Origin of the sequence: Chitinophaga skermanii, from assembly GCF_003259335.1 — a bacterium.
Lineage (GTDB): Bacteria > Bacteroidota > Bacteroidia > Chitinophagales > Chitinophagaceae > Chitinophaga > Chitinophaga skermanii.
In genome coordinates this window covers 115,344-173,014 of sequence record NZ_QLLL01000008.1, presented here as the reverse complement: position 1 = coordinate 173,014, position 57,671 = coordinate 115,344, and the positions used below count along the sequence as shown (strand labels likewise).

Genomic DNA, 57,671 nt, shown 5'->3' with positions numbered 1-57,671 from the left:
AAATGCGATAAAATATATTGTAATTGAGAATCAAGTAGTTCTAATTTTTCAAGGTAGTCTACGGCATATTTGGAAAGCAATCACCTACCTGTGTTTTTGTATAGGTATAGCAGCCATCATCCTAATTTGCAATTAGTTGTATCTTTATACCACAATTTGCAGCAGAGAAATGAAGGATTTATTTATCACTTTCAAACCCCAAGCCCCCCTTATTGCACAATACGTGGATTATTACTACTTAGATGTAAAACCCGCTAACAACTACTTGGAATACCAATGCTTCCCCCATTTCAATAGCACTATTTCTATCTACAAATCGCATCTTCCCAAGAATAATAACGTAATGACCTACGACGAGGCAGCCAGCCCCTACCAGATTTATTCCCCTATCCGCACGAAAGTATTGCAAGTAAAGCAAAGCGGGCCTTTGAATAGGATTGTTATTGTATTCCATCCTTTCGGGGTACAGCAATTCTTCCAAAACATTTGCTACTCGGCGTATTTGTATGATCAATCTTTCTTTCAATTAGAAGAAGTAAATGCCTTATTTGCCACTACCAATAAAGAGGTACTAGTTGGCCTATTGGATAACTATCTCCTCAAACGATACCAACGCGTACAGCAACCCATTATTACAGCAGCATTAGCCTATATTTTCGACCATTACGAAACATTTACAGTGGAGGGTTTGGCTAAACATCTTAGTATTAGTCGCCAGCACTTAAATCGACTTTTTCAATCCCATATGGGCATTGCCGTCAAAAAGTTGCATGAAATTGTGGTGTTTAGGAAAACAATCAACAACAAATTATTCGACAACCCCGGGGCATCTTTCACATCGCTAGCGCATGCATTCAATTATAACGACCAATCACATTTCAATAAAACGTACAAAAACTTGGCAGCCAATACCCCCTCTTCTTTCTTTACAAAGGGGACTTTACTGGGAGAAGAAGATACCTTTTGGCACATAAAACGGTAAAATCATGTTCCGTTTTTACAAGGTAAATAATAAAGAGTCTTGTATTTTTGCCAAGTTCATATCCCTATCATACAACAAAATCATGAAGAAGTTTTTCAAAATCCTTAAAATCGCGCTGATTGTATTATTAAGTATCATCTTAATCCCCACCATTTATTTGTACATCAGCAACAAGCTTTTCGTAGGAGGCACTAAAAAGGACACCGTCCAGTATTTAGCATCCCACTCGGCAGTAGTAAAAGACAGTGTAGATGGGAAGGTTTTTGACGAGGCGTTCTACCAATCGCAGGTAATCCTACTAGGCGAAATCCATGGATTTGCCGGTAACCAAACGTTGGATAAAAACTTGTTAACTTATTTGCATAAAAAGCTAGGCATCAAGTATTACATTGCTGAAATGGATAGCACTACCGCGAAGGAATTGAACACCTTTTTGCGCAGTTCGCCAAAAAATTTGGCCATATTGAAAGATGTAGTCGTTAATATCAGCAAAAGAATTCCCCAGCAATCGAGCCAGGAATTGTTGGAGAAATGGGATGCTATTTATGATTACAACAACGGTTTAGCCGATTCAATGAAAATTACCGTACTCGGTATTGATAAAGGTTTTGATGATAAGGATCGTACTATTCCCCGCGATTCGGCTATGTTCCTTAACTTCCAGCAGTACATCCAGCAATTAGGTTTGGCGAACGAGAAGTTCTACGGCCTCTTCGGCTACTTCCATACTTTGCAACAGCCTGTTCCTGCTTTAGCCACACCGCTAGCAACGCATCTTAAAAAGGCCGGCTTCAAAACTATTAGTATTGTTAGTCATACGATAGACAGCTATATGTACCTACCTAAAAACCCGCAAATCCCTACGCCGCCCGATGAAAAAATCAAATGGGCGAATGCCGATGGGCCGCTAATGGTGGTAAAAGGTATTAATAACTTGAAAGAAGCCAGTCAGCCTAATTCGATTACCCTTTTCAATATCAACGCGAAGAACACTCCTTACCATGCTTCACAGGAAATAATAAGCATGAAATCCAGGTTGTTTGGCGATAACATTCTACCGGCAGCAGGTACTAACACTACCCAGTATTTCCAGTATGTAGCATTATTGAGAAACTCGGAAGCATTATCTAAGTTGAAATAATTATATTGATTATATAAAAGTGCGGGGTGTAGCATATTTTCTTCTACACCCCGCACTTTTTATTTACGGCTTCTTTTCTAAAGCTAATACCTTCTTAAATAATGGATCGTGTTGTAGTAAATATTGTTTCCCATTTACATCCTCCTTCGTTGTTACCCGTAAGTACAATTGTTCAATGGTGTACGGTACATAATGCTCTACATTATTCTGGAATAGGTCGTCTATCTTCTCAATTCCCGTGAAATCTACTTGTGGCTCTACCCTAAAAATGATTTTACTATGTGGTAACATCATCACAATAGGATCGGCTTGCAACCCGCCTAGCAAATCGGGCGTTTGGCCAATACTAACCAGTTGATCGCTATACTTGGCGAGGCTCGATAAATTACTAGCAGAAGAGTAAATAAAGCGGTCTTGTAAAATGTAAATCTTCGCATCTAAAGCATACGTATTACTATCCGGCACTACGAAATCGTATGATTGCTGGATAAAATACATACTCGGTTCCTTCAAGGTAGGCGTATTGGGTTTGAAGGTATAAGCCGGCCTGCGGGCAATCGTATCGCTATTAATTTGCCAACGCTTTTGTATAAAAGGACTAAAGTTCCTACCTACAACGATATTCATCCTGAGTGGCGCTTTAACAATCATCGACAAGAATTTACTATATGTTAGGTCGCTGCCACCGCCATTGCCCCTAATGTCTACCACTACCGCTCTTATTTTATGGTCTTTCATGGTAGTTGTAAGCGCTTGCTTTATGGTATCGCCCATCTCTTGGATCATCATAGGGAGCTTTACATAAAAGATACCTTGTTGCTCGAAATAGTGTATAACCAAGGAATCGGAAGAACTATTATAACCATACTTCCCATTACTTTTTTGTGAAAAAATGAGGGTATCCTTCGTCGTTATATTGAGCTGCTCAACTTTATTGTTGTGATGTACAAATTCTAGCTGTAGGGTATTATTGCGGAAATTGCTGGGATGCATATAGAAGGTTTCTTCATATACCCTGTTCTGTTTTCTATCCCATCGTAACGGCGATACTGTTTCCACTAACGAGGCAACATACGCATGAATGGCTACACCATTGCAACGTGCGAGGCGCATGGCCGCAGGATACTGTTTGCCTTTGTAGATAAATGGCAGCAAATTGTAGTATTCTCCATTTGTATACACGAGGTTCAGGTCGAGTTTTGTTTGTTCTAGTTGCTTAAAATAGGCGGCGTACTTATAGGCATTTTCTGTATCTGCACTATCGATACCGGGTACATGACCATCGGGAATCCAGTATTTTTTCATGATATCGAGTTGCCAAGTACCTAGCCTACCGGTATGCCCATCTTGTGCTGCACGAAGCGTTTTGGCCACTATTTGAAGGAAATTGCCCGTGGTGGTTTGCGGGGTGATAAGCGAGCGTAGCGTACGCGCGTGTTGTTCGAAATCGATGCCCCGTACTTCTTTGTTATAGTAGATGATGGGGCTTACTTGTTTAATATTGGATACCAGCGTATCGTAGTCTTCCAACATTTGTTGGTAGGTAAAGGTTGGTAGGGAATCCTTTATATCCGTTTGTTGGCAGCTTGCATTGGTTGCCCAAGCCAATAGTGGTAAGATAAAAATGAAAATAACACGCTTCACGATAAACTGTTTTTATACGCAAAGAAAGTTGATCCCCTGAAGGGAGAATTGTAAAAATCGACCAACTTTTAAGGCTTATTGTAAATCCATGCAAGGTCGTCCTGTTGGATCGAAACTTTATTGACGAGTTGTTTGGGCGTATACCCAGCGAACGCTTTGAAATCGTTGATAAAATGAGCTTGGTCGTAATACTGGTGATCGTAAGCAATATGGGTAAGGCGTTGCTGTTTGTGCAATAACTCGTGTAGCGTTTGGCGGAAACGTACAGTTTTGAGGTATGCTTTAGGACTTTGCCCGATGTAATTGGTAAACAACCTGAATAGGGAAGAAACGCTTACATGGAGTTTTTTCGCCAGTAAATCCACCGATAGCTCATCCAGTTGACCGGTTTCAATTACGTGCAAAGCTGCTTTTAATGTAGCCGGGATATTATCGTTTAGGTTCTGTAAAAGTAGATCTTCTAAAATAGCTGCCCGTTTTGGGAAAGCATCTTCCTCAAATATTCTTTCTATCAGTGCATGATCCTTCAACGAGAAGATATCTTCTACCTTACTTAAGGCCATCAAATTATTATACTGTTCTGCTGTAAATGCTTTTAAAGCGGCAGGGTAAAAAACAATACAAACTTGGTCGAGCATACTACTAATTTCCACTGTAAACGGCTTCTTGTGAAAACCATATAGTTTACTAGTAAAACTTTTGCGGCCTTGGGTGATTGTACAATCGTTATGAACAGACTGATGTTCGTATTGTACATGGTTTTCCTTATAAATGGCGAGGCATAGGTTGTTATTAGGAAAGGTAACGTATTGTAAAAACGTAGCATCCTGCTTTTTGAAAAACAAGAAGTATTGTACGTACTGCTGTAGTACCGGGTGCTTAGGTTTTATAATAATAGACTGCATTTACATTCGCTCATTTATATCTACCCTGTAATTTACAGGATATGCAACAATTAAATCTCTTGCAATTTCGTTAATTTTAACGACCATGGAAAGCGAAGTGCTCGCTAGGAAACTTTAGCTCGCCTTTCCATCAAACCCAATTTAAACAACCGTTCAATATGAGAATCATCACAGCCCTATGCATCTGTTTGCTTTGCATGAACTTATTTCAAGCAAACGCACAACGAAAAGCATCATTCAAACCCAAAGTAGTATTCAAGTCGGATGAGTTAATCATCACTCAAATTACCCCTCATACTTACCAACATACCTCTTACTTACAAACCGATGATTTCGGGAATGTACCATGTAATGGGCTTATTGTAAGCAATAACAAAGAAGCCATCATCTTCGACACACCTACAAACGACAAAGGCACTGAACTTTTACTAAAATGGTTGCAAGACACGCAGCATTTTAAAGTGAATGCGATCATACCTACACACTTCCACAGCGACTGTTTAGGTGGCTTACAAGCCTTCCACAGTCACAATATACCTTCCTACGCCAATTACAAAACAATTGCCCTAGCACAAGAAAGGAACTTTACAGTACCACAAAACAGCTTTACAGATTCCTTGGCACTGCCTGTGGGCAAAGAGCATATTGTGGCCAAATTCTTTGGAGAGGGGCATACAAGGGATAACGTTGTGGGGTATTTCCCTAGTGAAAAAGTATTATTTGGCGGTTGCCTCATTAAAGAAATAGACGCCGGAAAAGGCTTTTTAGGAGATGCCAATGTAGCAGCATGGCCTGGTACAGTAGAGAAAGTAAAAGCTGCTTATCCACAAGTAAAAGTGGTTGTTCCCGGCCACGGTGAATATGGGAATAGTAAATTGCTAGATTTTACGATACAGTTATTCAGTACGAAATAATAAAAAAGACGATCATCTATATATGATCGTCTTTTTTTTAGTTACTGTTTTATAAGTTTAAAATGCCCGGTGGCTTCATCTTTAGTTACCTGGTAGCCCCCGGTTAATTCAAGGGTCCATCCATCACCTGTTACTTTATTCCCATCCATTTTTGTAGGCTGGGTAACGGTAATTTTATCCCAATTGGGGCTCATCAAGGCGCCGTTCTCAACCGTTAATATACCCCACACATCGGTGATGCGAGCGTTGGGGTAAACCGTGCCTTTATCTTCTAAAGGCATAATGTTTCTTGGATCGAAGGAGACATTCATTTGCACAAACTTTATGTCAACATGTGGCTCTTGTATGAATTTGCGTTTGTATTCGGCAATTAATTGTTGGATGTTTATTTCCCTTTCTGCTTCTTGTTGTACAATTGCGCTACCATTATAATTGTTGGCCACCCGTGTGGCGGCAGCTTGAACATTCGCCGGGATGTTGATGCCAAATGCTTTGATAAAGAAACTGGTTAAGTCTGTATTTGCCGTGATTTGCTTTTGCCAGTTATTGTTCTTTTGATAGAGGATATACCCGTAAATAGGGGTTGTATTATAAGCAAATGAGCGAACGAATGTTGGGTTTTGTAAGAACTTATTGATCCCGTTAAGAAAGTACGCCGTTGCTTCGGCTTTCGTTCTACCCGTTACAATAGCGCCTGTAAACTCCGCTATGCCTTCATTTAGCTCTAGGGAGTTTTCAGTGCCGGCCGCTTTATCATATATAGCATAGCGGTATTTTCTAAAAATAAGAGCATGGGTGAGGTGTGTTTTTACCTCTTTACCGTTGGAAGCCTGTAAGGCTTTGCCTAGAGCAGCTAGTTCTAGGCGTAAGTATATTCTTCCTTCCTTTTGATCGAGGTGATTATTTTCTGGGCTATTGAGCGCGAAACCTAAGGCTGGCTGTAACCGGTGGAACGACTCGTGTGCAAGTAAATTTACACGTTGCTGTTTATCCTTTGGAAGAGGTAGCATAATGGTGGCCCATCTTTTTCCACTCCAATTCATAGCTGTATTGGAAATATTAACATCCTTGGGCAATATCCCCGTATAAATGGCTCCTTGTTGCTTTAATAAGCCTGCTGAATCGGGTTCATTGGCATACACTGTACGCGTGCTAGGATCAACAAGTAGCATGGGGCCATATACTTCTTTTCCCCAAAGTTGCATGCTTTTTTGAGAGGCGGCTTTTATCTCGTCGAAATAAACAACAATACTGTCTTGGGAAATAGGTGGCATTTGTGCTTTGGCGGATAAAGTGCAGCAGCTAATAATTGTTAGCAAAATGGATCGTCGCATGGTATATAAATTGGTTGACATGAATAGTTCACACTGTATGGGAATTGCACCTGGGCAATTTGTAAAGAGTAAACAAGATAAAAAATATTCAGCAGCCTGTACAAGAACGGTTGTAAATAAAAAAGGAACCAAGCCATATTGCTTGGTTCCTGCTATCACTATTTGAATAGTTTGTAAAACTTAACGCCAGCCTAATCCCGGTGCAATGTGTTTTAAAATGGCCTCTAAAATATGCACATTGTATGCCACGCCTAGCGTATTGGGAATGGTTAGCAAGATGGTATCTGCTTCTTGGATGGCTTCATCTTGGGCTAATTGCGCTACAAGTTTACCCGGTTCCGCGGCATAGCTTCTTCCGAAAATGGCGCGCTTCCCGGGTTCAATCATACCAATTTGATCGCCCTTGTTACCGTCTTTTCCAAAATAATAGAAATCTTGTTCAGATACTAAGGCGAATATAGATCGGCTAACAGACACCCTTGGTTCGCGTTGGTGTCCTGCTTTTTTCCACGCCTCTTTGTACTGCCTAATTTGTTCCGCTTGTTGTACGTGGAATGGCTTACCGCTTTCATCCATTTTTAGGGTGGAGCTCTGTAAATACATGCCATTTTCGGCGGCCCATACAGCAGTAGCATTGGTGCCTGCTCCCCACCAAATACGCTCACGTAAACCTTGCGCATAGGGTTCTACGCGCAATAATCCCGGGGGATTTGGAAACATGGGGTTTGGATTGGGTTGTGCAAAGCCAACACCATTTAACTTGTCTAAGAACTCCAATGCTTTACGACGGCCCATGTCGGCATCGGTTTCACCTTCGGCAGGTTCGTATCCAAAGTAGCGCCAACCGTCAATTACTTGTTCTGGTGAACCTCTACTAATACCTAATTGTAATCTGCCTCCCGATATTAAATCAGCGGCTCCTGCATCTTCCACCATGTACAGTGGATTTTCATACCGCATATCAATCACGCCTGTACCAATCTCTATTTTACTTGTTTTAGCACCAATAGCAGACAATAAAGGAAAAGGCGATGCTAATTGGGCTGCAAAGTGATGCACCCTAAAATAAGCACCATCTAAACCTAGTTCTTCCGCCGCAACGGCCAAATCAATAGATTGTAGCAAAGTATCACTTGCAGTGCGCGTACTGTAAGCAGGATGATTGGCCCAATGTCCAAACGATAAAAAACCTATTTTCTTCATATGCATCCTCCTAATACTTAAAATTAACTAGATTATTTCACTTAGAAATAAGCCCAGTGTTGAGTAGGATGACTTATTACTTTTACCAGGCATTTGTAGTACTTGGCCTAGTGGTCGAGCAAAGCTTCTTTGTTATACCTATTCCGGTATTCAAGTGGCGACATGCCTGTGATTTTCCTAAACACTTCCCTAAAAGCTTTTAAATCTATATAGCCCACCTCGTACATCACTTCATGAATATTTTTGCGCGTAGTTTCAAAGGCACGTTTGGCTGCTTCAATCTTTAACCGTTGAAAGTACTCGAGCGGTGTATTACCAGTAGCTTTAATAAACCTTCGATCGAAATTTCGGCGACCAATGGCAAATTTAGCCGATAGCTGTTCAAAAGAAATCTTCTCTGCCATCCTTTCTTCAATGTACAATTGCGCTGCCTTCACCATTTCATCGCCGTGCTCTTTCTGCCCTTTGAAAATCATAAAGGGCGATTGGCTATGTCGATCTATTTCGATTTGAAACACTTTCGAACAAAAAATAGCCACTTCCCGGTCGAAATACTTTTCAACTAAGTACACGACTAGGTTAAGGAACGAATAGGCTCCACCATTCGTATAAATACCGTTTTCCTCTGTGATTAATTTATCAGATTGTACGTTTACTTGGGGGAACCGTTGCTTAAATGCTTCGGTAGCTGCCCAGTGCGTTGAGCATGATTTCCCATCTAAAATACCCGCGGCAGCTAATAAGAAGGCCCCGGTACAAATACTGGCTATTTCGGCCCCATTTTTATATTGCTTTGCTAGCCAATCTACGATCTCTTCATTATGTGTTAGGGCAGTATCAAATGCGTGGTTGAGGGAGGGAACAATCACCAAGTCGGTATGCTTCACTTGGGCAATTGTAGTATGAGGTCGTACGCTGAAAAGGCCACCATAGTAGTCGTTTGTGGGCCTGGTGCCGGCTAGTTCAATCTTAAAAAGCGCCTTGCCATGGTGTTCTTTCCAATATGCGTTTGCACGTGAAAATATCTTGTAAGCACCTACGATGCTGCTGAGGTTATTTTCCCCGTTTGGAACCACAATCGTTAGATGTTTCATGTATGGTGTTTACTGTAAATATACGGTTTGTTAATGTCCAAATCAACCCACTAGAAGGTCTATATCACCCACCCTGGAAGTTGTTGCGTGGTTGTAGTTTTGTAAGGTGCAAACAGCCCATGCTTATGCTTACAGCTATTTATCCCCGGCAACTTAGATACATATACGTCCAGCAAATTCAATAAACTACAACAATTATGAAAACGCAAGATTTCACGATTTCCTTTCTAGTACCACAGTCGGCGGGGGAAGTTTTTAATGCCGTTAACAATGTTCGCGGGTGGTGGTCGGAACAGGTGGAAGGCAAAACAGGTGCCTTAGGGGAAGTATTTAACTACCATTACCAAGATGTTCACCGTAGCCGGATGAAGATCATTGAATTTATTCCGAACGAGAAAGTAGTGTGGCTAGTAGAAGCGAACTATTTCAACTTCACGCGCGACCATGCAGAATGGACGAATACAAAAATCAGTTTCGAGATTGCTTCAAAGGGTGATCAAACTGAATTGGTGTTTACGCATATTGGGTTAGTACCTACCGAAGAATGCTATGATATTTGTACCGATGCTTGGACAAATTACATTCGTGGCAGTTTGAAAAACTTGATTACAACCGGCAAAGGGAAACCGAATCCTTACCAGGCATCTATTGATAGTGCGGAGAAAATGAAACGCGATTCACAGTCATCACAAGATTACAGTATTAGCTTCCTTGTAGATCGTGCACCTGCTTCTGTATACCAAGCCATTACCGAAGTAGACCAATGGTGGTCGACACATGTGAAAGGCACATCAAAAGATGTTGGTGACGAATTTAGCGTTGGCTTTGGCAATGATCACTTTTCTACACGTACTGTATCTGCAGCAGTTCCCTTCAAGCGAATTGAATGGCGCATTACCGATTGCCATTTACCTTTCTTAAAAGACCAGGAGGAGTGGATTGGCACAGAAAACATCTTCGATATTCATCCTGAAAATGGGAAGACTAGGTTAACCTTTACACACATAGGATTACAGCCTGCGATGGAGTGTTATGATGTTTGTACAAAGGGTTGGAACCAGTTTATTGAGGGGAGTTTGTTACCTTATATTTTAGAAGGAACAGGTAAGCCGTTGGAATAGCATAAAATCGTCGATAAAGCAGGCCAAAACGGGCCAAGAATTGTTATATACAGTTCTTGGCCCGTTTTGTATATAACCGGCTAAAGTAACGCTCTATAGAGCAGATAATTTCTCCCTATTATATTACTCCATCACGATAATAACCACCTGTTTTACATAAGTAATGAGCACAAAAAAAGGGAGACATCAATTACTTGATATCTCCCTTTTTCTTCAGCGGAGAAAGAGGGATTCGAACCCCCGGACCTGTTACAGTCAACAGTTTTCAAGACTGCCGCAATCGACCGCTCTGCCATTTCTCCGCGGCAAAAGTAGAAAAATGAATCATTATTCAAAAAAAAATTTCATGTTTTTAGAAAAATATTTCTTGTACATAAAAAAACAACCGGCCCAAATATAGGCCGGTTGCGGTTTTTAGCGGGTATCAATCAACATAAAAAGAATTCAATTATTGTGTACCTCCACCCAAAGAGCGGTACAAATTCGCTACTGCTTGTAGTTGTTGACGGTGAATATCCGCCAAACTTAACTCTGCTTGCAAGGCATTCGACTGCGCTGTTATTACTTCTAAGTAGTTTGCCATACCACTTTTAAACAACAATTGTGCGTTGTTTACAGCAGCATGGGTAACTTGTTGTTGATCGATAGCAATCTGTTCTTGCGATTTCAGTTTATCGATACTTACAAGGTTGTTACTAACTTCGTGCACAGCTGTTAATACGCTTTGACGAAATGCAAACACTGCTTCTTCGCGTTGCGTTGTAGCAACTTCCACTTGGGTTTTTAATTGCCTGCGTTGGAAGATAGGCTGGGTAATACTTCCCGCGGCAGTAGCAAAGAGAGAACCTGGGAGTGTAAACCATTGACTAGCCTTAAAAGCATTTAAACCACCATTCGCTGTAATACTTAGCGATGGGTATAAATTAGCTTGCGCTACACCTACTTGCGCATTGGCGGCTACCAAGCGTTGTTCGGCGGCTTTCACATCGGGCCTGTATTGCAATAAAGCAGCCGGTACCCCGGTATGCAAAGCTTCCCATGGTGTAAACTCGTTGATGTCTCCAATTCTTACTACTTCTCCTGGTAATTGCGCCCCTAACAATTTGATCGCGTTCTGCTGGATGGCGATGGCTTGTTCTAACTGTGGCACCAATTTGGCCGCGGATTGTTTTTGTGATACGGCTTGTTGTACGGCTAATTCCGTTACTTCACCGCTCGTTTTTTGCAAATTCATCATTTGCACAATCGTGTCGCTGAGGGCTACGTTGCGATTGGCTATGCGTAGTTGTGCATCCAACATTAGCAAGTTAATATAACCATTCGCTACATCAGCCACCAGCGCTGTTTGTACAGCCCTCGCGCCTTCATAGGTTTGCAAGTACTGGGCAATTGCCGCCTCTTTTTGCCTGCGGATTTTGCCCCAAATGTCTGCTTCCCATGAAGCGCCAAGACTGAGATTATAATCCTCTATGTGGTTTGTTTTAAGAAAGTTTTCCAAGCTCAACCCATTCAAGCTATGTTTCGAAGGGAATGAAGTAGATCCTGTAATTTGGGCGTTAACCGAAGGAAGAAAGGCCGCTCTCGCTTGCTTTACATATGCTTCGGATGCTTCAATCCTTTGCAACGCTATCTTCAAATCCAAATTATTCGATATGGTAGAGTCGATAAGCTGTTGTAACAAAGGGTCTTGGAAAAACTGCTTCCAACTAATGGTAGCGATGCTACTATCGGTGGTTGCATTACCTGTAAACGCTGCAGGAAGCGGCGCTTCAGGTTGTTGATAGTTACGGCCAACGCGGCAAGCACTGAATGTGCTTACCAACGTCAACAGTATAATATATGGATAGAATGTATGCTTCATGTGATACCGTTTAATTGTGCATTTTACCATTTAGATTCTACGCTTTCTGCGCTACGCTTAGGTTTACCACTTACTCTTTCTTGTAAATACTGGAACAAGATGAATAACACGGGGATAAAGAATATACCCAGCAATACACCTGTTAACATACCGCCGGCTGCACCTGTACTGATAGATTTATTACCCAAAGCCGACGAACCAGATGCACGCATCAATGGTAACAAGCCCACGATAAATGCAAAGGATGTCATCAAAATCGGGCGTAAACGTAACTTAGCGGCTTCTAAGCTGGATGCTAATAATCCCATGCCCGCACGCCTTCTCTGTACCGCGTATTCCACGATCAAGATGGCATTCTTCGCCAGCAAACCAATTAACATGATCAAGCCCACTTGTACGTAAATGTTGTTATCGATACCGAATAAACGGATGAATACAAACACCCCGAATATGCCCAATGGAATAGATAAAATCACCGATAATGGTAAGATGTAACTTTCGTATTGCGCTGCTAACAAGAAGTAAACAAACACCAAGCAAAGCAAGAAGATGATGGCTGCTTGACCGCCTGCACTGATCTCCTCTTTCGTCATACCTACCCATTCGTAGCTATAACCACGTGGTAAATATTGCGCAGCTACTTCTTCCACGGCTTTAATAGCATCACCTGAGCTGTACCCTGGTTTAGGTTGACCATTAATCGTAACGGCTGTAAACAAGTTGTTACGGGTTACGGTTTCAGGACCGTATACTCTTTCTAATGACACCACTGTATTCATTGGCACCATTTGACCGGTTACGTTCTTTACGTAAATACCGTTCAACGAGCCTGGTTCTGCACGGGCGGCAGATTCACTTTGTACGATTACACGGTAATATTTACCAAACCTGTTGAAATCGCTGGCAAATGAGCTACCATAGTATACTTGCAATGTTTGTAAGATTTCGCTGATAGGAATGCCCAATTGCTTCGCCTTACGTTCATCGATCTGGATATTATATTGAGGGTTACCGTTGTTGAAGGTGGTGAAGGCAAACCCAATCTCTGGGCGCTTCATCAATTCACCAATAAAACCATTCGCTACATTACCCAGCTTATCTAATTTGCCACCAGTTCTATCTTGTAAAATCACTTCAAAACCATCCACGTTACTAAAACCGGGAACGGTTGGCATGTTGAATAAGAAGATATTCGCTTCTTTAATACCGGCTAATTGAGCTTGCATAGCACCCATTACAGCGTGCATATCCTTCAATTCGCCACGCTCTTTATATGGCTTCATTTTTACGAAACCTACAGCGTAGTTTGAACTGATTGAGTTGGTCATGATATTCATACCACTCACACTCAAATAATTATTCACAGCTTCAAAACCCTTCATGATCTTATCCACTTTACGCACCACCTCGGTAGTTCTTTGTAAAGAAGAACCTGCCGGCATGGTAACAGAATACACCACGAATCCTTGGTCTTCCGTAGGAATAAAGCCCGTTGGCGTTTTGCGTACCATTACGATGGTTACGATGGTAATGACAGCTAAAGCGCCTAACGTTAACCATTTGCGACGAACGAGGAATTGTAAACTGCGTACATATTTTGCCGACATTACATTAAATCCTGTATTGAAGGCAGAGAAGAAGCGTTTACCAAATCCTTGTTTCTTGCCATGCTCTGCTGCATGATCGCCATGCGCGTGATTATTCTTCAACAACAAGGCACACAAAGCAGGACTCAACGTCAAGGCGTTCACAGCAGAAATCAAAATCGCGATCGCTAATGTGAAGGCGAACTGCCTGTAGAATACACCTGCAGGACCTTGCATGAAACCAACCGGGATAAATACCGCGGCCATTACCAATGTAATCGAAATGATAGCACCGGAAATTTCTTGCATAGAACTAATCGTTGCATCCTTGGGCGACATATTTATCCGCTCCATCTTCGCATGCACAGCCTCAACCACTACAATCGCATCATCCACCACGATACCAATGGCCAATACCAAGGCAAACAAGGTTAATAGGTTGATCGTGAACCCAAACAGCTGCATGAAAAAGAAGGTACCGATAATTGCTACCGGCACGGCTATCGCCGGAATTAAGGTAGAACGGAAGTCTTGTAAGAAGATGAATACCACGATAAATACAAGAATAAAAGCCTCTATCAGCGTATGTTTTACCTGGTCTATCGATTCGTCCAAATATTCTTTCGTACTGTAGATGTTAAAATGCTCAACGCCTGTCGGGAACGCTTTAGAGGCTTTATCCATTAATTTATTGATAGCCACTTGGATATCGTTCGCATTCGATCCTGCTGTTTGGAAGATGGCGATACCGATACCGTGTTTATCATTTACTTGTGTACTATTACTGTAGGTGAATGAACCGAATTCCACACGTGCCACATCTTTCAAACGCAATACAGAACCGTCTGGATTGGCTTTCAAGATGATCTCTTCATATTGCTCATTCTTGTTCAATTTACCTTTATACTTGATCACATACTCGAACGACTCTTGCGAGTTTTCACCAAACCTACCCGGTGCCGCTTCAATGTTTTGTTCGCGGATAGCGCCTAATACATCTTGCGGAGAAAGGTTGTACGCAGCTAGGCGATCAGGTTTTAACCAAATACGCATGGCGTAGTCTTTCGTACCGAATACCATTGCTTGACCCACCCCTTGCACACGTTGCATTTCTGGGATGATGTTGATTTTAGCGTAGTTCTGTAAGAAGGTTTCGTCGTATGCTTTATCGGAACTGAGGAGGTTTACCACCATGATCATACTGTTCTGCTGCTTTTGGGTTGAAATACCCGCCGACACTACTTCTGCCGGTAATAAGCTCACAGCTTTTGATACACGGTTTTGTACGTTTACAGCTGCCAAATCGGGGTTTGTACCCAATTTAAAGTAAACGGTTAAGGCCATAGAACCGTCGTTATTGGATTGTGAAGTCATGTAGGTCATGTTCTCCACACCGTTCACGGCTTCTTCAATTGGCGTGGCTACTGAACGCGCTACTACTTCCGCGTTCGCACCAGGATATGATGCTGTTACTTGCACACTAGGCGGTGCAATGTCGGGGAATTGCGTAACAGGCAACGAAAATAACGACAATCCCCCTAAAAGCACGAGTATAATAGAGACTACCGTTGCTAAAACGGGCCTTTCTATAAATTTTCTTAACATGTATGAATGATTTGTCGGCAATTACAGATTACCGGTCTAATTGATGTTGATGCTGCAATTCGTATAAAGGCTGGGATATAAGATCCCCGTTTGGGCCGTTATACGAACTGTACCCATTAAAAATCTGTGTATGAAAAGAGAAAGATTATTGCATAGGCTTCGCCTTCAATAAACTGTCGAGCGATACACTTTGTGGTGTAATTTTAGCACCGTCTTGTAAACGTTCGAACCCAGCAAACACAATACGGTCGCCATTTTTCACACCGTCATTAACAAGGTAATAGTTACCACTTTTGCCGCTGATTGTAAGTGGTTTACTCGCTACTTTGTTACTGTCGCCCACAACGAATACGAATACTTTATCTTGTAATTCGTAGGTGGATTCTTGTGGTACTACAATCGTGTTCGCTTGTTGTTGCGGGATACGTACCTTACCGGTTGCACCAGAACGCAAAATACCTTGCGGGTTGGCAAACGTAGCACGGAAGCTAATCGCACCCATTGTTTTATTGAATTGACCATCTACCGATTCAATTGAACCTTGTTGTTCGTACACGCTATTATCTGCTAATAACAGGCTTACTTTAGGAAGGTGTTTCAATTTTTCGGGAATGGTGTTACCAGGTGTTTCTTCTTTGAAAGTCAAGAAATCTTTCTCACTCAACGAGAAGTAAGCATATACTTCACTTACATCAGATAATAAAGTAAGTGGGTTGATTTCACCACGACCAACCAAACTTCCTGTTTTATAAGGAATTCTACCTACATAACCGTCTACAGGGGCGGTAATATAAGTATAGCCTAAGTTGATCTGCGCATTGTGTACAATAGATTCAGCACTGGCAACGGTTGCTTTTGCTGCTTCGTAAGCAGATTGAGCACTTTTTAATTGTACTTCGCTTACTACTTTATTTTGTACCAATGGTGATAATCGAGACACTTCAATTTCAGCCTTCTCCATGTTCGCTTTTGCGGCCATGAGTGCTGCTTTTGCATTACTCAATTGTTCGATGTAAATGCGATCGTTGATTTTAAATAAAGGTTGACCTTTCTTTACGGCCGCACCTTCATCAACGAATATTTTGTCTAGCACACCATCTACTTGTGGACGGATTTCTACGTTTACTTTACCTTCTAAAGCTGCGCTATATTCGGTATAAGTATTAGCAGTAGTGCTGTTTAATTGTACAACAGGCAACGTAGGCATATCGTGCATTGGAGCGGGCCCTGCGTTGGTGTTGGCGCAACTGTTTAATATGATTGTAAGCATGCCTACATAAAGTACAGCTGCCATGGGATGTGTAAATAGACTAACGGTTCCTTTTTTCATCTTTTTATGTTTGTATACAGGTAATAGTTATCCACTCCCTTCCTGGTGCCGCTTCCGGGAAGAGTTGAGCACGCACAAAGCCCTGGCAGTGAGGATGCCTAAACTTGGGTGCACAAGCGTGAACTTAATAAGGAAATAATGATGGACTTGCTATTAATATCAAGCAAAACGTCGCAGCCGGTTTTTTGTGTGAGGAGAAAATCGGCGCTGCAAGCCCGGGCGTTTTTAAATAATTACATGGTCTTCATGTTCGTAACATTTATATCATTGCGAGGCAAAAATAGAAATACTTATAATATTCTCTATTTACATTATTGAGGGATTAATTGTACTTTTCGCGGATCGTTTTTTGGAATGTCGCCGGTGTGTAACCTGTATGCTTTTTAAAATACCGGTTAAAATACCCATCATCTTCGAAATTCAAATGCCAAGCAATCTCTTTCACACTGTGCTGTTGCCAATACAGTAGCCGTTTTGCTTCGGTAATACGCTTCGTATCGATGATGAATTTCGCATTCGTTCCTGTCACAGATTTCACCATGTCATTCAAATGTCCTGGTGTTACATGCAACATATTGGCGTAATCCGATACTTGTACTTGTTGCTTATAATTGTTATCTACCAATACCTTGAACTGGCGGAACATGTTTACTTGTGTTGTTTCAGAAGTCCAATGTTCGTCCTTGTGCTCGTCTACGCTAATTCTACCACAGGCAGTAATAAACGCACTAAGTACATTGCGTATAATCAACGATTTACGCGGCTTGTTATCACGCACCTCGCGCATCATTATGTCGGTGTACGACAATAACTCTTGCACGTGGTCGTGGCTTAATTGGATTTTATTATTACTGAACACACATTCCCAACAACTCAACATACTCTCCGACTCCGTCAACAAAAAGTCACGGGTAAAATACACCGTCACGAACTCACAATCCTCGTGAAGCTCATGCTTATGCACTTGTTCCGGGGTAATTAACAATACAGCGGGCGCCTTGATATGCTTCTTCTCAAAGTCGAGGTAAAACGTACCACTGCCTTTCAGCAATATGCCAATGCTATAACCGTCATGACGGTGCGGGGGCTCTACGTACCCCGTACCGTCTTCGGTATAAACCATTCTTTTTATAATAAATTCAGATCCCGCCGAGCAATCCTTCAAACTGATAAGAGGGATAGGTGCATTTTTTACGGTTTCCATGACATGTCAAATATTGTCGTAAAAATAGTTAATCGAGCAAGCAATTACGCATTTTCTTTTTCCTTTGGTTTCTCTTTCACCACCACCAAATCACTCATTTTCACATTCATTGGCATTGTACCTACTTGTACAATACCACGTTTATCGCGTATTTCGACTAACTTCCCTACGGTGTTATTACTTTTAATTTTTACTTGGTCGCCAATTTTACAATCGGTGCCCACTTCGAGGAACTTATCTTGTACTTTCTTCTCAAACTTATCGTTAATTGCTTTTTCCTTACGTTTGAAAAGAAGGGCCTCAGCTTGTTTCATTACCTTTTGCTTATCGTCTGTCCGTTTCCACTCTACCAAGATCTGCTTCATTTTGCGTTCCATGTCTTTGAAATACTGAATTTCTTCTTCACGGATTTTATTTTGCAATTTGAGCAAGGTTACTTGTTGATGCTTGCGTTCTTTATCACTTAAGATTTCAAACTCGCGCTTCAACTTTTCGTTCTCACGTAAGAGCTTTTGTAGCTCTCTCTCCTTCTGTTCTACCTTTTGAAGATCTTGTTCAGCTTTATTCAACAGTTTATCCAACTTAAAGTGACCATCGTCAACAAGTTTTTTGGCACGGTTGATCAACGCCGGGTTCAACCCAATTCGCTGGGCAATCGAGAAGGTATACGAGCTACCTGGTTTGCCTACGATCAACTTATACATCGGCAACAAATTCTCCTCATCAAATCCCATGGCACCGTTGATAATACCTTTTACCTTGTTGGCCATGATTTTTAGGTTGAGATAGTGCGTGGTAACAATACCAAAAGCATGTTTACGCGCTAATTCCTCCATAATCACCTCGGCAAAAGCACCACCCAAGTTTGGATCGGAACCGCTACCTAACTCGTCAATAAAGAACAACGTTTTACCGTTGGCGTTCTCCATGAAATGCTTCATGTTCTTTAAATGCGAACTATAGGTACTTAATTCAAACTCCAACGACTGTGTATCACCAATATGGATCATCAAGTTCTTGAAGATGCCTAATTGTGATGTAGGGTGTACCGGTACTAATAAACCCGCTTGTAACATCAATTGGATGAGCCCCACGGTTTTAAGCGTAACTGTTTTCCCCCCGGCATTCGGTCCACTGATAACGAGAATATGTCCATCCTTATCGAGCGTTACGTTAACCGGTATTGTTGGTTTATTGTTCTTACGATTGTATAACAACAGTAGCGGGTGATACGCTTCCACAAGGTGTACTTGCGGATGTGGCATCAACATGGGGTAATTACCGTTAATATCGAGCGCCAATTTAGCTTTAGCGCGGATAAAGTCGTAAGTACCCATTACTGCGTAGTAATGTTCGAGCAAATCTTTGTACTTGGATAATTGGTGAGTAAGCGTGCGCAAGATTTTTTGCACTTCTTTCGCTTCTTCATGTTCCAACCCGAATACTTCGTTGTTGAGCTCGATGGTTTCTTCTGGTTCGAGGAAGGCGGTACGACGGGTATCGGATTCGCCATGTAAAATACCTTTCACCATACGTTTATGTTCAGCGAAAATCGCCACTACGCGGCGACCGCTAAGGAAAGCTTCTTCGATATCGGCGAGGTAGCCTTGCTTATTGAGGCGTTGTAAGATACGTTCAAAAGCGCGGCGTACTTCGTTGCGTTTGCGGTACAAGTTCATCCGGATTTTGGCCAGCTCAGGAGTGGCATTATCGCGAACTTGCCCCGCTTCATCGAGTACTTCTTCGATTAAGAGGGCGATTTTCTTTTCATAATAGGTGTTATTCAATACTTCGGCCAGGCCGGCGTATTGGATTCTTCTTTCTGAATCGAAAAAGCGCGTAATGGAGTGCATACTTTCAGCGAGTTTCTTCAAGTTCATGAATTGCTCGCCGGTGAGAATGGCGCCTTGAATACCGAGTAAACGCAGCTCGGATTTGATATTGATCACGAAGTCGTTCGGAAAATACTCCTGTAACAGCGTGAGTTGTTTATATTCATGCGCTTGTTGGAGCGCTGTTTTAACGTAATCTAAGTGCGTGTGCAAACGTAATTCGGCAGCCATTTGTTTACCAAGCTCAGTTTTACAATGATCTTGGAGCAGCTGTTGTACCTTATCAAATTCCAATTGCACCAACGCCGAATCGGGAAAATATTTCAATGATTTAAAATTTAAAATTGCAGGTAAATGGGCATAAAAGGTGATATAAAGTTTTTATACCCCTATTGATAAAAATTATAGGAAGTCGAGAAAAAACGATTGTTTCTTCTATGAAATGCTTAACAAGCAGCAGTGTTTACGGGTGTTTTCATCAAATTGCCATTAAAAAGAGTCATAAAATTAATGCACCGTGATTAATTTATACAGCAGTGAAGGCAAATCATTTGGCAATATCTTTACCTATTATCCCCTATTTTCACCAGCATTAAATGGGGAGACCACCGCAGTAGCGATGCTGAGTTTTGGATACCTATAGCCGCTTAGGTATTTTGTAAGGTGCAAAATTAAGCAACTGAATGTATTATTCTATTGTTTTATTTTGAAGAAAGAAGACAGATAAAGGAATGTTAAAGTTGAAATTTGCCCAAACCCAATATGGTAGCCATTCCGTAACTTACTATGAAAGAAAAAATTAATTATCATTTAAATGTAAAGTATGCAGATAATGAGTAGCAAGCATTTCGTATTGAGCTGTTTCGCCTTCATTTTCACCCTCAGCGCTTGCGCACAGCAAAATAAAGATAAAGTACCAGCCGATATGTCAATTTCTAAAAATACACATACCGCCGTAGCCACCTTCGGGAACGGCTGTTTCTGGTGTACAGAAGCTATTTTCCAAGGATTAGAAGGGGTTTTGAAGGTTGAATCCGGCTATTCTGGCGGCACGGTAAAGAATCCAACCTACGAGGAAGTAAGTACCGGTACCACCGGGCACGCAGAGGTGATCAATATCACCTACGACCCAGCGAAGATTTCTTACGAAACATTGCTGGAGGCATTCTGGGAAAGTCATGACCCCACTACGCTTAACCGCCAAGGGAATGATGTAGGCCCACAATACCGCAGTGTTATCTTCTACCACGATAACGATCAAAAGGAAAAGGCCGAGTTTTACAAAAAGAAATTAGACCAATCCGGGGCGTATGACAACCCCATCGTAACAGCGATTGAACCATTTAAGGCGTTTTATGTAGCGGAGAACTACCACCAGGATTATTACAATAAAAACGGCTCAGCCCCCTATTGTTATTATGTAATTAAACCCAAACTGGAGAAATTCAGGAAAGTGTTTAAAGATAAATTGAAGCAGTAATTAACGACTGCCTAGGGTAAACAAAAAGCGCCCACTTGGTATTTTGCAATACCTAGTGGGCGCTTTAATATAATGCTGTTAATAAGTTATTGACTCCATTTGTAAATGAGTGTCAACAAAAAATAGGCTACCGCCGTAATCCCCATCACGTAGCCAATAAAGCCAATGGTGAGTACCTTTTCTGTCGACATCCAACTATTCAAATCAGCAAAATATGCTAGCACTGCCAGTGCCACGCCTAAAATACCTGTTATTAATGCAATTTTCTTCATAAGTAGGATTCGATATAGGTTTAACGTCTATGATTAAAACTTTGTTACAACTTTGTAACACCCAGGATGTCACTTTGTTACCTTTTCCACATATATTTTTAAATATATTTACAAAAACCTGTTTATTAATAGCAAACAATCAACAACATTCTAGTATTTAAGAAAGTTTCTGTTATAAAAGTTCTGCTATATTATATACGTAAAAAACAAAAAACCGGTTTAAACACGAAGTAAAAACCGGTTATAGCTATTATGATATAAAAATTACTACAGGTTGATCACAATCTTACCTTTCGTTTTGCCTGATTCTATTTGCTGGTGAGCCTCTACTATATCATCGAAGCCAAAAACTTTCGATACATGGGGCTTCAGCTTTCCTTCTTTCAACCATGTTGCAATTGATTGCATATCGGCACCGTTGGATTGTACCATAAAGAAATATGCTTTAACGCCACGTTCTTTCGCAAGGGCAATATGCTCTTCCGGTAAACCACGGGGAATTTGTATGATGGAACCGCCGGGTTTTACTAGGTCTAATGATGTAAGGAAATTGTCGCCACCAATGGCATCTAATACCAAATCAAATTCACCTTTATGGTGGGCCAAATTGTTCCCGGTATAATCGATGTATTCATCAGCACCCAAGGATAAAATGAAGTCTTTATTTGCTGGCGAACCTGTGCCTGCTACATAGGCTCCTAATTGGTGGGCGATTTGAACAGCAAAATGACCTACGCCGCCAGCGGCTGCATGGATCAGCACGCGTTGACCAGCTTGTAGTTTTTCATGTGTTACCAAACCTTGCCAGGCTGTTAATGCCGCCAAGGTTGCGGCCGCGGCTTCTTCGTAGGTGATATTGGCCGGTTTTAATGCGATATGTGCGGCAGGTGCAATTACATATTCTGCATAAGCATTACCACGGCCAGGGAAATTGACCATGCCGAATACTTCATCGCCCACTTTGAAGGCAGTTACACCTGGCGCCACTTCCGAGACAATACCCGCTACATCCCAACCGAGGATCATTAACTGGCTTGGATCGAACGCCGACGCAGCGCCTTTCCCTGTTCTAGTTTTAGCATCTACCGGGTTTATACTAAGTGATTTAACCGCTATACGTAATTCACCATCTTTAAGAGGTAAAACCGGTATATCTGTGTATTGGAAATTATCAGTTGAGCCGAATTGTGTTAATTGAATTGCTTTCATGGTGTAAAAATTTATAACACAAAATTGTACTGATTTTTGAATTACATTCTTGTATAACTTTGCGTTAATTAAGTACATATTGGCTATGTTGATAGAAAATTTATACCAACCGTATGAAATCGAGGTGGTGGATTGTATTACCTGCCTTAAACCAGTTCACCAGCATACTTTTTTTGAAATAGTATGTGTTTTGGAAGGAACTGGTCAACAATCGATTAACGACAATCACTTCGATTATAACAAAGGGCACTTATTCCTGTTAACCCCGCAAGACGTGCATTCATTTAATATATACACCCCAACCAAGCTGTTCTTCTTACGCTTTAACGATGTGTATATTAAGAGTCAACTAAACCCTGCTGCCGCCAACGACTTTATGAAACGGTTGGAGTTTATACTTTATAATGGCAAACGCACCCCGGGCTGCATCCTTTCCCATAAAAGCGACCGGCTGCTGGTGTACACCTTGGTAGAAAGCGTGGTACGAGAGATGGCACAAAAGCCTTTGCACCACGAGGCTATTACGGCACAATTAGTGAATATGATTATAGCCATTGTGGCGAGGAATGTGAGTGTAAGTTTGAATGGTGATACGCAGGTGGTAACGAACGAAGCGCATGCATTGGATATTATTCAATATGTGCAGGAGCATATTTACGAGCCGGCAAAATTACGCGCGGCACCTTTATCTAAGCATTTTGGGATTTCGATTCACTATTTAGGCCGGTATTTCAAAAAACATACGGGGCAGAATCTGCAACAATATATAACACAGTATAAGTTAAAGTTAGTAGAAACTCGCTTAAAACACAGCGATTTACGTGTGAATGAAATCGCTTTCGAATTGAATTTTACCGATGAAAGTCACCTCAACAGGATCTTCAAAAAGTACAAAGGTATGAGCCCTACGGAATACCGTAAATCGCGCAGGGAAGTGCAATTGGCCATTGCCTAGTACATATAAAAATTAACACGAAAAAGTGATGTAAATGTTTGGTATTGGAATACCGAAATTATTTATATTCGCATATATTTGCGACTTCTTATATTATTAGAAGCTCGCTTCGCTGCAATCATTCAGCACCTTGGAAAGTACACCGGATGATTCGCAATCGAGGAAAGCTCGCGCATTTGCGTGGGCTTCCTGATTATTGCTCGTGTGTACATTCCAAGGTGCTGGGCAATATGATGGAGCCTGCGCATTTTTTATGCAGGTTCATGTACAACCCAAAAACGACACATGAATGCAAAACCTCGAATCACCTAACGTTATCACCCAGAAAGTATCTGCCTTACTACAATCCTTTTTCCTCCAGTTAGAAGAAATCAATTGTACCCATGTTTCACTTTCATTACATATGCCTAGTCATTATTTCGATGAAGTAGCGAAGCTTCAACCTGCTGAAACTGTGCATATCAACGAAGAAAACCATCTCGAATACATCACCCTGCAACTCGATCACGCACCGATTAAAAATATCGTGACTTTCATTAAATCCAAGCAGTAATTTGCCTATTTTAACCGCATGATCTTAGAAGTGGCCATATTACAAGTAAAGCCCGGTGAAACCCAGGCTTTCGAGATAGCTTTTGCCTCTGCGCAAAAGATTATTAGCAGCATGAAAGGCTATGCCGGTCATGAATTACAGCGTTGCATCGAAAAACCTTCGCAATACATTCTATTAGTACGTTGGGAAACATTGGAAGATCATACCATTGGCTTCCGGCAATCGCCCGAATACCAAAGTTGGAAACAATTATTGCATCATTTCTACGACCCCTTCCCTACTGTAGAACATTACGAAAGTATCTATCGCAATAATTGATACATCAATTAGTAAAACACTTTCATTAACACAAACGCTAACACCGCCAATGCAATCGCCTGTGGCCATACTTTGCTATTGGTAGAATGAAAGGTGTTCAATACTTCTCGCGAGAACAATAAAATCAAGAAAATAACAGTGGGGATAAACCGCGGGTAAAGCGTAAAGAAATCCCAATGATGGAAGATATGATTAACAGAAGCATAGAAGGATGCATTTGTTAAAAAACCCATAAGCGTAAGCAGGTTCAAGAAAAGCAAACCCGTTAATCCCCAATGACTCTTCTTCCACACACCTACCAAGGTTAGTACGGCAATTAACAACCCTAAAGTTACCATACCACCTAGCAAGGGAAATAATGCAAAAGAACCGGGCAAATCTTTAGCGTAACGAACAATATCGAGGATGATACTGGCAATAAATAGCCAGAATAAAATGTTAATAACAATCAGTCGCCGGGGGGAAGTGCCCTCGGCTGGTTTAATAAAATAGAAATTAGCTGTGCGTTTAATGGCATTCATAAGATAGGTGGATGTATATGAGATTATGTCATCACAAATATAGGACAATATAAGGCAGTAACAAGTACCTGTAAATCAGTCCAAGCCCCACCGCAAAGGGCATTAATCTCACATAGTTTTTCACCAGCCATGCTTTTGAATTATTGCATTCCATCAGTAGTTTTTTATGGAAGAATAATGGGAAGCAAATAATCGCCATCAATAAACCTGGTCGTTCTACTAAGTTGCCGAGAATATTACATCCAGGTGTATAGAAATTGGGATTCATTACATGATAAGCAAACACTATTGTTAAGTTCAATAACATTAATAAGGGCGCGTATTTCCTTCGTTTGTACAACATTAATAATAATATTCCGAGGGCGGCGCCTTCAAAAAACATGGAGGAAATTACACCATATGCATCTTCAATATCTTGGATTAATATCAAACCTGTGGCACTAACCGAGAGAAAACTAAATAACCCGGCAGCCAATAGTATAAGTAGTACGAAGTAAGCGTAAACATTCAACAAGTAATGTTGCCACAGCGGTTTTGTGCCGAAGTTTTTGATATAATAAAATGTTGATAAGGGGTTTACTTGCTCGAGGAATGCTGGATCATGCTCTATGTAATGCTGTATTGTTTTTTGCTCGTTAATGGCTGCCAGCTTACCGTTTATGCCTCTTTCTTGGAGTATGTTATAGGCGGTTTTTACTTTCTCTGTACTAAAGTCTGCTTCTAGGTAAATGATACTTAGGAGGGCTTTATTATTTAACTGTAATAACTTATCGTTGTGCATACATGTTCATAGGTTAAATAGAAAAACCGGCTTTGTTGCCGGTTTTCAAAAAATATTAATACACTTCTTTTGCTTTATTTACGACCCAACTTTCACCGTATTCTAATTCGCGGGTATCGTTGAGGGTGTAAGGATAATAAAAGTGATAGGCTTCTTCTAAGTGCTTACTTTCTACCCATACGGCTACGGCATCTGTTTTTGCTTGCGTAGCTGGGTTATCTACTTTCACATCGAAAAGGATAACGGCGGCTTTGTATTCGCCTTCTCTTAACGCTTCTTTGAGATCTTCCAGTACTTTATCGGTGCTGGGATTATCGTTTCCATCATAAGTGCCCACATGTACAATGGTGTTGTCACTTTTCATTGCTGCTGCAACGGGGTAAAATTCGCCGTACTTCACAAGTAGGTCATCTACAAATGCAAACGTAACATCTAGTAGCGCTTGAATATCTTCCATGATTTACCAAATAAATGATTCTGGCTGCAATATCCAGCGTTTTTGGGAATAAACACAGCAAAATGAACAAGATGTGAAAAATTAAAGCGGAAAAAGAGAAAAGAATAGTGCATGAAAAGAAGATGGTTTGATACTTCCTACAAATGAAAAAGCCCTCTCTAATTAGTAGAGAAGGCCTTAACGCTCGAATTCTTGTGATCCGATCAGGATTCGAACCTGAGACCTACTGCTTAGAAGGCAGTTGCTCTATCCAGCTGAGCTATCGGACCGATCTTTATTATTTTCCGTTATATATAACTTGTTGTGTTTTATTTTAACGGGAGTGCAAATTTATGTAATTTTCCTGGATATATTCAAATAACTTTGAAAAAATTTTTTTTACGATGGCGGATGTTAAAATTAATGATAGCTGGAAAGTGGTATTAAAGGATGAATTCAAGCAATTTTACTTTGAGCAAATCGTGATGTTTTTAAAACACGAGAAAGCTTTAAACAAGATCATTTATCCTCCAGGTAACTGTATTTTCAATGCTTTCGACCAAACGCCTTTCGATAAAGTAAAGGTAGTAATTTTAGGACAAGATCCTTATCATGGTGCAGGCCAAGCGCATGGACTTTGCTTTTCTGTACAAAAAGGTATTAAGCCTCCTCCATCGTTGGTGAATATTTATAAAGAGATGCACCAAGACTTAGGTATTCCTATTGCAGAAACAGGCGATTTAACACCTTGGGCACAACAAGGTGTGTTAATGTTGAACGCGATTTTAACCGTACGCGCTAACGAACCGGCATCACATTCTAAAATTGGTTGGGAAACATTTACCGATGCCGTGATAAAGAAGATATCCGAACAAAAACGCGGCGTAGTGTTTATATTATGGGGTAAGTTTGCACAAGAGAAAGCAGCGTTAATCGATGCTACTAAACACCATATCTTAAAAGCAGCACACCCTTCACCGTTTAGTGCGCATAGTGGTTTCTTCGGTTGCAAACACTTCTCTAAAACGAACCAATTACTTGTACAAGAAGGTCAGAACCCGGTTGACTGGCGTTTATAACACCTTGTGAACATCTTTTTACAACCTATCTGTACGAGTTTATTATATTTGATGAAGGATTATTATATATAATCCTTCATCCTTATCAATTGTAATCATTCTCACATGAAATGGTTTAGAAACATACTAGGCCGCGTATACGCTGTTTATGGGATTATTATTTTCGTGGTAACCATGTTAATCATGATCTTTCCCATTTGGCTGATTTCCTTCTTACCCGACCCAAAGAAAACTGCGGTATTCCTTAATCTTGCGCGTTTTTGGATGGGCTTCTACTTGCCCATGGTATTTTGCCCAGTGAAACGCAAAGGCTTACATCACTTTAAGAAAGGCCAGAACTATGTTGTTGTAGTGAATCATAATTCATTACTGGATGTTCCCGTTACTTCACCCGGTGTACCCGGACCTAATAAAACGTTAGCTAAGAAAGAGTTTGCAAAAATCCCGCTCTTCGGGATTCTCTATAAAATCGGCTCTGTACTCGTAGATCGTAATGATGAAAAAAGCAGGAAAGACAGTTTAGAGCATATGAAGGCCGTGCTCGACATGGGCATGCATATGTTATTATTTCCCGAAGGCACAAGAAATCGTACAGAATACCCCCTTAAATCGTTCTACAATGGTGCATTTATCCTCGCCATTGAAACACAGAAACCGATTATGGTCGGCATCGTATTCAATACCCGGAAAATCTTAACGCCTGGTAAATTCTTCTATGCCATTCCCCATGCTATTCAATTCCACTTCTTACCCCCTATCGAAACCACGGGGTTAACATTAGAAGACCTACCCGCTTTAAAAGAAAAGATATTCGTGATGATGTGGGATTACTACGATCAACACGCCGCTCAACTAGCTTAATTCTTTATAACATATTGAATCTAAGGCCTTTACCGAACCCAGGTGCAGGCCTTTTTTTGTTATCTCACACATTATCAACCAGTTAATACAGGGGGAGATAGGCTTGGGATAGGCTTAGGATAGGCTTTAGATAGGGTCGAGATAGGCTTGGGATAGGGTGAGGATAGGCTCGAGATAGGGTATTGCCAGGGAAAGGATAGGGTTAATACGATAGAATATATATCAAACAGCTTAGAGGAACATGGGAATTACTTAGTATTTACATGGAATTACATGGGAATTACATGGAATTCACATGAAAACACCTTAAAGGGTAGCTGGATGACATATAAACATTACTTAGCACGAATAGGGTTGTAAAAGGAGAAGGAAGGAGAACAATTTACAAGGCTGCTATATGATAAGGAGGTGGTAAGGAATAACGTACCATGTACACTTCAAAACACAATAATCGATACGGCTAGGATACGAATGTATGCTTTATATGCTTAAAACAAGAACAGTCTCTACGTTTGTAGAGACTGTTCTGCTATATGTTAAGTAGTTACAAGTCCTGGAACTGCCGCGTTCGGTTGATGCGAAGATCGCGGAGAATACCTGCTTTCGGGTTGATGGTAATGCTAAACTGGCGGAAGCTACCAAATGGTACCAAGTTGATCGACATTTGCCAACAGTGCATATCGCGGGAAATATACATGGTTGTATAGGCGATGCGCTTGTTGATGAAGTCGAAACCGGAGTTCAAGCCTACTTTCCATTTCGGCGTTAAGCTAAAGTCGCCATTGAAACTGAGGTACTGGTTGAAGATGGTTGTATCGCGCCTGTAATCCGAGGTACGGCTTTTCGACATGTTCAGCGAGTACGAAAGGTCTAAGCGCCATGGAATATCGAAGTCCACGTATTCACCCGGGTTGCGGCGCACCATTTCCAATTGGCGTTGTTGCGCTTGCATTTGGGCATCGCTCGTTTGCTCTGTTTCTATATCTTGCTTCTGTTGTTCTTTCTGTTTAGACTTCTTATCGCCGCTTTGGAACGAGGTACTCATCGATACCGTCACGTCTGTTAAACGACCAATATTAAATCCTTTTCCTCCTTTCCAAGCATAGGTAGGCGTTCGCCTACCGAGGGAATCGTATTGGTATGGATCTACGTTGGCGGTGGCCGAGATATTTACTTTATCAAATAAGTTCGTACGTGCGTAGAAGTTAATGGTTGACAATTTGAAGGAGTCTACCACCAAGTTATAGCTACCATTGAAACCAAAACCATCCAATAGCTTCACTTTCCGCTCGCCTGTACTATCTTTCTTCGACTTCACCTTCATTTCCAAGTTGTTATCCAATCCGAACGAGATACCACCGAAGGCCTGGGCTGCCGGGGTGCCATATACCGAACCATCAAAGTACGATACACGTTGGAAGGCCCTTGCCGTATTACCGGTATCGATCCGCAGGTTATAGTAATATTTCGAACCGAAATCAGGAGAATAGTTCATACCCACAGTTGGGCGCATTACGTGGCGAATCTTTGTTACTTTAGAGTTCTTACCAAAGCTATACATACCATATACAGCCGTAGCCAAAGATACCCCTACGCTCATTTCCTGTAACCTGTAGAAGCCGCCTTGGTAAGCTGTATCGATTTTATTGTTGAGGGAATCGTATGTACGTACAATTCGTTTTGTATACCATCTTTCGCCGTAGTTAACAGACGGCGACATGGTAATATTTTTTGTAATAGGGATAGAGAATGAAATCGGTATTTGGTGCTGAATACCGGTTTGCATGTTCTTCAACATGCCTTCCTTCCCGAATAAACTGTCTTTAAAGCTAGCGGTGTTACGCGCGTTTAAGTTATACGCCACACCAATTTTCTCGAACCATTTCGGGGTACCGCTTACGCCGTTCTTTTGAAATGGATACAAGGTATTTACGGTGAAGCTAGCTTCCGGCAAGGTAATGACCACGTCTCTTGTAGAGGTATTCTGAGAGTGGTTCATACTTACGGTTAAGTTATATGGCTTGCCTGCCCAGCTTTTGCTATAGGCAATCGACGAGCTCATCATATTATTCAAACGCGTAGCGTAATCGTATGTGTTATAGGTGTTGTACGTAGAGGTACCAAAGTTCACGTTGGCACTGAAGTTTGTACCAGGTCGTGCTTTACTGTCCATGCTATGGTTCCAGGTAACCCTAAAGTCGCGGCTATTAGAGAAGTCTTGCTTTACTTCCTTATCACCAATTCTTGTGGTAGCCACGGCAATATTGAAACCACCATTGTACTTATACCTTTTGCGGTAGGTAGGACTAAGGGTTAATCCCCAGCTACCGTACGAGTAGATAGCGCCGCGCATGGTTAAATCTAAGTGTTCACCTAAGCCGAGGTAATAACCACCATTTTCAAGACCGATACCTTTTTGTTGGTTCACAGTGTATTGTGGCGGTAAAATACCGGAGCGTTGACCTTGTGTAATGGGGAAGATGGCGAACGGGATGAATAAAGGTGTTGGAATACCTTCGATTTCCAAGTTAGCCGGCCCAGAAACAATGATCTTGTCGGGGATTACTTTAATTTTTCTAGCACGGAAAGCGAAGTGCGGGGTATCGAGGTTACAGGTGGTGTAACCGTTACGGAACCCGAAAATCGTGTTATCCGGTGATTTTTTTATTTGTTCACTGTGTACAAAGCCTTCGCCGTACACGGCTTTTGTATGAAATATTTTTGCCTTTTGGGAGATGAAACTATAGCGAATGGTATCTGACTCAGTTTCTTGATCGCCGCTATTTAAGATGGGGCGACCTTGTTTTTTACCCGTAGAATCGGTCACATTCATGGCTTCTAGGATGCCGGTTTCTTGTGAGAAATTCATGCGGGCGGCAGTCAGGTGTATATCTTTATACTTTACATCTGCGTTATTATAAAGGTAGAAACGCTTTTCTTTGAATCGTAATACGATTGAGTCGGTAGCTTTGAAAGTAACGCGTGCGTCGAGGCTATCGGCCGACATTTTCGGCATGTTTAATGTATCTACGATAACTGTGTCTTTCACAGTGGGCAGGCTATCGGTGGGTGTGAAAATAGCTGTAGCCGGCACTGGAACAGTGTCGGGCTTTAGGTCGTTCACAATAGATTGTTTGCCTTCAGCAGGTGTGGTACCGGCTTTTTTGGGTTTCGTTACAGGCTTCGTTGTATCTGCGAAAAAAATGTTAAATTCCGACAAACGATGTAACGAACTCCGTCCGAAGCTGTCTATAATAAAAGGCAGCGTCAAGAAAACGGCAATCAATAGCAGGGAAAGCTGCCTAAAAAACTTTTTATAATTATTTTTGCTAAAAGGGTACATGTGTTAAGCGGGCACAAACCTACAAGATTTTATACAAATTATTACATTCGTTTATAGATATTTGATGTGGATGTGGATGATAGTAGTGTTTGACGACGCACATAGGTATAAAAGTTGATGTTAAATTTACAAAAGCATATCCCTTAAACTTAAATAGAAAAACAAGCAACCCATTAAACAAACAAGTAAACATGCGTTGGACAAGATTGACGATACCAGGATTGAGCATACTTTTAATTTTTCCGATTCTTTTAGGAGCAAAAATCAATCCGGGTTTGCCAGGGAAACAAGAGAAACCGATTAAAACAATTGTAATTGATGCTGGGCACGGTGGTACCGACCATGGTGCAGTAGGAAAGTATTCTTCCGAAAAGCAAGTTGCGCTTCAGGTTGCTTTAAAACTGGGAAAGATTTTAGAAGAAAAAATGCCAGATGTTAAAATTGTGTATACACGGAAAGAAGATCGATTTGATAACGTTCGTGTAAAAGCCGACATCGCCAATAATGCTAAAGGTGATCTTTTCATTTCTATACACTGTAACTCGGCCCCTAAGCTTCGCAGGGTAGTGGGTACGAAAAACGTAACAGTAGGCAAGGGCAAGAAAAGGAGAACGGTGAAACAAAATGTGTACGAAACCTACCCTAACCCAGCTAAAGGAACGGAAACCTACATTTGGGCCAGCGATCGTAACACAGCTAAAATGCAATCGATGCGTGGTATCTCTTCGGTAATTGTATTGGATGCTAACTCGGAAGAAACCAAGCAGTTGTTAGATACAGATGATCCTGAAACTATTATCATGCTTTCTACTTTAAGGAATGCATTCTTTGAAAATAGCTTGAAACTGTCGAACTACATCCAAGACGAATTTACGAACATCGGCCGTATTAACAGGGGCGCTCGTCAACGTAATGAAAAGGGTATCCTCGTATTACAGGCCACGGCCATGCCCAGTGTTTTAGTAGAATTAGGCTTCATTTCTAACCCTGAAGAAGAAGATTATTTAAATAGCCAGGAGGGTCAGAAAGAACTTGCGGAAGGTATTTACAATGCTGTAAAGAAGTATAAAGAAGACCTTGAAAAGTACGGTTCTAAAAATGCCGCTGCTGAAACACCGGTGACTAAATCAAAATCAAAAAATAACATAAAGAAAGGAACCGCGAGTACCGCGAAAGTTTATGTAAAGAATGAACGAGGTGTTACGAATCCTTCTATCAGTAAAAATACAACCGTTAATAAAAATACTACAGCAACTAGCGCCTCTTACAAGGTGCAGTTGCTGGTTTCTACCAAAAACTACGCTACAAACGCCCCGCTCTTCTCAAAATTGAAAGGAAAAGTAACAAAAGAGGAAATAGTTATTAACAAAAAAAAGAAGCATAAATACATGTGGGGCCTATTTCGAACGGAATCCGAAGCCCGCGATGCTCTCCGAAAAGCACGCCAGTTGGGCTTCCCCGATGCATATGTAGTAGCCCCCAATAAGTAGTTGTCCCCATACCTCCCCACCCCTTCCCCACAAATAACTTAGCAATAATTTCCGCCCCCAAGCTTCACAAACGGTTTTTGATTATTTTTGCAGCAACCATACTTATTAATCGATGCTCAAGATATCAAACGAAACCAAGGTTGGTGTATTAACGGCTGTTGGTATTACCTTACTGGTACTAGGATTCAATTTGTTAAAAGGCAAAAGTCTTTTCTCTAACAAGAAAATCATTTATGCCGTTTATACACAAGTAAATGGTTTGCAGCCTGCCAATACGGTGGAAGTAAATGGTTTAGTGGTCGGTAGTGTATTGAACCTCGATGTGATGGACAAAAACGCCGGCAGGATTTTGGTAACCCTCCAGATCAATAAAAAGATCGAAATCCCGAAAAACTCGGTCGCTCGTATTAGCTCCGATTTATTGGGAACTAAGAAAGTACAAGTAGATTTCGGTAATGCAAATGATTACCTCAAAAGTGGCGATACCTTGTATGCTGCTGTAGATGGTTCTATTTCTGATGCATTGAAAGAACAATTAAACCCACTCGTAGCGAAATTACAAGTAACCCTTTCAAACGTAGACAGCGTTTTATTGGCCGTAAACGGTATTTTCGACCCTGCTACAAAAGGCAACCTCCGCGAAGCGATCAACAGTTTAAATGCTACTATGCATAATTTAAACAATGCATCTGGCTCTGTTGATAGGTTGTTGGCGTCTAACGGTAGCGTATCTACGACATTGAACAACTTGTCTTCCTTCTCTACCAACCTTAACAACAACAATGATAAAATCAATGCCGTGTTAGCGAATGCCGAGAAAGCTACCGCTTCCTTAGCGAACGGTGACATTGATAAATCATTGGACCAGTTGAAGCAAACGGTAACCAACTTGAACAGTTTTATGTCGAAGTTGAATAGTAAAGACGGCACTTTGGGATTATTGATGAATGACAAGGCGGTTTATAACAACCTGCAAAACACTTTATCAAACCTCAATAAGTTAATGGAAGACCTCCGTTACAACCCGAACCGTTACGTGCATCTTTCCTTGTTTGGTAAAAAGAATAAAGTACTGCCAATCCCATCTGATTCGGCAAAATAGTATACACTGATGTTGAAAAAAATCGCAACCGGGCTACTCCCACTCCTTGGTTTAGCTTTGGCTGGTCATATATTGGCGAACGCATTACCCACCTCTAGGGTCGGTAATGCGCAGTCATTTCAAGAAGATACGTCTAAAACAATCCATGTTATTAATGCTAAAAGCTTGGAAGGTGAGAAGTTAGCCGACGGAACAGATATCACCAGGTTTAAAGACAACGTTATTTTTAGGCAAGGTACTACCTACCTGTATTGCGATAGTGCCGTGTTGAACAAGGTATCCAACATTGTGGATGCTTATGGTCATGTTCATATTAACCAAGCAGATAGTGTACATACGTATGCCGACCTCTTGCATTATGATGGGAACCCACGTATTGCCACGCTTATTGGGAATGCGAAGCTAACAGATGGTAAAACCACCATTGTTGGGCCGGAGTTGAGTTATGATTTGAATGCAAAAATTGGTACGTACTTAAAAGGTGGCAAACTAACGAATACCAAAACGGTGCTCACCAGCGGTGTTGGTTATTATTACGCCACTACAAAAGATGTGTTCTTCAAGAACGATGTATTACTTGTAGATCCAGAATATACCCTTAGCACCGATACCTTACTTTATAATACAGATACTAAAATCGCTACGATCATCGCCCCTACCACTATTTATGATGGTAAAACAACGATGTATACCACAAGCGGCTATTATAACACGGAACTCGGTTATGGCGATTTTGGTTCACGCCCTATTATCGAGGATAGTACAAGTCGTTTTACAGCGAATGCTATCCAAATGGATAAAAAAACAGGGATGGCCTATGCTACCGGTAACCTTGTTTGGCGTGATACAGCACAAAAGATTTCTGTACTCGGTAATTACGGCGTGGTGAATCAAAACGAGAAATCGTTGATGGCTACCCAGAAGCCCGTGTTATTGTTAGAAGGAAAGGATACAATCTTTATAGCAGGAGATACCTTGTTCTCGGGTATAGAAAAGCCTGTAAAGGATATGATAAAGAAGAACATCGACTCTACGAAGAAAGTCAATGCTGCTGCCGCTGCGAAGAAACAAAATCCAAGAAGCCAGGCCATTACCCCTTTGAAACCCGTTTCTCAAGATGACCCAATGGGAGGTAATGATCCTGTAGCTCGCTTAGATAGCGCTTCTATTCCAGCAGATAGCGCATTCGCCCACATGAAAAAAGATACCGTGAAAACGCCTGCAGACACAACGGAATACCGTTATATGAAGGCGTTCCACCATGTAAAAATATTCTCCGATTCACTGCAAGGTGTTGCTGATAGTGTATATTATACGAGCCGCGATTCTGTATTCCGCTTGTATGGCAACCCATTGTTATGGTCGCGCGAGTACGAGATGTTTGGAGATACGGTGAAATTATTCACGAAAAATCAAAAAGCCAGCCGTGTATTGTTAGATCAAAATGCGATGGTGATTAGCAAGGTATCTAAAGACTTATACAACCAAGTAAAAGGACGCGTAATTTGGGCGTATATTAGCAATGATAAACTTGACTCTATCCATGTAGAAGGAAATGCTGAAACGGTTTATTACGTACAAGATGAGGATAGTAGCTTCATTGGTATTACGCACTTAAAATGTGCCCGTGTGATGGTGTATTTTGAAAATGGAGAAGTAGATCGCGCGGTATATATTAAGGAGCCGGATGGTATCATGGACCCGATGGGACAAAAAACTCGCGAGATCATGTTTTTACCAGGCTTCCATTGGGACCCAGAAAAACGACCTAAGACGAAATACGAGCTTATCGGTAATTAGCGACTTATATTATTACATACGTTTTTGTTACAAGAACAAAAGCAAATTTTTACCGGTGCTTCAAACGCTTTTTATCAATAAGCTTTGAAGCATCGGTGTTTTTATCATCTAAAATTTGACACAATGGCGAAAAAATGGAAACTATTTGAACAGAAGATTTTATCACCTATTTACCAATTTTTACACGATAGTAGAGCGGTAGGAATCGTACTAGTTTCCTGTACAATCCTTTCTTTATTGTTAGCCAATTCGCCATGGTCGCAACAATACATCCAGTTCTGGGCACACCTTTTTAATCCAAGTAGTGGTCATCATTACGATGTACAAGGCTTGCACTTTCCCAACTCCAATTTAATGTGGATCAATGATGGGCTAATGGCCCTGTTCTTCTTCCTTGTAGGCATGGAAATCAAGCGTGAATTAACTACAGGGGAATTATCTAGCATTCGCCGTTCGTTGATGCCTGTTTTAGCAGCTATTGGCGGCATGGTTTGCCCGGCATTGATTTATACGTTATTTAATGGGGGTACCGATTATGCACATGGTTGGGGTATACCGATGGCTACGGATATTGCCTTTTCTTTAGGCATCTTATCATTATTGGGTAACCGCGTACCGGTAAATCTGAAAATATTCTTAGCTGCACTGGCTATTATCGATGACTTAGGAGCTATTTTAGCGATTGCTATATTTTACACCGATGAATTACATACCAGTTATTTACTAGTAGGTGGCGGAATAATGGTAGTATTATTAGCATTGAATTACTTCAAAGTACAGCGGCTGGTATTCTATTTTATACCGGGTATTATATTATGGTATTGCATTTTCAACAGTGGCATTCATGCTACCATTGCGGGTGTTTTGCTCGCCTTTACAATACCTTTGAGCAAGGTGCATAAATTGGAAAACTTCTTACACGACCCCGTTAACTTTATAATAATGCCATTGTTTGCCCTTGCCAACACGGCCATTAAGTTCCCGGCCGACTTACTACATGCATTTACGAACAAGGTGAGTTATGGTATTATGTTGGGATTGGTTATTGGGAAACCATTGGGCATCTTTTTCTTCTCTTATATAGCTGCGAAACTAAAAATTGCGGCCTTACCGGATGGTGCAAAATGGAAACAGTTGTTGGGTGTGGGTATGATTGCGGGCATTGGATTTACCATGTCGATCTTCATTTCTACATTGGCTTTCAAAGAATTGGAGATGCAGATCGTGGCGATTATGTCGGTGATATTAGCGAGTGTAGTGGCGGCATTAATGGGATTTATTTTTATCAAGCGGCTGAAGGCATAACAGATAATTAACATTTGGCATTGTTCTTGTAAATACCCTACCAGCATTATTTACAGCATACACGATTGTAATGTTGCTACCTATGCGCTATTGTGTTATCTACAATACACGTAGCAAAACAATTTTTGAAAAACCATTTATAAATACGATCCAACGATGAAAAAGATCATGCTAATTTTTGGAGTGATGTTATTCGTAGCACTTCAATCCAACGCACAAAAGAGGAATTATAGTAACAGCAGCGTGGGCAATTACAACACCGCTATTGGTGTGCGCGTAAACCCTTGGTCGATTGGTTTTACTGCTAAACATTTTATTGCCGGTCCACACGCTATTGAAGGTATCGTTAGCCATCAATTTGCTGGATACGATAATGCGAATGTAACAATCACTGGTTTGTACGAATACCATTGGAATGTGTTCGGTAAGAAAGAATGGAACATGTTTGCTGGTGGTGGTTTACACGGTGGTGCTTACAAAACAGATTATTGGGATAATGGTCGTCGCAAAGATGGCGATACGAAAGGTGTATTTGGCTTGGACGCGATTTGGGGTGTTGAATATACATTCAAGAACATTCCATTGACTTTACAAGGCGATTTAAAACCTTACGTAAACTTCACTGGTGGTCATGATTACTACGGTGAACAAATCTTCGGTGCATCTGCAAGATTCACTTTCTAAAATTCTAAGCTTCATAAGAATATAGCTCATCCATCTTCCCCAAGATTATGAAACCCTGGCATTCGCCGGGGTTTCGTATTTTTATACTATGAAAATCTTATCCGCCCAGCAAATTAAAGCGGCCGACGCTTATACCATTGCAAACGAACCCATATCAAGTATTGATTTAATGGAACGTGCTGCTAGCGCTTGTGCGCAATGGATCAGCGCACATTTTTCTTCTTCCGAAACAGTGCATATCTTCTGTGGAAAAGGGAATAATGGTGGTGATGGCTTAGCCATTGCACGGTTATTATGGGAGCAAGATTACAAAGTGCAAGTATACATAGTGGAAGTTAGCCTGCACGCTACGGACGACTTTACAGCGAACTTGGAAAAACTACCTATACAACCCCAATACATCCATGCTTCCCACGAGGTGCCAAGCATAACAACAGGCATTGTAGTAGATGCGATACTTGGCACAGGGCTCAACCGTCCTGTAGAAGGTTGGTTGGCGGGGGTATTTCATCATATCAACAACTTACAACAACAAATACCCATCCTATCAATTGATGTGCCATCGGGCATGATGATCGATAGTAGTTCGGAAAAATCGACGTGTATACATGCACGTTATACATTAAGTTTCGAGGTATATAAATTGGGCTTTTTATTACCAGAAAATGCGGAACGTGTAGGCGAGATTGTGCTATTGCCTATTGGGTTACATCCTGAGTTTTTACAGCGAGAGTCTACACCTTACCATATTGTAGATGCAGCCATGGTAAGGGCATTATATCAACCGCGTAAAAGCTTTGCACATAAAGGAACGTATGGTCATGCTTTGCTCATTGCCGGTAGTTATGGTAAAATAGGCGCAGCTGTATTAAGTGCGAAAGCATGTTTACGAAGCGGCGTTGGGTTGTTAACAACTTACCTTCCTAGTTGTGGATATAACATCATGCAAACAAGTGTTCCGGAGGCCATGTGTATTACAGATCCACGCAACGAGCTATCGATGCAATTCTACACCTTGGTACAAGAAAAACAGCAATACAATACCATTGGCATTGGGCCGGGTTTAGGAACAGATGTGAGCACAGCAAAGGGGCTGGAGAAGCTTTTATTACAGTATAAGCAAGCCATGGTAATAGATGCGGATGCATTAAACATAATTTCGCAATACCCGCGTTTATTGGATCAAATTCCTGCCAATAGTATCTTAACACCTCATCCCAAAGAGTTTGAACGTTTATTTGGAGCCACTAGCAACCAATTCGAGCGGTTATCCTTGCTGCGTGAGAAAGCCGTTCAATACAAACTATATATCTTACTAAAAGGCAAGTTTAGCGCTATTGCCTGCCCAGATGGCGTGGTTTACTTTAACTCAACCGGTAACCCGGGTATGGCTACGGGTGGAAGTGGCGATGTATTAACGGGTATCTTAACCGGTTTATTAGCACAAGGCTACCAATCGAAAGTAGCCGTATTGCTGGGTGCTTATATTCATGGCGCGGCAGGTGACGCAGCTGCGGAACAATTATCCCAAGAAGCCATGGTAGCGGGCGACATCATTGATTTCTTAGGTGAAATATTCAAAAAACTACCCAATTAAAACAGTCCAAACCAGCCACAGCAGGGCTTTACAATCGATATACAAAAAATCTATAGCACCCCAACAATTCTATCGACCCAAATTATTTCTAAGAAAAAAATCCCCATTCATTAGAAATAAATGGTTTATATTACTACACTAATAATTTTTCACTGATACATTTTTTTGCAACCAATTTTTAAAGGGCTTATTATGAATTTAATCTACATCGTACCTTTTTTCGGAGTGATTGCATTATTGTTCACGGCCGTAAAAAGTGCATGGGTTTCACGTCAAGACGCAGGCGATGCGCGCATGAAAGAGATCGCCACACACATTGCCGAAGGGGCAATGGCATTTTTAAAAGCTGAGTATAAAATTTTAACGGGATTCGTAATTATTGCCGCCCTTTTATTAGGATACATGGGAGCATCTCATGAGAATAGCGACTGGACGATTGCCTTAGCATTTATCTTAGGTGCCGTGTTTTCTGCGTTAGCGGGATTCATAGGCATGAAAATAGCCACCAAGGCGAATGTACGCACAGCACATGCTGCACGTACAAGCTTAGCCCGTGCATTAAAAGTTTCTTTTACCGGCGGTTCGGTAATGGGGATGGGTGTTGCAGGCTTAGCTGTATTGGGATTAGGCGGATTATTTATTGTATTGAAAACATATTTCGGGGCGGAAGCACATACCGCCGAAATGTTTAAAACCATTGAAGTATTAACAGGTTTCTCCCTTGGTGCTGAAAGTATTGCCCTCTTCGCCCGCGTTGGTGGTGGTATTTACACGAAAGCGGCCGATGTTGGTGCTGACTTAGTAGGTAAAGTAGAAGCCGGTATCCCGGAAGATGATCCACGTAACCCAGCTACCATTGCCGATAACGTAGGTGATAATGTGGGCGACGTAGCCGGTATGGGTGCTGATCTATTTGGTTCTTACGTAGCCACAGTATTAGCCACCATGGTATTGGGATCTGAAACAACAGCTACGGATAATTTCGGTGGTATTTCTCCCGTGTTATTACCCATGCTTATTGCAGGTTGCGGTATTATCTTCTCCATCATCGGTACTTGGTTTGTACGTATTAGCGAAACAGCAGGATTAAACACCAGCAGTGTTCAAAAAGCACTGAATATGGGTAACTGGGGTTCTATTGTAATTACCGCGGTTGCTTCTTATTTCTTAGTGCAATATATTTTGCCCGATAACCTTACACTCCGTGGCTTTGAGTTTACGAAGAACGGGGTATTCGGTGCGATTATAGTTGGTTTGGTTGTAGGAACTTTGATGAGTATTATCACGGAATATTACACCGCCATGGGTAAACGCCCGGTTCGTTCTATTATTCGTCAATCTGCTACCGGCCATGCTACCAACATTATTGGTGGTTTATCGGTAGGTATGGAATCGACCATGTTGCCAATTATTGTATTAGCAGGTGGTATTTACGGTTCTTATGCCTTTGCCGGCTTATATGGTGTGGCCATTGCAGCAGCCGGTATGATGGCTACTACAGCCATGCAATTAGCGATCGATGCCTTTGGTCCTATTGCCGATAACGCGGGTGGTATTGCTGAAATGAGCGAATTACCGAAAGAAGTACGTGAGAAAACAGATATTTTGGATGCAGTAGGTAATACTACAGCTGCTACGGGTAAAGGCTTCGCGATTGCCTCTGCGGCATTGACTGCTTTGGCTTTGTTTGCAGCATTTGTGGGTATTGCAGGTATCCAAGGTATTGATATTTATAAAGCGGATGTATTATCTGGTTTATTCATTGGCGCCATGATTCCGTTCATCTTCTCATCTTTGGCAATTGCGGCGGTTGGTCGTGCAGCCATGGCCATGGTAGAAGAAGTTCGTAGGCAGTTCCGTGAAATCCCGGGGATTTTGGAAGGTACAGGCAAACCGGAATATGAAAAGTGCGTGGCAATTTCTACGCAAGCGTCTATCCGTGAAATGTTATTACCAGGTGCAATTGCGTTGATTTCACCATTAATTATCGGGTTTATTTTCGGCCCCGAGGTATTGGGTGGCTTCTTAGCAGGTGCAACCGTTAGTGGTGTATTAATGGGTATGTTCCAGAATAATGCCGGCGGTGCTTGGGATAACGCGAAGAAAAGCTTCGAAAAAGGCGTTGAAATCAACGGCGAAACTTATTACAAAAAATCGGAACCACACAAAGCATCTGTAACAGGTGATACAGTGGGTGATCCATTTAAAGATACTTCTGGTCCTTCTATGAACATCCTCATTAAATTAATGTCGATTGTTTCATTGGTAATTGCGCCAACATTGGCATCTATGCACAATACGCGTGCAGTTACTGAAAAAGCACCCGTTGAGGCACCCAAAACAAAAGAAGCAAAAGAAACAAAGCAACAAGTTGTTACTTTTCTCCTGCCTAAAGGTTATACCTACAAATGCTAGTATAACCGTTGAAAGCCGCACCTCGCGGTATTCACGTTAGAACATCATACACTTTTTTTCAAGGGTCTCTACGAAGTTAGAGGCCCTTTTTCTTTATATATACATTATATTGCGATTGAATCACATATATAATCCTATGAAATACCTATTAACGACCATATCGCTGTTGATGATCGTTTGCCTAGCTACTGCGCAGCAAAACGCGGGCAAAGTGGAGGTAAGAACCGTGTTGAAAGAAGGCGATGTGTATGAATTATCCTATGCTACGTTCACGAAAAGCATTACCCAAGCATTCGGAAAAAACAATGATGAGCTGCTTGATCTTGACTTCGTATTTAAAGTAGAGGTAAAAGAAGCCGATACCCGTGGCCGCAACTTGTTGAACATTTCCCTTGTTCGTTTGAAGCTTGTACTGCAAGACCGTACGGCACTATATGGGTTCGACTCGGAAGAACCCAATGCCATCATCGAACGCTCGAGTGATTCTACGGAGATTCATGTAAATACGGCTTTACGGAATGCCTTTGGGCAATTCATGGATCAAACATTTCATGGTCGCTTCTTAGAAAATGCCAGCATCGGTAATATCACCGGGGTTGATTCCATTTGGCAAAAGATCTTCATTACATCCACCGAAAAAACCAATTACCAAAAAGAAGTGGAAAACATTGCCACCGGCCTTTTAAACAACCTATTCTTCAGCGAATGTATGAACCGTGTTTTACTGCCTCCAACACAGGAAAAAGTAGGCAAGAACGATAGCTGGATGGACGTAGACCTTGTAGATAACCATGTTGGTTTACACATGCAAAGAGAATATACCGTGAAGGAAATCTTCAAAGACAAATTCCAACTTGTGTCTGAAACAAACTTTGTAAACCCCTTACCGGCCAACCTTCACTTATCGTACAAAGGCAAATACTTAGTAGATAAAGCGTCGAATACCGTATTAGCGGGTAGCTTGTTGAAGCAAATTAAAGGACAGGTGAAGAATAAAGAATATAGCGGTCCAATTGACGCAACGGAAAATATTACCTTCTCCATGATCAAAATGAATTAATAACTTTGGTTTATGAAGAAACTTTTACTATTCCTAACTATTATTAGCATCTCCAGCATTGTAATTGCGCAGAAAAAAGTGGTATTGAAAACGACCTTGAAAGAAGGGCAACGTTTTGAATATTCTACTGATATTGACCAAGACATTCATATTGGCAATAGTGGTCAAGACATGAACATGGTCATCGGCAGTGATGTAGACATTATTGTTGGTAAAACCGGTGCCGACAAAACAACCGAATTACTATTCACTTATACCCGCATGAAATATCTCATGAAAATGGGAGAAGAGGCCATGGGGTTTGATTCCGAAGACAGTTTAGCTATTAAAATTGATACTGCCGATATGAAATCGGTGATGATCAATTCTGTTTTTAAAAGCATGTTTGGCGGCATGATTAATGCGAGCTTTAAAGTGTATGTAGATGCACAATTTAAAGTGGTAAAAGTGACAGGCATTAATGAAATGGTAGATAAAATTTTGGAGGGGATAGACTTTTTAGGTGAAGAAGAGAAAGCCGCTATGAAAAAGGGCATGGCAAGTGGCTTAAGTGATGAAGCCATGTTGGAGAACCTAAAAACGATGATGATGCAATGGCCATCAAAGCCAGTGGGCGTAAATGATACATTCAACATTAAAATCAGCAATCCCAAGTTGGCCCTTGTTACTACTTACAAAGTACAAGAAATCAAAGCACCCGTGGTGAAATTCGCGCTAAACGGTGTTGCTGAAGTTACAGAAGGCCACCTAAAAGGTACACAAACCGGGTTTGCAGAAGTAGACCTTACAACAGGAATGACCACCCGCTCTGAAATTTCCCAAGAATTAAGCAATAAAGACGAAGCGCCTTCCGACGATTTTATTACTACAATAAAGTCGAAAGCTGTCGTGGGAATTAAAAAGAAAAAGTAACTGCATCCATAACAGCTGCAAAAGCCACCTGCATGCGGGTGGCTTTTTTTATTATAACCTTCGAGGATTCACAGCAATAACATATTATAAATGAATACCCTACTGTTCTCCCCCCCCCAAAGGGCGACCTTCCTAGTGTTAAAAAGATTTTGATTTGCGCCAAAATCGGCGTATTTTTGTTCTGTAATTAATTTCGTTACAGAATTGATCAAGAGTAAATTTGCAATATCGATCCATATACTCACCTTGTTGAATAGTAGCGGGGAGGAATGGCTTTCCAGCGAAATCATAGCCGGTTCGTTGAATGCCAACCCGGCATTGGTGCGCAAAGAATTGAGCAATCTTAGGAGCTTCGGGCTTATCGAGAGCAAGGAGGGTAAAAGCGGTGGTAGTCGTTTGGCAAAACAAGCGAAGGATATCCGTTTAAGCGATATTTTCAAAGCCATTAAGGATGAGCACGTATTTGGGTTCTCGCCGAATGAGCCGAACGAAAAATGTAACGTAGGTAAGAAAATTAATGCACATCTCGATGATCTATTCAGCTTGATCGACGACCAAATATTCGACGTATTACAGCATATTACCTTGGCGGATTTCGCCAGGCATTTCTCCAAAGATGAGTGCCCTAAAAAGAAGGCACAGCAAGATCCCGCTTAGCGGAATTTCACCGGGCTTACGCCATATTTCTTTCTAAAAGCAAGGCTGAAGTGTTGTAGAGATGAATACCCCAATTCATCGGCAATATCTGTGAGTGACCTGTCTTTCAACGTCACTAAGATGCCGGCTTGTTCCATTCTATAATCGCTGAGGTAACCAAAAACGGTATTGTTAAATACTTCCTTGAATCCTTTTTTCAATTTGAATTCATTAATACCAGCTTTACGTGCTAATTCGGTTAAAGAAAGTGGTTCGCGGGCATTGAGGAGCAATATTTCCTTTGCGAAATGGATTTTTTCAATGTCTTGCTTGCTGAGACCTTCCCGGGAAGGTTTGGTTGTTTCAACTTGTTCGCATTGCAGGGCTAAAAGCTCGAGTGCTTTGGATTGCAGGAATAACTTTTTAAGGCCACCGCTGAACTCACAGTTTTTCACGTCGTTTATAACCGCTAGCATTTTTTGGGTAATACGGTAATTATCGAGCAGGAAGATGGGTTTATTGGCTTCTATCTTTTCGGCATAGCTTTCCAGCAAACGGCCATTCCCTTCCGCCATTTCTTTGAATTTCTCTATTGTGAAACTCATGCCAAATACCGACATGCCGGGCTGTTTCCGTACTTGGATATAATCTTCCATGTCGGGGTTATACATTATCGTATGTTCCAGGTCGGAAAACGTTACCTTCTCTTTCCTTGGGCTTAATTGAGCTTGGTAATTGCCTTTCAACACGAAATGCATACCTACTAAAGGCGTTAAGTCCGAGGCTTCTACCTTTATATTCTCGTGCACATCGATCGTTCCATACCCCATCATAATCCCATCAAATCGCATTTCTTTGATAGTGGCAGTGCCGAAATCGTAATCCAGGCGCTGCGTTTGTTCAATTAAAACATTCGACCTAATGTCTTCCGCTTTAAACATGAGGTCATCCGCTGCTAAAATTGAATTATCGTCACTCTTTACTACTACAGGCATAATAAATCCGTTATATGTAATAAATAATCCGTCACATATAAGTGAAATTGTTATAGGGAATAGAAATTTGCACAAATGTATTTTGAAAAACTCAAATTGTGCATATGGTAAGTGTATTTAAAACGAATATCCTATCCCAACAGGACAAAAACATGGTTATTAACGCCTTGGTGGCCAACTTCGGGTTAAGTGCTTGTAGTATTGACTTAGAAGATATTGATAAAGTTTTGCGTATTGTGAGTTCTCAACCTGCTGATGAGCAGCATTATATGTTGTTTGTGCAGCAATTGGGGTATAACTGCGCCTATCTTGATTAAAATCGACCAGCGCTAGTTTTAACCAGATTCTTACTTGTTTTTCCCCTGCCGACCCAATAATTTTACATCTTCACTATAGGGGTGTTCCCCCTTTTTATCGTTATACATTCGAAGTATCAACCGTGTGACTTACATACCTAGGATTTAGGCCATGGATGGTGATTATTTATACAGACGATTTTTATAAACCAACAATCAATATGAAAACACTAGCAGCAGTGCTAACGCTTTTCTTGGCATTACAAATTGGATTGCCGAAAGCATTTGCCCAACAACGTTTTACCGTTAGCGGTTACGTGAAGGACCAACAGAACGGTGAATCTTTAATTGGGATTTCCATTTCAAAGGCGGGCACTTCTACCGGTACAGTAACAAACGAATATGGTTTTTACTCGTTAACCTTACCGGCTGGCGAACATGAACTCCAATTTTCATACATCGGCTATTCAACGCAAAAGATCAAAGTGAACTTGAAAGCTAACCAGAAGTTGGATGTGAAATTGGTGACTTCAAACAGCCAGTTAAACGAGGTGGTGATTTCGACAAAGCAACAAGAGAAAAACATTAATACGCTTGTAACGAGTGTGAATAAGTTGAGTGTTGCGGAGATGAAGAAATTGCCAACGTTTATGGGCGAGGTAGATGTATTGCGTGCAATTCAAACATTACCAGGTGTAACAACTGTAGGTGAAGGCTCATCGGGTTTTAACGTACGTGGTGGTGCTACGGATGAGAACTTGATTTTGTTAGATGAGGCACCTGTTTATAATGCTACGCACATGTTGGGTTTCTTCTCAGTTTTCAACCCCGATGCTGTAAAGAGTTTGAACTTGATGAAAGGTGGTTTCCCGGCGGAATACGGCGGTAGAACTTCTTCTGTACTAGATATTCGCATGAAAGATGGTAATAACCAAAAAACGGTGATCAACGGTGGTATCAGTAACGTATTTAGTCGTTTGAGCATTGAAGGTCCATTACAGAAGGATAAATCGTCCTTTATCGTGGCGGGTCGTCGTTCATATGTTGACGTATTGATGAAACCATTCCTTAAAGGTGATTTGAAAGATACGCGTTTATACTTCTATGATTTAACAGCGAAAGCCAACTTCCAATTAAATAAGAATAACAGCTTATTTGTGAGTGGTTATTTTGGTAGAGACGTATTTGGTTTGGGTGAGCAAGCGAAGTTTAACTGGGGTAATACCACAACTTCTATCCGTTGGAACCATATCTTCAACGATCGTTTATTCTTGAACTTAACTACTTATTATAGTCAATACGATTATTCCTTGAGTTTTGCTTCTGAAGAAGATGCGAAAGAAAAGCAAGGATATGATTGGACCTCAAACATCATTAACTATGGTGTAAAACCAGCCTTTACTTATTACATCAACAGTAATAACAGCTTGCATTTTGGTTTGCAGAGCGTGTATTACAAATTTAAGCCGGGTAAAGGTGTAGGTACTGAAGATACCCGAGAAAGTGTGATTGAATTGAACCACCAGCATGCTTTAGAATCTGGGATTTATTTGGATCATGAATTTAAAGTATCGCCGAAATTGGGCATTCAATATGGTGCGCGTGTATCGGGATTCCAATATATGGGTAAAGGTACTGCCTACTATTATGCTGATACCACAGCGGGTATTCGCAAGCGTTTAATTGGCCAGAAAGAATATGGAGCAGGTGAAGTAATTAAAGATTATTACTTCTTCGAACCACGTTTCTCTGCCCGCTATGCCATCGATAATAAGAGCGCTGTGAAATTGGCGTATGCTAGAACGTCTCAATTCATGCACCAATTATCGAATACAGCATCTCCTACCCCGCTTGATATATGGACACCCAGCACGAATAACATCGAGCCACAGGTAGCCGACCAAGTAACAGCAGGTTACTTTTATTCTGCTCCTACAGGCAAATGGGAAGCATCTGCAGAAGTATTCTACAAGAAGATGCATAACCAATTGGATTATATCGACAACGCAAAGTTGCAGTTAAACCAGTTGATTGAAGCTGATTTATTACCTTCTGAAGGACGTGCTTACGGTATTGAATTATATGCGAAGAAAGAAGTAGGTAAAACAACCGGTTGGGTTAGTTATACCTTATCGCGCAGTGAAAGAAAAACAATGGGGATTAGCCAGAACGAATGGTTCTTGAACCGTTACGATCGTACCCACAACTTGAACGTGGTTGTAAACCATGAAGTATCAAAACGAGGTAGTGTATCTGCCAACTTCATTTATGCAAGTGGCACACCGGGTACATTTGCTGATGCTAGGTTAGAATTCCAAGATTGGGATATTCCATATAACACCACTGAAAAACGTAACAACTACAGGCTGCCGGCATTCCACCGTTTGGATTTATCGTACACCTTGAAAGGAAAACAAACAAAACGCTGGAAAGGCGAATGGGTATTCTCGTTGTACAACGTATATGCACGTAGAAATGCTTACACGATCTACTTCAAACAAAATGACGACGACAAAACGAAGAAAGAAGCCGTGCGCATGAGTATTATCGGCAGCATTATTCCAGGTATTACGTACAATTTCAAATTCTAACCCGATCTAAAAACCGAAACATGAAACGAATTTTCAACTTATCAATACTCGCCATCGCAGCCGTATTTACAGCTTGCGAAGACAAAATAGATCTCGACATTCCGAAAGGCAAAGTTTACCCAGTAGTAGACGCCTGGATTACAACAGCGCCCGGTACGCAAACGATCCGCATCTCTGAAACCGTGCCGTACACCAGCTCTCAACCGGCCCCGGTAGTAAGCAATGCCACGATTGTTTTGCAGGATGTTACAGAAAACAAAACCTACCCATTCACCTTCGCAAACGGCGTATATAGCCACAACCCCGGAGCGAATGTGAGCATCGCTAAACTGGGTCACGTATATAAATTGACGGTTACCCTTGGCGCCGATGAATTCGTGGCCATGGATACAATCAAACGCGTTCCACCAGTAGATTCTATTACTTACGAATTCAAGAAGAAAGACGAATCGGCATCGGGCAAAGAAGGTTATTACGCTCGTTTCTGGGCACGTGATATTGCAGGACCTGTCACTGATTACTATTGGGTAAGAGGGTATAGAAATACAACCAGCAATGTACAAAGTAACATTTTCGCTATTGATGGTTCGTTTGAAGCAGGTTTAGCTGATAGCGCCATATTTATTCAGCCGATCGCGGAAAGCATTACGGACTGGGATAAACCCTTCCAATTAGATGAAAAAGTAATTGTTCGCTTGGCTTCTTTATCAAAACCAAGCTACGATTTCCTATCACACGTTGATAAACAAGTGAATAACGGTGGCTTATTCGCTACTGTATTGGAAAATGTGGGTACAAACTTGAAGAACACGAACCCTGCTAGTACAAAAAAAGTACTGGGTTGGTTTGGTACTTCGGCCGTAAGTTTTGCCGACAAAACCATCAAACCACTTTAATATACATCATTACAACCTACAATTAATCTTCCCAGGCAGTGTTTCAATGCATTGCCTGGTTTTATACAAAGAATATTAGCTCGGCTTTTGAATCAAACTTTACTACCCTTTATTCGCTAACGTTAATTCTTAACACCTCCCATTATTGATATGAAAAAAGTACTTGCATTATGTTTGTCATTATTGTTTTGTCAATATTTGACAGCACAAGAGAAAACACAAACCATGGAAACGCTTTCGAACCGTGGTACCGGTAAATTACGAGTAGGTGGTTATGCTTCCCCTACTGTGAAATTTAGCACCTTGGATGATAAACTAGCTGTGATAGTTGGTGGTAGCGCAGGTGTGATGTTGAATAGTAAAGTAACATTAGGCTTAGCGGGTTATGCCTTGGTAAATAGCATTGAAGCGCCCCGTGTAAATACCATTGATCCTACAGAATATTGGACAATGTGGTACGCAGGTTTCTTACCGGAATATACTTTCAACTCTAATAAATTGTTCCATGTATCTGTAGGCGCTTTAATTGGCGGTGGCGGCATTATGCGTGGTGAACGCTTGCGTGATACAGAGAAACAAGTATGGCACGACCAAAGCGGTTTCTTTGTAACAGAACCACAAGTAAATGCTGAAATGAACATTACTACTTTCTTGCGTATTGGTATTGGTGTATCATACAGGTTAGTAGCAGGTTCGAACACCCCTAATATCACCGATAGCAAATTGAGTGGCCCGGCAGCACAGTTCGTTATTAAAGCAGGTAGATTCTAATAGAACACTTTTTACCTTCGCCATACGCTATGAACGGCTTCTACTTAAGTGGAGGCCGTTTTTTATTACTAAAATCCGGGCGGAATGGCCTAGATTTGAGGGCATTAAAAAAAATTTTAGGAAACCTGTCACGTTTTTATGCCCCACCTTGTCTTATTGGTGTAATTAGTTAAAAACAAATAAAATTCACCTTATATGGAACCAAGAATCACTTTCCAACAAGCTAATAAAGGCGCTTTTGACGGGCTTTTCAAAACAGAAATGCATTTAAAGAACAGTGGCATCGATCATAAACTATTCGAGTTGCTGAAATACAGGGTTTCACAGATCAATGGTTGTGCTTATTGCTTGGATATGCACCACAAAGAGGCCATTCACTTGGGCGATACCGAGCAACGCCTTCATGGCTTAGCAGCATGGCGCGAAGCACCCTATTACAGCGATGAAGAACGTGCGGTGTTAGCGTTTGCAGAAGCTTTAACCCATTGCGAGGCACCCAATGAAGTATATGAGCCGTTGACACAATTTTTCACCCCGGCCCAAATTGTAGATATCACTATTGCAGTGGCTCAAATTAACATGTGGAATAGGTTGAATATTGCATGGAAGAGCGTTGCAGGAACCTACAAAGTGGGCATGTTTTAATCAGTAGAACAACATGACAACAAAAATTCACACCACCAGTAACCCGGGCAATATTTTCAACCCGCAGCCGTTTGGGTTTTCGCATGTAGCGCAGGTACCTGCTAATGCGAAAATAATTTATATCGCGGGGCAAGGTGGCGAATCGGATACACAAGGAACATTAAGCAACGATTTCCGTACACAAGTAGCTTGTGCATTGCAGAACTTACGTACAGCGTTACAATCTGCCGGTGCCGATTTGCAACATATTGCAAAACTAACTACGTTAGTAGTGGATCACTCGCAAGAAAAGCTACAAATCATCATTGAAGAATGGAAGAAAGCGTGGCCCGATGAATTGTACCCGGTGAATACACTTATTCCCGTACCAAGGTTAGCGCTGGATGGGATGTTAGTAGAAATTGACGCTACAGCTGTTGTAACAGCATAACCCAATACAAACGAGCAAACATGCAAGATTTTCATTCCATTTTATTTCCTTATGCGTATAACATCCTTGGCAGTATTGAAGATGCCAAGGATGCGATACAAGATGTATTATCGAACTATTATGCGAAGGAGCATAGTGATGTTGAAAACGAGAAGAACTACCTTATCAAAAGTGTTATTAACCAAGCTATTAACTTGAAGCAAAAGCGGAAGAAGTTAGTAGATGGCGATGTTTGGTTACCTGCCCCTGTTGCCACAGAAACAGCAGATAATCATTTGCATTTGGAAAACATATTATCGTATTCATTGCTTATTTTGTTGGAGAACTTGAATGCAAAAGAGCGCGCCATATTTATCCTGAAGGAGAGTTTTGATTATTCGCATGAAGAAATTGCGACTTTATTTGATACCACGGTAGAGAACTCGCGGAAGATATTATCGCGCGCTAAGGCGAAGCTTTTCAAACCTTCGGAAGCTCGTACAGTGCCTGTACAGCATGCACAAATGAGCTTTTTAGAGAAATATATGTCGGCCTTTAGGGAACGGGATATGCAGCAGATTGAGAGTTTGTTAGCCGATGATATTTTGTACTATGCAGATGGTGGAGCGAACGCGAAAGTGGCGGCCAAATTTGCAGAAGGTCAGCTTACTGTACGCGATTTGCTTGTATTTGTATACGACAAATTCTTATCACAAGCGGAAGCTATTCTTACGGAAGTGAATCACCAACCTGCGATTCTTTACAAATACGGAGGCGCGATACGCGCTTGCCAAGTATTCGACCTTTCGGAAGATGGTAAAATCTTGCGGATTAACAACGTAGTAGATAGCACTAAGATTCAGCATTTAATAGCGTAAAATCGCACGAAAATGGGAGCAATTGGCTTGCTAAAAATGATGTAAATTGTATGAAAGTGAGCCAATATGCAACCTAATTTAATTCACTATGCCATCCCGGGATTCGTGTTGTTGATAGTAATAGAAGTGATCATCAGTTCGTTACAACACCGCGAAGTGTATAAGCCGAAAGACGCAGCCAGTAGCATCGCGATGGGCTTAGGGAACGTGGCTATTGGATTAGTTACGAAAGGTATCATTTTCACCGTATACCTCTTTATTTACCAGTATAGGTTCTTCACCTTGGAGATGACGGTTTGGTGGGTATGGATAGCTTGCTTTTTCGCGGATGATTTCTCTTACTATTGGTTTCATAGGATTTCGCATACGGTTCGGTTTTTCTGGGCCTCGCATGTTATTCATCATTCTTCCCAGTATTATAATTTAGCAACAGCTTTAAGGCAAACATGGACGGGTAACTTAACGGGTGCCTTTCTATTTTGGGCATGGATGCCATTGGTTGGGTTTCACCCGGTGATGATTTTAACCATGCAGTCGATCAGCCTGCTATACCAATTCTGGATACATACGGAAGTGATACACAAGCTACCTCGCCCCGTGGAGTTTATATTTAATACCCCCTCTCATCATAGGGTTCACCATGCTTCGGATTTGGATTACTTAGATAAGAACCATGCAGGGGTATTGATTATTTGGGACCGGATGTTTGGAACTTTTATTGAAGAAAAGGCAAAACCCACATACGGCATCACTACAAACATCAACACCTACAACCCATTACGCATAGCCACCCACGAATGGGCCAACATCTTCCGCGATGTAAGAAAGGCCAAATCCTTCAAAGCCGCTCTTCACTATATCTTCAATGCACCTGGCTGGAGCGAAAACGGGGAAACGCTCACAACCAAGCAATTACGCTCAAAATCCAATCCTCACTAAATACATGGTATACTTGTATGACTACCCTTTCTTGGATACCTATCCTATTGCAATCGGCAAACTATCGACAAAACATCGAGGAATGAACGACTAGCAGTAAGGTAAAAGCTTATGAAACACATGGTGATCACATCGAAAACACATGGATTTACATGGAATTCACATGGAATTACATGAAACGCACAGGCAAGCAAGCTACCAGGTACAGGGAACAATACTATAAACTACATGGAAATCCATTTATATAAACATTGGGGGCTAACTACTCCCTATAACCTTCTCCTTTTCTTGTATCGAAACCGGACATTTTCTCCCTTTTAACCACCTGGAAACCGTTCTTCCCAGGTAATGGCGCGCGGCCTCTTATTCCTTCAAACCCAATACAGTTAATAATCTCAGTAAAAAACAGGGATCTTACCTTCTACCATTCATCACTAAAACCCTAAAAAAAATGCCCCGGGATTTTGCATTTACGAAAACTGTCGTACATTTGTTTACGAAGATATTCGTAGAACAATAATCGTTGCAGTTCTCGAAACGTTTAAATCAGCATTTACAATGACCAAACATATTAAACCTACCGATTCAGAACTTGAAATTCTCACAGTACTTTGGGAAAAAGGTGCATGCACCGTACGTGAAGTACATGAAGTATTAGAGCAAACAAAAGAAGTAGGCTATACGACCACCCTGAAGCTTATGCAAATTATGCATGATAAAGGGTTATTGACGCGCGATGCCAGCAGTAAAACACATGTGTATACAGCTGTTGTTTCGCAACAAAAAACACAGGAACAATTATTAAATAAGATGATTGATACCGTGTTTGGCGGCTCTGCTAGCCAGCTTGTTATGCAGGCATTAGGTAACCATTCTTCTTCTAAAGAGGAATTGGACCAAATCAGGAACTATCTTAATAACATCGAGCAACAAAACAAATAGCCGATTCCATCCTTTAAAACCTAGCTACCATGAATCATATTATTCCATTTACAAGCGAAATTGTGCGGGCATTCGGGTGGACATTGATCCATTCATTATGGCAAGCATTCTTTGTGTACGCCTGTTTAAAAATAGTATTGAGAATATGGCCTATGGCCAGTGCGCGGATTAAATATTCCTTGTCGTACTTATCATTAACGGGCATTTTCGCGTGGTTTGCTATCACATTGTATCAACAACTATCTGCAGTTCCGTCTTTACACTTAGCATCACAGGCTATTAATATCGACCTCAGTACTTTATCGACAGAGAATTTTCAACCTGTTGTGCATAAGGTGCAAGCCTCTTCCAACTTGCAATATTTGCTGCCTGGATTGAACGATTACTTGCCTATTTTGGTGGCATTTTATATCGTGGGTGTGGTGGTGATTGGTATCCGTTTGGTAATAGATTTATCACAATTACGTTCGATGCGTAAGAAATATACGGAACCGGTAGACGCGGTATGGCAAACATATACGACGAGATTAGCGGCAAAGTTGAACATCCGTAAATATGTGCGGGTAGTGGTATCGGATACTTTGCAGGTTCCTTGCATGATGGGGTGGTTAAAACCTTTGATCATTATGCCTTCGGCGATGCTGATGAACTTAAGTCCTGAACAATTAGAAGCCATTCTTTTACATGAATTGGCACACATTAAACGCAACGATTATCTTCTCAATATCTTCCAATCCATTGTAGAAACCATTTTATTCTTCAATCCTTTCGTCCGTTGGATATCTAGTAACATCCGCGTGGAAAGAGAGCATTGCTGTGATGATATGGTTATTAACGCCACCGTTCAACCCTTGCACTATGCAAAAGCCCTGGTTGCGCTGGAAGAATACCGGTTAACCGCCAACCCTATGGCTATGGCTGCGGCAAGAAATAAACAACATTTATTTCACAGAATTAAACGCATCATGGAGATGAAAACAATACATCTTAACTATACTCAACGCTTCCTCGCTTTAATGATTGTTGCAACTGGATTGATATCCATTGCATGGTTAAATCCAGCTAATAAAGCAAAAGCTGCTGAACGTAAATTATCTACTGATTTAGCTGACACCACGAAACCATCTGTTACAGTTATCAAAAATAAAAACCTTGTCATTAAAGACGAAAAAGGCAAAGTAACAGAAGTCGTGCAATTCAAAGATTTACCTGTTGAAGAACAGAAGAAAGTAGAAGAAGCTTTAAAGAAAATTCCCAGCGAAGCCGAATTGAAAAAGGTAACAGAAGAGGCTATCAAAGCTGCGAAGGATGTAGATTGGGTAAATCTTGAAGGTCAATTAGCAGACTTGAAAAAGCTTAACGTAGAAGATTTCAAATTCGATATCAAAATGGCCTTAGCCGGTATCGATAACTTGAAAGATTTGAAGGCTTTGAGTCCTGCAGAGCTTGAGAAACTGAAAAGTTCGTTGAATGCTTTGGATTTAAAATTTGTAAATGAAGACTTGAAGTTAGCACAGAATATTGATCTTAAAGACCTGCAACTCACGATAGAGAAATCATTAAAAGACATTGATGTTAAAAACATGAATATCAATTTCACTTTTAACGATACATTCCCTGATGCTATTAAAGAGCAAACACGTGCAGCCGTAGAACAGGCGCGCAAACAAGCAGAAGTAGCCCGTGCTGGTGCAGAAATAGCTCGCAAAGAAGCTGAAAAAGCTCGCATAGCAGCAGACATTAATCGCCAAAACAGCGAAATTGCCCGCAAACAAGCAGATGTAGCTCGTGCAGGTGCTGAAGTGGCTCGCAAAGAAGCTGAAAAAGCTCGCATCAATGCAGAAGCGCAACGCGCTACTATTGAAGAAGCTAGAAAAGCTGCCGATGTAGCAAGAGCACAAGCAGATGCCAATCGCCAAGCAGCAGCCAAAGTACGTGAATCGGCGGAAATTGCCCGTGCACAGGCTGACCAAGCGCGTGCCGGTGCAGAAGTTGCTCGCAAACAAGCGGAAGTAGCTCGTGCTGGTGCAGAAGTTGCCCGAAAAGAAGCTGAAAAAACACGAGAACTATATAGAAAAATAGTAGCAGAATTAGAAGCCGACAATTTGGTTGACACTAAAAAAGGCTTCACTTTCAAAAAGAAAAACGGTGAAATCTTTATCGATGGCGTTAAACAAAACGCTACCATCACTGAAAAATACAACAAGTTAGTACCTGGAGAGAACATCACTTTTACGAAAAACACAAGTGCTGAAAATATCCATACTAACGACTAGTATACCCAACATTTTCTCCGCCATTCAAGCAACGCCACAGCCGTTTATACAGGCTTGTGGCGTTTTGCTTATAGATATTGCTTATATTAGCAAACTCTATAACAACTCAATCTAAAATTTCTTAATATGCCAGCTATGAAACGCATATTTCTTGCTGTTGCCCTTGCAGGCGGTTTGCAAGCACAAGCGCAAGATATTACCATTACTAAATCGAACGCCACTACCGAAGTTAAAAATCAACAACAAACCGGTACATGCTGGTGCTTTTCTACTACTTCATTAGTAGAATCTGAATGCTTACGTAACGACAAAAACGCTTCTATCGATATTTCGGAGATGTTCACCGTTCGTAACATCTACATCGAAAAGGCTAAAAACTATGTATTACGTCAAGGTTATGCACGTTTCGACGAAGGCGGCCTTGGACATGATGCTATCCGTGCTATCTCATTGTACGGAGCGATGCCACAAGAAGCTTATACAGGTTTGGTAAATGGCGCTACGATGTTGAACCACTCTAAAATGGTTCCAGCCATGAAAACTTACCTCGACAGCATCTTGAAAATCAAAAAACCTTTACCAAACTGGTTACCAGGTTTTGAAGCGATTTTGGATGAGTACATGGGTGCTGCTCCGAAAGACTTCCAATACAATGGTAAAACGTATACTGCGAAATCATTCGCAAAAGATGTGATGAAATTTGATGCTAACAACTACGTTGGTTTAACATCTTTCACGCACCATCCTTACAACCAAACATTCGTAGTAGAAGTACCAGATAATTTCAGCAATGGACAGTACTACAACTTACCATTAAGTGAATTCATCGCTGTTACTAAAAAAGCTGTTCAAAACGGTTATACAGTAATGTGGGATGCGGATGTTTCTAACAGGGGCTTTGCTCAAAACCGTGGTTACGCTTTCTCTCCAGTAGGTGATACTATTCCGAAAGCAACGCCTATCAACCCAGACATCAAAGAAGTAAGTGTAACACCTGAATACCGTCAAGGTTTATACGAAAACTTGGTAACACAAGACGACCACTTGATGCACATCACCGGCTTAGGTAAAAGCAAAGATGGTAAGGACTTTTTCGTAGTGAAAAACTCTTGGAGTGATAAAGCAGGTCCTTTCAAAGGATATGTTTATGTATCTGAGCCTTATTTCGCGGTGAATACTATTACGGTGATTATTCCGAAAGCTGCTTTGGATAAAGAATTGCAAAAGAAAATTGGTAATTCTACGACTTACTAGTTTTTAGAAAATACTTATATTGCAAAAGGGAAAGCGTGTAGTACGCTTTCCCTTTTGTTGTTTATATACATGTTGGGGTAGTTCGAATCTCCTCTTCCGCACTTACCTATTCATCGAAACATCTTTCGATTTCCCTTCCTTCACATCGTACACTTTCTTTCCTTCTTTATAGGTTTCTTGTACAACAAGTGAATGCAATAAACTATCTGCTGTA

General features: G+C 41.2%; 49 protein-coding genes and 2 tRNA genes (1 of these 51 only partly in view). 31 read left to right on the top strand and 20 right to left on the bottom strand.

From position 1 onward, the window contains the following. Positions 1 to 169: 169 nt before the first annotated feature. A complete protein-coding gene (locus LX64_RS20210; protein WP_111599512.1) occupies positions 170 to 982 on the top strand; it encodes a helix-turn-helix domain-containing protein in 813 nt (270 codons plus the stop codon). A gap of 82 nt (positions 983 to 1,064) precedes the next feature. Then, positions 1,065 to 2,123 (top strand): hypothetical protein, encoded by a 1,059-nt coding sequence (locus tag LX64_RS20205; RefSeq protein ID WP_111599511.1) that lies wholly within the window; start codon positions 1,065 to 1,067, stop codon positions 2,121 to 2,123. A 63-nt stretch (positions 2,124 to 2,186) separates the two neighbouring features. Here LX64_RS20205 and LX64_RS20200 read toward each other — a convergent pair whose 3' ends face one another. Together LX64_RS20200 and LX64_RS20195 are read right to left on the bottom strand one after the other, a co-directional pair. Next, positions 2,187 to 3,767 carry a S41 family peptidase gene (locus LX64_RS20200; protein ID WP_111599510.1) on the bottom strand — a complete coding sequence of 527 codons (1,581 nt, stop codon included), beginning with the start codon at positions 3,765 to 3,767 and terminating at the stop codon, positions 2,187 to 2,189. 68 nt (positions 3,768 to 3,835) lie between these two features. Continuing rightward, complete coding sequence (locus LX64_RS20195) at positions 3,836 to 4,672, bottom strand: helix-turn-helix domain-containing protein (RefSeq protein WP_111599509.1); 837 nt, start codon at positions 4,670 to 4,672, stop codon at positions 3,836 to 3,838. Positions 4,673 to 4,830: 158 nt separating this feature from the next. On the opposite strand from LX64_RS20195, the gene bla reads away from it, so the two are divergent. Beyond that, the gene (gene bla / locus LX64_RS20190; RefSeq protein WP_111599508.1) at positions 4,831 to 5,586 is read left to right on the top strand and encodes a subclass B1 metallo-beta-lactamase; all 756 of its coding nucleotides are present in this window, start codon (positions 4,831 to 4,833) and stop codon (positions 5,584 to 5,586) included. A 41-nt stretch (positions 5,587 to 5,627) separates the two neighbouring features. Here bla and LX64_RS20185 read toward each other — a convergent pair whose 3' ends face one another. The 3 genes from LX64_RS20185 to LX64_RS20175 form a co-directional block, all read right to left on the bottom strand. After that, complete coding sequence (locus LX64_RS20185; protein WP_111599507.1) at positions 5,628 to 6,920, bottom strand: hypothetical protein; 1,293 nt, start codon at positions 6,918 to 6,920, stop codon at positions 5,628 to 5,630. A 180-nt stretch (positions 6,921 to 7,100) separates the two neighbouring features. Further along, positions 7,101 to 8,123: an LLM class flavin-dependent oxidoreductase gene (locus tag LX64_RS20180; protein ID WP_111599634.1), complete on the bottom strand. Its 1,023-nt coding sequence runs from the start codon at positions 8,121 to 8,123 to the stop codon at positions 7,101 to 7,103. 107 nt (positions 8,124 to 8,230) lie between these two features. After that, positions 8,231 to 9,217, bottom strand: a complete 987-nt coding sequence (locus tag LX64_RS20175; RefSeq protein WP_111599506.1) for a GlxA family transcriptional regulator — start codon at positions 9,215 to 9,217, stop codon at positions 8,231 to 8,233. Between the two features lie 197 nt (positions 9,218 to 9,414). Between LX64_RS20175 and LX64_RS20170 the strand changes: the two genes are divergently transcribed. After that, positions 9,415 to 10,338 carry an SRPBCC family protein gene (locus LX64_RS20170; RefSeq protein WP_111599505.1) on the top strand — a complete coding sequence of 308 codons (924 nt, stop codon included), beginning with the start codon at positions 9,415 to 9,417 and terminating at the stop codon, positions 10,336 to 10,338. Between the two features lie 217 nt (positions 10,339 to 10,555). On the opposite strand, the gene LX64_RS20165 is transcribed toward LX64_RS20170, so the two are convergent. The 6 genes from LX64_RS20165 to LX64_RS20140 all read right to left on the bottom strand — a co-directional run bounded on the left by LX64_RS20165 (position 10,556) and on the right by LX64_RS20140 (position 20,083). Then, positions 10,556 to 10,640, bottom strand: a tRNA-Ser gene (locus tag LX64_RS20165). A gap of 146 nt (positions 10,641 to 10,786) precedes the next feature. Beyond that, positions 10,787 to 12,199 carry an efflux transporter outer membrane subunit gene (locus LX64_RS20160; protein ID WP_111599504.1) on the bottom strand — a complete coding sequence of 471 codons (1,413 nt, stop codon included), beginning with the start codon at positions 12,197 to 12,199 and terminating at the stop codon, positions 10,787 to 10,789. A gap of 23 nt (positions 12,200 to 12,222) precedes the next feature. Further along, the gene (locus tag LX64_RS20155) at positions 12,223 to 15,390 is read right to left on the bottom strand and encodes an efflux RND transporter permease subunit (RefSeq protein WP_111599503.1); all 3,168 of its coding nucleotides are present in this window, start codon (positions 15,388 to 15,390) and stop codon (positions 12,223 to 12,225) included. A 145-nt stretch (positions 15,391 to 15,535) separates the two neighbouring features. Next, on the bottom strand, positions 15,536 to 16,720 hold the full coding sequence (locus tag LX64_RS20150) for an efflux RND transporter periplasmic adaptor subunit (protein ID WP_111599502.1): 1,185 nt from the start codon (positions 16,718 to 16,720) through the stop codon (positions 15,536 to 15,538). A 322-nt stretch (positions 16,721 to 17,042) separates the two neighbouring features. Continuing rightward, positions 17,043 to 17,924, bottom strand: coding sequence for an AraC family transcriptional regulator (locus LX64_RS20145; RefSeq protein WP_111599501.1), 882 nt, complete (start codon positions 17,922 to 17,924; stop codon positions 17,043 to 17,045). A gap of 44 nt (positions 17,925 to 17,968) precedes the next feature. Further along, positions 17,969 to 20,083, bottom strand: coding sequence for an endonuclease MutS2 (locus LX64_RS20140; protein ID WP_111599500.1), 2,115 nt, complete (start codon positions 20,081 to 20,083; stop codon positions 17,969 to 17,971). A 496-nt stretch (positions 20,084 to 20,579) separates the two neighbouring features. On the opposite strand from LX64_RS20140, the gene msrA reads away from it, so the two are divergent. Then, positions 20,580 to 21,236 carry a peptide-methionine (S)-S-oxide reductase MsrA gene (msrA, locus tag LX64_RS20135; RefSeq protein WP_394337184.1) on the top strand — a complete coding sequence of 219 codons (657 nt, stop codon included), beginning with the start codon at positions 20,580 to 20,582 and terminating at the stop codon, positions 21,234 to 21,236. Between the two features lie 86 nt (positions 21,237 to 21,322). Here the strand turns inward: msrA and LX64_RS20130 are convergent, their stop codons facing one another. Beyond that, a complete protein-coding gene (locus tag LX64_RS20130; RefSeq protein ID WP_111599499.1) occupies positions 21,323 to 21,508 on the bottom strand; it encodes a hypothetical protein in 186 nt (61 codons plus the stop codon). Between the two features lie 267 nt (positions 21,509 to 21,775). Further along, the gene (locus LX64_RS20125) at positions 21,776 to 22,717 is read right to left on the bottom strand and encodes an NADP-dependent oxidoreductase (protein WP_111599632.1); all 942 of its coding nucleotides are present in this window, start codon (positions 22,715 to 22,717) and stop codon (positions 21,776 to 21,778) included. An 85-nt stretch (positions 22,718 to 22,802) separates the two neighbouring features. Here LX64_RS20125 and LX64_RS20120 point away from each other — a divergent pair, with 85 nt between their 5' ends. The 3 genes from LX64_RS20120 (at position 22,803) to LX64_RS20110 (ending at position 24,543) form a co-directional block, all read left to right on the top strand. Next, positions 22,803 to 23,672, top strand: coding sequence for an AraC family transcriptional regulator (locus LX64_RS20120; protein WP_111599631.1), 870 nt, complete (start codon positions 22,803 to 22,805; stop codon positions 23,670 to 23,672). Between the two features lie 289 nt (positions 23,673 to 23,961). Continuing rightward, on the top strand, positions 23,962 to 24,225 hold the full coding sequence (locus LX64_RS20115) for a hypothetical protein (RefSeq protein WP_111599498.1): 264 nt from the start codon (positions 23,962 to 23,964) through the stop codon (positions 24,223 to 24,225). An 18-nt stretch (positions 24,226 to 24,243) separates the two neighbouring features. Next, positions 24,244 to 24,543: an antibiotic biosynthesis monooxygenase family protein gene (locus LX64_RS20110; protein ID WP_111599497.1), complete on the top strand. Its 300-nt coding sequence runs from the start codon at positions 24,244 to 24,246 to the stop codon at positions 24,541 to 24,543. An 8-nt stretch (positions 24,544 to 24,551) separates the two neighbouring features. Here LX64_RS20110 and LX64_RS20105 read toward each other — a convergent pair whose 3' ends face one another. From LX64_RS20105 to LX64_RS20090, 4 genes are all read right to left on the bottom strand, one after another. Then, a complete protein-coding gene (locus LX64_RS20105; protein ID WP_111599496.1) occupies positions 24,552 to 25,064 on the bottom strand; it encodes a hypothetical protein in 513 nt (170 codons plus the stop codon). 31 nt (positions 25,065 to 25,095) lie between these two features. Next, on the bottom strand, positions 25,096 to 25,845 hold the full coding sequence (locus tag LX64_RS20100) for a hypothetical protein (RefSeq protein WP_111599495.1): 750 nt from the start codon (positions 25,843 to 25,845) through the stop codon (positions 25,096 to 25,098). 55 nt (positions 25,846 to 25,900) lie between these two features. After that, complete coding sequence (locus LX64_RS20095; protein WP_111599494.1) at positions 25,901 to 26,302, bottom strand: hypothetical protein; 402 nt, start codon at positions 26,300 to 26,302, stop codon at positions 25,901 to 25,903. Positions 26,303 to 26,497: 195 nt separating this feature from the next. Then, positions 26,498 to 26,571 (bottom strand) — tRNA-Arg (locus LX64_RS20090). A 114-nt stretch (positions 26,572 to 26,685) separates the two neighbouring features. Between LX64_RS20090 and ung the strand changes: the two genes are divergently transcribed. Further along, complete coding sequence (gene ung, locus LX64_RS20085; RefSeq protein ID WP_111599493.1) at positions 26,686 to 27,360, top strand: uracil-DNA glycosylase; 675 nt, start codon at positions 26,686 to 26,688, stop codon at positions 27,358 to 27,360. Between the two features lie 105 nt (positions 27,361 to 27,465). After that, positions 27,466 to 28,221: a lysophospholipid acyltransferase family protein gene (locus LX64_RS20080; RefSeq protein ID WP_111599492.1), complete on the top strand. Its 756-nt coding sequence runs from the start codon at positions 27,466 to 27,468 to the stop codon at positions 28,219 to 28,221. Positions 28,222 to 28,765: 544 nt separating this feature from the next. Here the strand turns inward: LX64_RS20080 and LX64_RS20075 are convergent. Continuing rightward, a complete protein-coding gene (locus tag LX64_RS20075) occupies positions 28,766 to 31,441 on the bottom strand; it encodes a putative LPS assembly protein LptD (protein ID WP_148707402.1) in 2,676 nt (891 codons plus the stop codon). Positions 31,442 to 31,839: 398 nt separating this feature from the next. On the opposite strand from LX64_RS20075, the gene LX64_RS20070 reads away from it, so the two are divergent. The 10 genes from LX64_RS20070 to LX64_RS20025 all read left to right on the top strand — a co-directional run bounded on the left by LX64_RS20070 (position 31,840) and on the right by LX64_RS20025 (position 44,586). Continuing rightward, the gene (locus tag LX64_RS20070; RefSeq protein ID WP_158538693.1) at positions 31,840 to 33,054 is read left to right on the top strand and encodes an N-acetylmuramoyl-L-alanine amidase family protein; all 1,215 of its coding nucleotides are present in this window, start codon (positions 31,840 to 31,842) and stop codon (positions 33,052 to 33,054) included. A gap of 112 nt (positions 33,055 to 33,166) precedes the next feature. Next, positions 33,167 to 34,156, top strand: a complete 990-nt coding sequence (locus tag LX64_RS20065) for an MlaD family protein (protein WP_111599489.1) — start codon at positions 33,167 to 33,169, stop codon at positions 34,154 to 34,156. Between the two features lie 9 nt (positions 34,157 to 34,165). Beyond that, complete coding sequence (locus LX64_RS20060) at positions 34,166 to 35,956, top strand: OstA-like protein (RefSeq protein WP_111599488.1); 1,791 nt, start codon at positions 34,166 to 34,168, stop codon at positions 35,954 to 35,956. A gap of 123 nt (positions 35,957 to 36,079) precedes the next feature. Beyond that, positions 36,080 to 37,261 (top strand): Na+/H+ antiporter NhaA, encoded by a 1,182-nt coding sequence (nhaA, locus tag LX64_RS20055; protein ID WP_111599487.1) that lies wholly within the window; start codon positions 36,080 to 36,082, stop codon positions 37,259 to 37,261. A 156-nt stretch (positions 37,262 to 37,417) separates the two neighbouring features. Continuing rightward, positions 37,418 to 37,945, top strand: coding sequence for a hypothetical protein (locus LX64_RS20050; RefSeq protein WP_111599486.1), 528 nt, complete (start codon positions 37,418 to 37,420; stop codon positions 37,943 to 37,945). Positions 37,946 to 38,033: 88 nt separating this feature from the next. Next, positions 38,034 to 39,542, top strand: a complete 1,509-nt coding sequence (locus LX64_RS20045) for an NAD(P)H-hydrate dehydratase (protein WP_111599485.1) — start codon at positions 38,034 to 38,036, stop codon at positions 39,540 to 39,542. Positions 39,543 to 39,734: 192 nt separating this feature from the next. Continuing rightward, positions 39,735 to 41,957, top strand: a complete 2,223-nt coding sequence (locus tag LX64_RS20040) for a sodium-translocating pyrophosphatase (RefSeq protein WP_111599484.1) — start codon at positions 39,735 to 39,737, stop codon at positions 41,955 to 41,957. Positions 41,958 to 42,093: 136 nt separating this feature from the next. Further along, positions 42,094 to 43,017, top strand: a complete 924-nt coding sequence (locus LX64_RS20035) for a DUF6263 family protein (RefSeq protein WP_111599483.1) — start codon at positions 42,094 to 42,096, stop codon at positions 43,015 to 43,017. A 12-nt stretch (positions 43,018 to 43,029) separates the two neighbouring features. Then, positions 43,030 to 43,929: a DUF6263 family protein gene (locus tag LX64_RS20030; RefSeq protein WP_111599482.1), complete on the top strand. Its 900-nt coding sequence runs from the start codon at positions 43,030 to 43,032 to the stop codon at positions 43,927 to 43,929. A gap of 204 nt (positions 43,930 to 44,133) precedes the next feature. Then, positions 44,134 to 44,586 carry an Rrf2 family transcriptional regulator gene (locus tag LX64_RS20025; RefSeq protein WP_111599481.1) on the top strand — a complete coding sequence of 151 codons (453 nt, stop codon included), beginning with the start codon at positions 44,134 to 44,136 and terminating at the stop codon, positions 44,584 to 44,586. Here LX64_RS20025 and LX64_RS20020 read toward each other — a convergent pair. Continuing rightward, on the bottom strand, positions 44,583 to 45,560 hold the full coding sequence (locus LX64_RS20020; protein WP_111599480.1) for a helix-turn-helix domain-containing protein: 978 nt from the start codon (positions 45,558 to 45,560) through the stop codon (positions 44,583 to 44,585). The two genes, LX64_RS20025 and LX64_RS20020, sit on opposite strands and share 4 nt — an antisense overlap. A gap of 104 nt (positions 45,561 to 45,664) precedes the next feature. Here LX64_RS20020 and LX64_RS20015 point away from each other — a divergent pair, with 104 nt between their 5' ends. From LX64_RS20015 to LX64_RS19965, 11 genes are all read left to right on the top strand, one after another. Continuing rightward, positions 45,665 to 45,877, top strand: coding sequence for a hypothetical protein (locus tag LX64_RS20015; RefSeq protein ID WP_111599479.1), 213 nt, complete (start codon positions 45,665 to 45,667; stop codon positions 45,875 to 45,877). Positions 45,878 to 46,077: 200 nt separating this feature from the next. Continuing rightward, on the top strand, positions 46,078 to 48,447 hold the full coding sequence (locus LX64_RS20010; protein WP_111599630.1) for a TonB-dependent receptor: 2,370 nt from the start codon (positions 46,078 to 46,080) through the stop codon (positions 48,445 to 48,447). A gap of 20 nt (positions 48,448 to 48,467) precedes the next feature. Continuing rightward, a complete protein-coding gene (locus LX64_RS20005; RefSeq protein ID WP_111599478.1) occupies positions 48,468 to 49,343 on the top strand; it encodes a DUF4249 domain-containing protein in 876 nt (291 codons plus the stop codon). Positions 49,344 to 49,493: 150 nt separating this feature from the next. After that, positions 49,494 to 50,114 carry a hypothetical protein gene (locus LX64_RS20000; RefSeq protein ID WP_111599477.1) on the top strand — a complete coding sequence of 207 codons (621 nt, stop codon included), beginning with the start codon at positions 49,494 to 49,496 and terminating at the stop codon, positions 50,112 to 50,114. Between the two features lie 195 nt (positions 50,115 to 50,309). Then, the gene (locus tag LX64_RS19995) at positions 50,310 to 50,759 is read left to right on the top strand and encodes a carboxymuconolactone decarboxylase family protein (RefSeq protein ID WP_111599476.1); all 450 of its coding nucleotides are present in this window, start codon (positions 50,310 to 50,312) and stop codon (positions 50,757 to 50,759) included. A gap of 13 nt (positions 50,760 to 50,772) precedes the next feature. Next, positions 50,773 to 51,189, top strand: coding sequence for a RidA family protein (locus LX64_RS19990; protein WP_111599475.1), 417 nt, complete (start codon positions 50,773 to 50,775; stop codon positions 51,187 to 51,189). Positions 51,190 to 51,209: 20 nt separating this feature from the next. Beyond that, positions 51,210 to 52,046, top strand: coding sequence for a sigma-70 family RNA polymerase sigma factor (locus LX64_RS19985; RefSeq protein WP_111599474.1), 837 nt, complete (start codon positions 51,210 to 51,212; stop codon positions 52,044 to 52,046). A gap of 66 nt (positions 52,047 to 52,112) precedes the next feature. Then, a complete protein-coding gene (locus tag LX64_RS19980) occupies positions 52,113 to 52,985 on the top strand; it encodes a sterol desaturase family protein (protein ID WP_111599473.1) in 873 nt (290 codons plus the stop codon). 558 nt (positions 52,986 to 53,543) lie between these two features. Further along, on the top strand, positions 53,544 to 53,927 hold the full coding sequence (locus LX64_RS19975) for a BlaI/MecI/CopY family transcriptional regulator (RefSeq protein ID WP_111599472.1): 384 nt from the start codon (positions 53,544 to 53,546) through the stop codon (positions 53,925 to 53,927). Positions 53,928 to 53,956: 29 nt separating this feature from the next. After that, the gene (locus LX64_RS19970; protein ID WP_111599471.1) at positions 53,957 to 56,203 is read left to right on the top strand and encodes a M56 family metallopeptidase; all 2,247 of its coding nucleotides are present in this window, start codon (positions 53,957 to 53,959) and stop codon (positions 56,201 to 56,203) included. A gap of 135 nt (positions 56,204 to 56,338) precedes the next feature. Further along, positions 56,339 to 57,457, top strand: a complete 1,119-nt coding sequence (locus LX64_RS19965; protein ID WP_111599629.1) for a C1 family peptidase — start codon at positions 56,339 to 56,341, stop codon at positions 57,455 to 57,457. Between the two features lie 102 nt (positions 57,458 to 57,559). Here LX64_RS19965 and LX64_RS19960 read toward each other — a convergent pair whose 3' ends face one another. Then, a protein-coding gene (locus LX64_RS19960) for an amidohydrolase (RefSeq protein WP_158538692.1) crosses the window boundary here: on the bottom strand, positions 57,560 to 57,671 show its final stretch. The gene runs 1,619 nt beyond the window's last position; only the last 112 of its 1,731 coding nucleotides appear in the window; its start codon lies off the right edge, out of view; it ends in the stop codon at positions 57,560 to 57,562.

What these genes read in the sequence shown, in the direction of transcription:
- LX64_RS20095 (WP_111599494.1), bottom strand. Translation starts at nt 26,302, where the DNA reads ATGGAAGATATTCAAGCGCTACTAGATGTTACGTTTGCATTTGTAGAT.
- LX64_RS19965 (WP_111599629.1), top strand. Translation starts at nt 56,339, where the DNA reads ATGAAACGCATATTTCTTGCTGTTGCCCTTGCAGGCGGTTTGCAAGCA.
- LX64_RS20065 (WP_111599489.1), top strand. Translation starts at nt 33,167, where the DNA reads ATGCTCAAGATATCAAACGAAACCAAGGTTGGTGTATTAACGGCTGTT.
- LX64_RS20105 (WP_111599496.1), bottom strand. Translation starts at nt 25,064, where the DNA reads ATGAATGCCATTAAACGCACAGCTAATTTCTATTTTATTAAACCAGCC.
- LX64_RS20205 (WP_111599511.1), top strand. Translation starts at nt 1,065, where the DNA reads ATGAAGAAGTTTTTCAAAATCCTTAAAATCGCGCTGATTGTATTATTA.
- LX64_RS20145 (WP_111599501.1), bottom strand. Translation starts at nt 17,924, where the DNA reads ATGGAAACCGTAAAAAATGCACCTATCCCTCTTATCAGTTTGAAGGAT.
- LX64_RS19975 (WP_111599472.1), top strand. Translation starts at nt 53,544, where the DNA reads ATGACCAAACATATTAAACCTACCGATTCAGAACTTGAAATTCTCACA.
- LX64_RS20015 (WP_111599479.1), top strand. Translation starts at nt 45,665, where the DNA reads ATGGTAAGTGTATTTAAAACGAATATCCTATCCCAACAGGACAAAAAC.
- bla (WP_111599508.1), top strand. Translation starts at nt 4,831, where the DNA reads ATGAGAATCATCACAGCCCTATGCATCTGTTTGCTTTGCATGAACTTA.
- LX64_RS20060 (WP_111599488.1), top strand. Translation starts at nt 34,166, where the DNA reads ATGTTGAAAAAAATCGCAACCGGGCTACTCCCACTCCTTGGTTTAGCT.
- LX64_RS20125 (WP_111599632.1), bottom strand. Translation starts at nt 22,717, where the DNA reads ATGAAAGCAATTCAATTAACACAATTCGGCTCAACTGATAATTTCCAA.
- LX64_RS20040 (WP_111599484.1), top strand. Translation starts at nt 39,735, where the DNA reads ATGAATTTAATCTACATCGTACCTTTTTTCGGAGTGATTGCATTATTG.
- LX64_RS20185 (WP_111599507.1), bottom strand. Translation starts at nt 6,920, where the DNA reads ATGCGACGATCCATTTTGCTAACAATTATTAGCTGCTGCACTTTATCC.
- LX64_RS19970 (WP_111599471.1), top strand. Translation starts at nt 53,957, where the DNA reads ATGAATCATATTATTCCATTTACAAGCGAAATTGTGCGGGCATTCGGG.
- LX64_RS20160 (WP_111599504.1), bottom strand. Translation starts at nt 12,199, where the DNA reads ATGAAGCATACATTCTATCCATATATTATACTGTTGACGTTGGTAAGC.
- LX64_RS20195 (WP_111599509.1), bottom strand. Translation starts at nt 4,672, where the DNA reads ATGCAGTCTATTATTATAAAACCTAAGCACCCGGTACTACAGCAGTAC.
- LX64_RS20030 (WP_111599482.1), top strand. Translation starts at nt 43,030, where the DNA reads ATGAAGAAACTTTTACTATTCCTAACTATTATTAGCATCTCCAGCATT.
- LX64_RS20045 (WP_111599485.1), top strand. Translation starts at nt 38,034, where the DNA reads ATGAAAATCTTATCCGCCCAGCAAATTAAAGCGGCCGACGCTTATACC.
- LX64_RS19980 (WP_111599473.1), top strand. Translation starts at nt 52,113, where the DNA reads ATGCAACCTAATTTAATTCACTATGCCATCCCGGGATTCGTGTTGTTG.
- ung (WP_111599493.1), top strand. Translation starts at nt 26,686, where the DNA reads ATGGCGGATGTTAAAATTAATGATAGCTGGAAAGTGGTATTAAAGGAT.
- LX64_RS19985 (WP_111599474.1), top strand. Translation starts at nt 51,210, where the DNA reads ATGCAAGATTTTCATTCCATTTTATTTCCTTATGCGTATAACATCCTT.
- LX64_RS20005 (WP_111599478.1), top strand. Translation starts at nt 48,468, where the DNA reads ATGAAACGAATTTTCAACTTATCAATACTCGCCATCGCAGCCGTATTT.
- LX64_RS20110 (WP_111599497.1), top strand. Translation starts at nt 24,244, where the DNA reads ATGATCTTAGAAGTGGCCATATTACAAGTAAAGCCCGGTGAAACCCAG.
- LX64_RS20035 (WP_111599483.1), top strand. Translation starts at nt 42,094, where the DNA reads ATGAAATACCTATTAACGACCATATCGCTGTTGATGATCGTTTGCCTA.
- LX64_RS20010 (WP_111599630.1), top strand. Translation starts at nt 46,078, where the DNA reads ATGAAAACACTAGCAGCAGTGCTAACGCTTTTCTTGGCATTACAAATT.
- LX64_RS20000 (WP_111599477.1), top strand. Translation starts at nt 49,494, where the DNA reads ATGAAAAAAGTACTTGCATTATGTTTGTCATTATTGTTTTGTCAATAT.
- LX64_RS20050 (WP_111599486.1), top strand. Translation starts at nt 37,418, where the DNA reads ATGAAAAAGATCATGCTAATTTTTGGAGTGATGTTATTCGTAGCACTT.
- nhaA (WP_111599487.1), top strand. Translation starts at nt 36,080, where the DNA reads ATGGCGAAAAAATGGAAACTATTTGAACAGAAGATTTTATCACCTATT.
- LX64_RS20120 (WP_111599631.1), top strand. Translation starts at nt 22,803, where the DNA reads ATGTTGATAGAAAATTTATACCAACCGTATGAAATCGAGGTGGTGGAT.
- msrA (WP_394337184.1), top strand. Translation starts at nt 20,580, where the DNA reads ATGCAGATAATGAGTAGCAAGCATTTCGTATTGAGCTGTTTCGCCTTC.
- LX64_RS20115 (WP_111599498.1), top strand. Translation starts at nt 23,962, where the DNA reads ATGCAAAACCTCGAATCACCTAACGTTATCACCCAGAAAGTATCTGCC.
- LX64_RS20130 (WP_111599499.1), bottom strand. Translation starts at nt 21,508, where the DNA reads ATGAAGAAAATTGCATTAATAACAGGTATTTTAGGCGTGGCACTGGCA.
- LX64_RS20170 (WP_111599505.1), top strand. Translation starts at nt 9,415, where the DNA reads ATGAAAACGCAAGATTTCACGATTTCCTTTCTAGTACCACAGTCGGCG.
- LX64_RS20020 (WP_111599480.1), bottom strand. Translation starts at nt 45,560, where the DNA reads ATGCCTGTAGTAGTAAAGAGTGACGATAATTCAATTTTAGCAGCGGAT.
- LX64_RS20100 (WP_111599495.1), bottom strand. Translation starts at nt 25,845, where the DNA reads ATGCACAACGATAAGTTATTACAGTTAAATAATAAAGCCCTCCTAAGT.
- LX64_RS20080 (WP_111599492.1), top strand. Translation starts at nt 27,466, where the DNA reads ATGAAATGGTTTAGAAACATACTAGGCCGCGTATACGCTGTTTATGGG.
- LX64_RS20175 (WP_111599506.1), bottom strand. Translation starts at nt 9,217, where the DNA reads ATGAAACATCTAACGATTGTGGTTCCAAACGGGGAAAATAACCTCAGC.
- LX64_RS20210 (WP_111599512.1), top strand. Translation starts at nt 170, where the DNA reads ATGAAGGATTTATTTATCACTTTCAAACCCCAAGCCCCCCTTATTGCA.
- LX64_RS20155 (WP_111599503.1), bottom strand. Translation starts at nt 15,390, where the DNA reads ATGTTAAGAAAATTTATAGAAAGGCCCGTTTTAGCAACGGTAGTCTCT.
- LX64_RS19990 (WP_111599475.1), top strand. Translation starts at nt 50,773, where the DNA reads ATGACAACAAAAATTCACACCACCAGTAACCCGGGCAATATTTTCAAC.
- LX64_RS20180 (WP_111599634.1), bottom strand. Translation starts at nt 8,123, where the DNA reads ATGAAGAAAATAGGTTTTTTATCGTTTGGACATTGGGCCAATCATCCT.
- LX64_RS19995 (WP_111599476.1), top strand. Translation starts at nt 50,310, where the DNA reads ATGGAACCAAGAATCACTTTCCAACAAGCTAATAAAGGCGCTTTTGAC.
- LX64_RS20150 (WP_111599502.1), bottom strand. Translation starts at nt 16,720, where the DNA reads ATGAAAAAAGGAACCGTTAGTCTATTTACACATCCCATGGCAGCTGTA.